The 54,405-nt window shown below is 65.3% G+C and carries 56 protein-coding genes and 1 pseudogene; 19 read left to right on the top strand and 38 right to left on the bottom strand.

The annotated features are described in order from the left end of the window. Positions 1 to 257, bottom strand: a 257-nt coding sequence (locus tag QM619_RS09105; protein ID WP_415107109.1) for a hypothetical protein, incomplete at its 3' end; no start/stop codon positions are given. Between the two features lie 270 nt (positions 258 to 527). Between QM619_RS09105 and QM619_RS09100 the strand changes: the two genes are divergently transcribed. Together QM619_RS09100 and QM619_RS09095 are read left to right on the top strand one after the other, a co-directional pair. Beyond that, positions 528 to 1,430 carry a cation diffusion facilitator family transporter gene (locus tag QM619_RS09100; protein ID WP_415107106.1) on the top strand — a complete coding sequence of 301 codons (903 nt, stop codon included), beginning with the start codon at positions 528 to 530 and terminating at the stop codon, positions 1,428 to 1,430. 75 nt (positions 1,431 to 1,505) lie between these two features. Further along, a complete protein-coding gene (locus QM619_RS09095) occupies positions 1,506 to 2,303 on the top strand; it encodes a siderophore-interacting protein (RefSeq protein WP_415107103.1) in 798 nt (265 codons plus the stop codon). A gap of 69 nt (positions 2,304 to 2,372) precedes the next feature. Here the strand turns inward: QM619_RS09095 and ppgK are convergent, their stop codons facing one another. Further along, entirely contained in the window at positions 2,373 to 3,125 is a 753-nt protein-coding gene (gene ppgK, locus QM619_RS09090) for a polyphosphate--glucose phosphotransferase (protein WP_415107100.1), read from the bottom strand. 39 nt (positions 3,126 to 3,164) lie between these two features. Then, the gene (locus tag QM619_RS09085; protein WP_415107097.1) at positions 3,165 to 3,494 is read right to left on the bottom strand and encodes a hypothetical protein; all 330 of its coding nucleotides are present in this window, start codon (positions 3,492 to 3,494) and stop codon (positions 3,165 to 3,167) included. Between the two features lie 64 nt (positions 3,495 to 3,558). Between QM619_RS09085 and QM619_RS09080 the strand changes: the two genes are divergently transcribed. After that, positions 3,559 to 5,295, top strand: a complete 1,737-nt coding sequence (locus tag QM619_RS09080) for a DEAD/DEAH box helicase (protein WP_415107094.1) — start codon at positions 3,559 to 3,561, stop codon at positions 5,293 to 5,295. Between the two features lie 31 nt (positions 5,296 to 5,326). Here the strand turns inward: QM619_RS09080 and QM619_RS09075 are convergent, their stop codons facing one another. Beyond that, on the bottom strand, positions 5,327 to 6,331 hold the full coding sequence (locus QM619_RS09075; protein ID WP_415107091.1) for an alpha/beta hydrolase: 1,005 nt from the start codon (positions 6,329 to 6,331) through the stop codon (positions 5,327 to 5,329). Positions 6,332 to 6,651: 320 nt separating this feature from the next. Here QM619_RS09075 and QM619_RS09070 point away from each other — a divergent pair, with 320 nt between their 5' ends. From QM619_RS09070 to QM619_RS09055, 4 genes are all read left to right on the top strand, one after another. Then, entirely contained in the window at positions 6,652 to 6,951 is a 300-nt protein-coding gene (locus QM619_RS09070) for a DsbA family protein (RefSeq protein ID WP_415107088.1), read from the top strand. Positions 6,952 to 6,988: 37 nt separating this feature from the next. Beyond that, positions 6,989 to 7,114 carry a hypothetical protein gene (locus tag QM619_RS09065; RefSeq protein ID WP_415107085.1) on the top strand — a complete coding sequence of 42 codons (126 nt, stop codon included), beginning with the start codon at positions 6,989 to 6,991 and terminating at the stop codon, positions 7,112 to 7,114. Between the two features lie 177 nt (positions 7,115 to 7,291). Then, positions 7,292 to 8,446 (top strand): RtcB family protein, encoded by a 1,155-nt coding sequence (locus QM619_RS09060; protein WP_415107120.1) that lies wholly within the window; start codon positions 7,292 to 7,294, stop codon positions 8,444 to 8,446. Positions 8,447 to 8,535: 89 nt separating this feature from the next. Further along, on the top strand, positions 8,536 to 8,988 hold the full coding sequence (locus QM619_RS09055) for an HNH endonuclease (protein WP_415107082.1): 453 nt from the start codon (positions 8,536 to 8,538) through the stop codon (positions 8,986 to 8,988). A gap of 46 nt (positions 8,989 to 9,034) precedes the next feature. On the opposite strand, the gene QM619_RS09050 is transcribed toward QM619_RS09055, so the two are convergent. Both QM619_RS09050 and QM619_RS09045 read right to left on the bottom strand, forming a co-directional pair. Continuing rightward, a complete protein-coding gene (locus tag QM619_RS09050; RefSeq protein WP_415107079.1) occupies positions 9,035 to 9,625 on the bottom strand; it encodes a TetR/AcrR family transcriptional regulator in 591 nt (196 codons plus the stop codon). A gap of 46 nt (positions 9,626 to 9,671) precedes the next feature. Beyond that, the gene (locus QM619_RS09045) at positions 9,672 to 9,980 is read right to left on the bottom strand and encodes a hypothetical protein (protein WP_415107076.1); all 309 of its coding nucleotides are present in this window, start codon (positions 9,978 to 9,980) and stop codon (positions 9,672 to 9,674) included. Positions 9,981 to 10,087: 107 nt separating this feature from the next. Between QM619_RS09045 and QM619_RS09040 the strand changes: the two genes are divergently transcribed. Further along, positions 10,088 to 11,512, top strand: coding sequence for a class I adenylate-forming enzyme family protein (locus QM619_RS09040; RefSeq protein ID WP_415107073.1), 1,425 nt, complete (start codon positions 10,088 to 10,090; stop codon positions 11,510 to 11,512). Positions 11,513 to 11,581: 69 nt separating this feature from the next. Beyond that, positions 11,582 to 11,950, top strand: a complete 369-nt coding sequence (locus QM619_RS09035) for a hypothetical protein (RefSeq protein WP_415107071.1) — start codon at positions 11,582 to 11,584, stop codon at positions 11,948 to 11,950. On the opposite strand, the gene QM619_RS09030 is transcribed toward QM619_RS09035, so the two are convergent. Beyond that, positions 11,943 to 12,146 carry a hypothetical protein gene (locus tag QM619_RS09030; RefSeq protein WP_415107068.1) on the bottom strand — a complete coding sequence of 68 codons (204 nt, stop codon included), beginning with the start codon at positions 12,144 to 12,146 and terminating at the stop codon, positions 11,943 to 11,945. The two genes, QM619_RS09035 and QM619_RS09030, sit on opposite strands and share 8 nt — an antisense overlap. 250 nt (positions 12,147 to 12,396) lie before the next feature. Here QM619_RS09030 and QM619_RS09025 point away from each other — a divergent pair, with 250 nt between their 5' ends. Continuing rightward, positions 12,397 to 14,691 (top strand): IPT/TIG domain-containing protein, encoded by a 2,295-nt coding sequence (locus QM619_RS09025; protein ID WP_415107065.1) that lies wholly within the window; start codon positions 12,397 to 12,399, stop codon positions 14,689 to 14,691. Here the strand turns inward: QM619_RS09025 and QM619_RS09020 are convergent. After that, positions 14,672 to 15,115, bottom strand: a complete 444-nt coding sequence (locus tag QM619_RS09020) for a CorA family divalent cation transporter (RefSeq protein WP_415107062.1) — start codon at positions 15,113 to 15,115, stop codon at positions 14,672 to 14,674. The genes QM619_RS09025 and QM619_RS09020 overlap by 20 nt on opposite strands. Positions 15,116 to 15,574: 459 nt before the next feature. Next, complete coding sequence (locus tag QM619_RS09015) at positions 15,575 to 16,207, bottom strand: TetR/AcrR family transcriptional regulator (protein WP_415107059.1); 633 nt, start codon at positions 16,205 to 16,207, stop codon at positions 15,575 to 15,577. A 39-nt stretch (positions 16,208 to 16,246) separates the two neighbouring features. On the opposite strand from QM619_RS09015, the gene QM619_RS09010 reads away from it, so the two are divergent. Continuing rightward, entirely contained in the window at positions 16,247 to 16,972 is a 726-nt protein-coding gene (locus QM619_RS09010; RefSeq protein WP_415107056.1) for a VC0807 family protein, read from the top strand. A 2-nt stretch (positions 16,973 to 16,974) separates the two neighbouring features. Then, on the top strand, positions 16,975 to 17,514 hold the full coding sequence (locus QM619_RS09005; RefSeq protein ID WP_415107053.1) for a YciI family protein: 540 nt from the start codon (positions 16,975 to 16,977) through the stop codon (positions 17,512 to 17,514). Positions 17,515 to 17,629: 115 nt separating this feature from the next. Here the strand turns inward: QM619_RS09005 and QM619_RS09000 are convergent, their stop codons facing one another. The 5 genes from QM619_RS09000 to QM619_RS08980 form a co-directional block, all read right to left on the bottom strand. Further along, entirely contained in the window at positions 17,630 to 19,000 is a 1,371-nt protein-coding gene (locus QM619_RS09000) for a DUF3100 domain-containing protein (protein WP_415107050.1), read from the bottom strand. An 81-nt stretch (positions 19,001 to 19,081) separates the two neighbouring features. Next, positions 19,082 to 20,617 carry an aldehyde dehydrogenase family protein gene (locus QM619_RS08995; protein ID WP_415107047.1) on the bottom strand — a complete coding sequence of 512 codons (1,536 nt, stop codon included), beginning with the start codon at positions 20,615 to 20,617 and terminating at the stop codon, positions 19,082 to 19,084. Beyond that, complete coding sequence (locus QM619_RS08990) at positions 20,614 to 21,516, bottom strand: NAD(P)-dependent oxidoreductase (protein ID WP_415107117.1); 903 nt, start codon at positions 21,514 to 21,516, stop codon at positions 20,614 to 20,616. Before QM619_RS08990 ends, QM619_RS08995 begins: the two co-directional genes overlap by 4 nt. 45 nt (positions 21,517 to 21,561) lie before the next feature. After that, positions 21,562 to 22,383 carry a MurR/RpiR family transcriptional regulator gene (locus QM619_RS08985; protein ID WP_415107114.1) on the bottom strand — a complete coding sequence of 274 codons (822 nt, stop codon included), beginning with the start codon at positions 22,381 to 22,383 and terminating at the stop codon, positions 21,562 to 21,564. A gap of 230 nt (positions 22,384 to 22,613) precedes the next feature. Next, entirely contained in the window at positions 22,614 to 22,769 is a 156-nt protein-coding gene (locus tag QM619_RS08980) for a DUF5997 family protein (protein WP_415107044.1), read from the bottom strand. Between the two features lie 88 nt (positions 22,770 to 22,857). Here QM619_RS08980 and QM619_RS08975 point away from each other — a divergent pair, with 88 nt between their 5' ends. Then, the gene (locus tag QM619_RS08975) at positions 22,858 to 23,460 is read left to right on the top strand and encodes a LysR substrate-binding domain-containing protein (RefSeq protein ID WP_415107112.1); all 603 of its coding nucleotides are present in this window, start codon (positions 22,858 to 22,860) and stop codon (positions 23,458 to 23,460) included. A gap of 23 nt (positions 23,461 to 23,483) precedes the next feature. On the opposite strand, the gene QM619_RS08970 is transcribed toward QM619_RS08975, so the two are convergent. From QM619_RS08970 to QM619_RS08960, 3 genes are all read right to left on the bottom strand, one after another. After that, positions 23,484 to 24,959 (bottom strand): Fic family protein, encoded by a 1,476-nt coding sequence (locus tag QM619_RS08970; protein ID WP_415107042.1) that lies wholly within the window; start codon positions 24,957 to 24,959, stop codon positions 23,484 to 23,486. A 102-nt stretch (positions 24,960 to 25,061) separates the two neighbouring features. Next, positions 25,062 to 25,835, bottom strand: a complete 774-nt coding sequence (locus tag QM619_RS08965; protein ID WP_415107039.1) for a hypothetical protein — start codon at positions 25,833 to 25,835, stop codon at positions 25,062 to 25,064. Next, entirely contained in the window at positions 25,832 to 26,740 is a 909-nt protein-coding gene (locus QM619_RS08960; protein WP_415107036.1) for a DNA-processing protein DprA, read from the bottom strand. The genes QM619_RS08965 and QM619_RS08960 overlap by 4 nt, the downstream gene beginning before the upstream one ends. Positions 26,741 to 27,313: 573 nt before the next feature. Here QM619_RS08960 and QM619_RS08955 point away from each other — a divergent pair. Beyond that, on the top strand, positions 27,314 to 28,633 hold the full coding sequence (locus QM619_RS08955) for a tyrosine-type recombinase/integrase (protein ID WP_415107033.1): 1,320 nt from the start codon (positions 27,314 to 27,316) through the stop codon (positions 28,631 to 28,633). 156 nt (positions 28,634 to 28,789) lie between these two features. On the opposite strand, the gene QM619_RS08950 is transcribed toward QM619_RS08955, so the two are convergent. From QM619_RS08950 to QM619_RS08940, 3 genes are read right to left on the bottom strand one after another with little or no spacing between them, the layout of a single operon-like run. Further along, positions 28,790 to 29,443 (bottom strand): hypothetical protein, encoded by a 654-nt coding sequence (locus QM619_RS08950; protein WP_415107030.1) that lies wholly within the window; start codon positions 29,441 to 29,443, stop codon positions 28,790 to 28,792. After that, complete coding sequence (locus QM619_RS08945) at positions 29,436 to 29,777, bottom strand: hypothetical protein (protein ID WP_415107027.1); 342 nt, start codon at positions 29,775 to 29,777, stop codon at positions 29,436 to 29,438. The genes QM619_RS08950 and QM619_RS08945 overlap by 8 nt, the downstream gene beginning before the upstream one ends. A 26-nt stretch (positions 29,778 to 29,803) precedes the next feature. Continuing rightward, positions 29,804 to 32,299, bottom strand: coding sequence for a hypothetical protein (locus tag QM619_RS08940; protein ID WP_415107024.1), 2,496 nt, complete (start codon positions 32,297 to 32,299; stop codon positions 29,804 to 29,806). A gap of 238 nt (positions 32,300 to 32,537) precedes the next feature. On the opposite strand from QM619_RS08940, the gene QM619_RS08935 reads away from it, so the two are divergent. The 3 genes from QM619_RS08935 (at position 32,538) to QM619_RS08925 (ending at position 34,871) form a co-directional block, all read left to right on the top strand. Continuing rightward, positions 32,538 to 32,834, top strand: coding sequence for a hypothetical protein (locus tag QM619_RS08935; protein WP_415107022.1), 297 nt, complete (start codon positions 32,538 to 32,540; stop codon positions 32,832 to 32,834). Between the two features lie 423 nt (positions 32,835 to 33,257). Continuing rightward, the gene (locus tag QM619_RS08930) at positions 33,258 to 33,764 is read left to right on the top strand and encodes a hypothetical protein (RefSeq protein ID WP_415107019.1); all 507 of its coding nucleotides are present in this window, start codon (positions 33,258 to 33,260) and stop codon (positions 33,762 to 33,764) included. Positions 33,765 to 34,283: 519 nt separating this feature from the next. Then, positions 34,284 to 34,871, top strand: coding sequence for a hypothetical protein (locus tag QM619_RS08925; RefSeq protein WP_415107016.1), 588 nt, complete (start codon positions 34,284 to 34,286; stop codon positions 34,869 to 34,871). Between the two features lie 259 nt (positions 34,872 to 35,130). On the opposite strand, the gene QM619_RS08920 is transcribed toward QM619_RS08925, so the two are convergent. From QM619_RS08920 to QM619_RS08835, 18 genes are all read right to left on the bottom strand, one after another. Next, a complete protein-coding gene (locus QM619_RS08920) occupies positions 35,131 to 35,439 on the bottom strand; it encodes a ComF family protein (protein WP_415107013.1) in 309 nt (102 codons plus the stop codon). Between the two features lie 488 nt (positions 35,440 to 35,927). Further along, positions 35,928 to 36,839 (bottom strand): DNA-processing protein DprA, encoded by a 912-nt coding sequence (locus QM619_RS08915; protein WP_415107010.1) that lies wholly within the window; start codon positions 36,837 to 36,839, stop codon positions 35,928 to 35,930. A gap of 133 nt (positions 36,840 to 36,972) precedes the next feature. Continuing rightward, complete coding sequence (locus QM619_RS08910; protein ID WP_415107007.1) at positions 36,973 to 38,235, bottom strand: hypothetical protein; 1,263 nt, start codon at positions 38,233 to 38,235, stop codon at positions 36,973 to 36,975. Next, complete coding sequence (locus QM619_RS08905) at positions 38,232 to 38,516, bottom strand: hypothetical protein (RefSeq protein WP_415107004.1); 285 nt, start codon at positions 38,514 to 38,516, stop codon at positions 38,232 to 38,234. The genes QM619_RS08910 and QM619_RS08905 overlap by 4 nt, the downstream gene beginning before the upstream one ends. Beyond that, a complete protein-coding gene (locus QM619_RS08900; RefSeq protein ID WP_415107002.1) occupies positions 38,513 to 39,565 on the bottom strand; it encodes an ArdC family protein in 1,053 nt (350 codons plus the stop codon). Before QM619_RS08900 ends, QM619_RS08905 begins: the two co-directional genes overlap by 4 nt. Continuing rightward, positions 39,562 to 39,732 (bottom strand): hypothetical protein, encoded by a 171-nt coding sequence (locus QM619_RS08895; protein ID WP_415106999.1) that lies wholly within the window; start codon positions 39,730 to 39,732, stop codon positions 39,562 to 39,564. The genes QM619_RS08900 and QM619_RS08895 overlap by 4 nt, the downstream gene beginning before the upstream one ends. 435 nt (positions 39,733 to 40,167) lie before the next feature. Further along, positions 40,168 to 40,521, bottom strand: a complete 354-nt coding sequence (locus tag QM619_RS08890) for a hypothetical protein (RefSeq protein ID WP_415106996.1) — start codon at positions 40,519 to 40,521, stop codon at positions 40,168 to 40,170. Between the two features lie 425 nt (positions 40,522 to 40,946). Then, positions 40,947 to 41,288: a hypothetical protein gene (locus QM619_RS08885; RefSeq protein WP_415106993.1), complete on the bottom strand. Its 342-nt coding sequence runs from the start codon at positions 41,286 to 41,288 to the stop codon at positions 40,947 to 40,949. Positions 41,289 to 42,656: 1,368 nt separating this feature from the next. Further along, positions 42,657 to 43,538 carry a hypothetical protein gene (locus QM619_RS08880; RefSeq protein ID WP_415106990.1) on the bottom strand — a complete coding sequence of 294 codons (882 nt, stop codon included), beginning with the start codon at positions 43,536 to 43,538 and terminating at the stop codon, positions 42,657 to 42,659. Further along, positions 43,535 to 44,167, bottom strand: coding sequence for a hypothetical protein (locus QM619_RS08875; RefSeq protein WP_415106988.1), 633 nt, complete (start codon positions 44,165 to 44,167; stop codon positions 43,535 to 43,537). The genes QM619_RS08880 and QM619_RS08875 overlap by 4 nt, the downstream gene beginning before the upstream one ends. Before the next feature lie 363 nt (positions 44,168 to 44,530). Next, positions 44,531 to 45,010, bottom strand: a complete 480-nt coding sequence (locus QM619_RS08870; RefSeq protein ID WP_415106987.1) for a hypothetical protein — start codon at positions 45,008 to 45,010, stop codon at positions 44,531 to 44,533. A 145-nt stretch (positions 45,011 to 45,155) separates the two neighbouring features. Next, complete coding sequence (locus tag QM619_RS08865) at positions 45,156 to 45,674, bottom strand: ABC transporter ATP-binding protein (protein WP_415106986.1); 519 nt, start codon at positions 45,672 to 45,674, stop codon at positions 45,156 to 45,158. Beyond that, on the bottom strand, positions 45,671 to 46,024 hold the full coding sequence (locus tag QM619_RS08860) for a hypothetical protein (protein ID WP_415106984.1): 354 nt from the start codon (positions 46,022 to 46,024) through the stop codon (positions 45,671 to 45,673). Before QM619_RS08860 ends, QM619_RS08865 begins: the two co-directional genes overlap by 4 nt. A gap of 653 nt (positions 46,025 to 46,677) precedes the next feature. Next, positions 46,678 to 47,160 carry a hypothetical protein gene (locus tag QM619_RS08855; RefSeq protein ID WP_415106982.1) on the bottom strand — a complete coding sequence of 161 codons (483 nt, stop codon included), beginning with the start codon at positions 47,158 to 47,160 and terminating at the stop codon, positions 46,678 to 46,680. A 411-nt stretch (positions 47,161 to 47,571) separates the two neighbouring features. Beyond that, positions 47,572 to 48,213: an ABC transporter ATP-binding protein gene (locus QM619_RS08850; RefSeq protein WP_415106980.1), complete on the bottom strand. Its 642-nt coding sequence runs from the start codon at positions 48,211 to 48,213 to the stop codon at positions 47,572 to 47,574. Then, the gene (locus tag QM619_RS08845; protein WP_415106978.1) at positions 48,210 to 49,607 is read right to left on the bottom strand and encodes a hypothetical protein; all 1,398 of its coding nucleotides are present in this window, start codon (positions 49,605 to 49,607) and stop codon (positions 48,210 to 48,212) included. Before QM619_RS08845 ends, QM619_RS08850 begins: the two co-directional genes overlap by 4 nt. Then, a complete protein-coding gene (locus QM619_RS08840; RefSeq protein WP_415106976.1) occupies positions 49,607 to 50,398 on the bottom strand; it encodes a hypothetical protein in 792 nt (263 codons plus the stop codon). The genes QM619_RS08845 and QM619_RS08840 overlap by 1 nt, the downstream gene beginning before the upstream one ends. Positions 50,399 to 50,418: 20 nt before the next feature. Continuing rightward, positions 50,419 to 50,814, bottom strand: coding sequence for a hypothetical protein (locus tag QM619_RS08835; protein ID WP_415106974.1), 396 nt, complete (start codon positions 50,812 to 50,814; stop codon positions 50,419 to 50,421). A gap of 1,792 nt (positions 50,815 to 52,606) precedes the next feature. Here QM619_RS08835 and QM619_RS08830 point away from each other — a divergent pair. Together QM619_RS08830 and QM619_RS08825 are read left to right on the top strand one after the other, a co-directional pair. Next, positions 52,607 to 53,019: pseudogene (locus QM619_RS08830) on the top strand (IS5/IS1182 family transposase); the annotation flags it as partial. A 571-nt stretch (positions 53,020 to 53,590) separates the two neighbouring features. Further along, positions 53,591 to 53,977, top strand: a complete 387-nt coding sequence (locus tag QM619_RS08825) for a lactococcin 972 family bacteriocin (RefSeq protein ID WP_415106972.1) — start codon at positions 53,591 to 53,593, stop codon at positions 53,975 to 53,977. Positions 53,978 to 54,405: the final 428 nt, after the last annotated feature.

Raw genomic sequence — 54,405 nt, 5'->3', positions numbered from 1 at the left:
CGTGGGTCGCCGGTGCCGGGAGGGCACTGGAACCAGTTTTTGGTGGTTATCCGACCGGTATCGGCTCGCTGTCTCTGCTCGAACCACTTTCTGGTGGATGTGGATAACCCCCAGGGGGTATCGGTAGCCACCAGAAACCGGTTCGAGCAGGCAGCGGCGCCGGTAACGGTCGCGATAACCACCAGAAACCGGTTCCAGCAGTCGATGCCCCAGTCAAAGAGCCGTGGGGCAGCCGCTGCACCAACGCCAACGAACATGCGAACGTGCCCACTAGTCAGGCGGCCGGCAGACCGAAGAGCAGATAGACCAGCGACAGCAGCGCGACCAGCAGGATGCCGCCGCGAAGCAGCGCGGAAGGGTGCACGGGCAAGATCACGGTCACTCCTTGGTTCGAGTCCTTTTCCGCCAGGAGCACGCCGGCGTCCGGCTGATACCTCCGCCCGCGAAACCGATCGGCCGATTTACGCAAGTCGAGACGCACACAATCCGCGGCGTCCCGCTCTAGGCTGGCCGTCGAGGAGGAATCGGTGTCCGGACACAGTCATCACCACGGCCATACCGGCGTGGCACATCGCTGGCGGCTGCAGGCCGCGCTGGCGCTGACCGGCGCCTTCTTCGTCGTCGAGGTGGCCGCCGGGCTCTGGTCGGGGTCGCTGACCGTGCTGTCGGATGCCGGTCACATGGCCGCCGACACCGTCGGCCTGGTCGTCGCCCTGGCCGCCTCGCATTGGGCCACCCGTCCGGACACCACCGGACGCCGCACCTACGGACGCTACCGGGCCGAGATCTTCGCGGCAGGGGTCAGCGTGCTGCTGATGATCGCCGTCTGCGGCTATGTACTGATCAACGCGGTGCTACGGCTCGGCAGCCCGATGGAGGTGCCGGCCGGCGTCCTGATGGTGGTCGGCGTGATCGGCCTGGCGGTGAACCTGGTCGCGCTCGCGCTGTTACGCGGCGGGTCGTCGGAGAATCTGAATGTCAAGGGCGCCTACCTGGAGGTGCTGGCCGATGCGCTCGGCTCGGTCGGCGTGCTGATCGCCGGATTCGCGACCTGGCTGACCGGGTGGTGGCTGTGGGATCCGATCCTGGCCCTCTGTCTGGCCGGGTTCGTCAGCGTCCGGGCCGTGCGGCTGGGTCGTGAGGTGATCGGGGTGCTCGGCGAGGCGGCGCCGTCCGGGATCGACCCGGCGACCACGCGCAACCGGCTGGCCGCGGTGGATGGGGTGGTCGAGGTGCACGACCTGCACCTGTGGACGCTCACCTCGGGCATGAACGTCGCCACCGCGCATCTGGTCAGCATCGAAGGCACCGATCCGGCCGCCGTCCTGGTCGCGGCCAGCGCCGTGCTGCGCGACGAGTTCGGCATCGACCACGCGACCCTGCAGGTGGAACCGGCGGGTTCGGACGCCTGCCAGGGCACTGCCTGGTAGCACCCACAGCGGGTCCGAGCCGACCGGAACCGCACCCCACCCACGACCGACACGTCGACAACCCGAGAGGATCAGATGGCCACGAACCCGCGACTGATGCCGGACGAGCCACGGATGTTCACCGCCGAAGTGGTGCGCACCGCGCGGATCTCGCCGTCGTTTCAGCGCGTCACGATCGGCTCCGCCCAGCTGGCCGAGTTCGACTGGCACGGTCTCGACCACTGGTTCAGGCTCTTCTTTCCCCGCTCCGACACCGCCCTGCGGCTACCCGAGGTGCGCGGCCGGTTGTGGTGGAAGTCGTACCTGTCCATCCCCGACGAACACCGGCCGCACTGCAGCAACTACACGGTGGCCGGCTACCGGCGGTTCGGTGAGGACGCCGAACTCGACATCGACGTGGTGCTGCACTGGCATCAGGGCCAGCTGACCGGCGTCGCGGGCTGGGCGGCGACCGCGCAGCCGGCCAGCGCCGTGGCCATCCTCGACCAGGGCGTCTTGTTCGACCCCCCGCGGGACACCACCGACTACCTGCTGGTCGCGGATGAGAGCGGGCTGCCCGCCGTCCGCGGCATTCTGCGCGACCTGCCGCCGGACGCCATAGGCACCGCGATCATCGAGGTGCCGGCGCACGGCGATGTGCGCGACGTCCAGGCACCCGCCGGTGTCACCGTGCGCTGGCTGCCGCGCGAGGCGTCCGATCAACCGGTCGGCGCCGGGGCGCTGCGGGCGCTGAACAGCATCGAAGCGCCGAGCCAGGCGTCCTACGCCTTCGTGGTCGGCGAATCCACACTGGCCACCGAGGGGCGCCGGACGCTTCGTCGCGCCGGACTGCCGAAGGAGCGGATCACCTTCTCCGGATTCTGGCGAGCCTGAACCGCGACTGGCTGAGCGGGTTTCGCCTCGCTCAACCAGCCGTCTTTCGACACGCTCGGCCGGGCGTCCTCAGCCGTTGGCGGCGATCCAGGCGGCGCCCACTATGCCAGCCCGGTTCTGCAGCTCGGCGGCCACGATCGGCGTCCGCAGCTTCAGCTTCGGCAAGAATTTGTGCGCCTTCTTGCTCACCCCGCCGCCGACCACCAGCAGGTCGGGGTTGAACAGGAACTCGACCGTCTCGTAGTAGCGCTGCAGCCGCGGCACGTACTCGTCGTAGCTCAGGCCCTCCTTGGCCTTGATGCTGGCGGCGGCGCGCTTCTCTGCGTCATGACCGTCGATCTCCAGGTGACCGAGCTCGGAGTTCGGGATGAGCACGCCGTTGTAGACGATCGCGCTGCCGATGCCGGTGCCCAGGGTGGTGATGATGACCAGGCCGTCGGCGTTCTTCGCCGCCCCGTACTTCGCCTCGGCCAGGCCGGCGGCGTCGGCGTCGTTGACCAGCGCGACCGGGCGTCCGAGATGGTCGGAGAGGATCCGTTCGGCCGGGGCGTCGATCCAGGACGGGTCCACGTTCGCGGCCGACAGGGTGGTGCCGTGCTGCACGACGGCCGGGAAGGTGATGCCGACGGGGCCGTCGGCCAGGTCGCCGGCAAAGTGGTCGACGATCTGAGCCACCACGTCGGCAACGTTGTCCGGCGTCGAGGTCGCCGGGGTCTCGATCCGGAACCGCTCACCGACGAAGTCGCCCACCGCGAGATCGACGAGAGCTCCCTTGATCCCCGTCCCGCCGATGTCGATTCCCAAGACATGTTGTGGCTTCATGAGGCGAATACTAACCAGATTGCTTATCTGGGCGCCGGATCAGCCGAAGTTCGTCAACTTGTAGCCGTGCGCGGAGCAGCCGTCCCGGATCATCTTCTTGTTTTCCTTGCTGACCGTATCGGGGTTCGAAAGGAAGTCGATGGCGACGTCCAGCCACTGTTTGCCGTCCCCGGTGACCGAACCGGAGTCGCGCAACTGCTTCAGACCGGCCACCGCCGCCTTTCCGACGACCGAACCGGACGCCGCCACGGCGTCCAGTGCGGGACAGCCGATCCTGTAGGCGTCGTCGACGCTGACATCTGCCTGCGCACAACCGGACAGGGCCAAGACGCCGGCGGTGGCACCGGCCAGGAGGGAACGAGCGAGCATGCCGCCAGTGTAGGAAGGCGCCGCCAAAGAGGCGCAGAAGGCGTCGACCCACTACGGTCAGGGGGTGTCTTCCACTGATTCCGCCGCTCCCGAGGAGCCCACGCCCGGCTTCGCCGACCTCGGTCTCGACGACCGGCTGCTCCGGACGCTGCGCCAACTCGGCTACGAGAGCCCGACCCCGATCCAAGCGGCGACCATTCCGCTGCTGCTGACCGGCCGGGACGTCGTCGGCCTGGCCCAGACCGGCACTGGCAAGACCGCCGCGTTCGCGCTGCCCGCCCTGCAACTGGTCGATCCGAAACGGAGCCGCGCGCCGCAAGCGCTGGTGCTGGCGCCGACCCGCGAGTTGGCCGTCCAAGTCTGTGAGGCGTTCCAGTCCTACGCGGGCGGGCTGCCCGGCGTCCATGTGCTGCCGGTGTATGGCGGTCAGGGTTACGGCGTCCAGCTCAGCGCGCTGGCCCGCGGCGTCCAGATCGTCGTCGGCACGCCGGGGCGGATCATGGATCACCTCGACAAGGGCACGCTCGACCTTTCCGAGTTGCGGCTGCTGGTGCTCGACGAGGCCGACGAAATGCTGAGCATGGGGTTCGCCGACGATGTCGAGACGATCCTGTCGGCGGCGCCCGCCGAAAAGCAAGTGGCGCTCTTTTCGGCGACCATGCCCCCGGCGATCAGGCGGCTCTCCGGCACCTATCTGCGCGATCCGGAAGAGATCATGTTGCGCGGCCGCACGGCGACCGCGACCAACGTCCGTCACCGGCATCTGATGGTGTCCTACCCGCAGAAGGTCGACGCGCTCACCCGCATTCTGGAGACCGAGAACTTCGAGGGCATGATCGTCTTCGTCCGGACCAAGAACGAGACCGAGACGCTGGCCGAGAAACTGCAGGCGCGCGGCTTCTCGGCGTCTGCCATCAATGGCGACATGGCCCAGCCGCAGCGCGAGCGGACGATCGGACAGCTCAAATCGGGCAAGCTCGACATTCTGGTGGCCACCGATGTGGCGGCCCGTGGTCTGGACGTCGACCGGATCAGCCATGTGGTGAACTTCGACATTCCGACCGATACCGAGTCGTATGTGCACCGGATCGGACGGACCGGGCGAGCCGGACGCAGCGGCGAAGCGATCTCGTTCGTCACGCCACGGGAGCGGCATCTGTTGGCCAGCATTCAGCGGGCCACCCGGCAGACTCTCGAACCCATGCAGATTCCGAGCGCGGACGATGTCAACGCCACCCGGCTGAGCCGGTTCGACGACGCCATCACCGCTTCGCTCGGCTCGGAGCGGCTGGAGTTGTTCCGGCAGGTGGTCGCGCATTATGTGAACGAGTACGACGTCCCCGAACTGGACGTCGCCGCGGCGCTGGCGCTGCAGGCGCAGGGCGAGGAACCGCTGCTGCTCGAACCCGACCGCGAGGCGCGGCCGGAGCGGCGTCCGCGCGACTTCACCGACGGCCATCCGTCCTCCGACGGCGGCCCGCGTCCGCGACGGGAAGGACCGCAGCTGGCCACCTACCGGATCGCGGTCGGCAAGCGGCAACGGATCACCCCCCGGCACATCGTCGGCGCGTTGGCCAACGAAGGCGGCCTGCGCCGCTCCGATTTCGGCCACATCGACATCCGCGCCGACTACTCGCTGGTGGAACTGCCGGCATCCCTGCCCCGTGACACCTGGGAGGCGCTGCGGGACACGCGCATCTCGGGCAAGCTGATCGAGCTCTCCCCCGCCTCGTCAGGTCCCCGTGACAAGGGATTCCGCGATCGTCCGAAGAAGACCAAGGGACGCCGCCGCTTCGACTGAGGGGACGGTTCTCCCGGTCACGAGGTACGGTTCAGCCGAGTGTGACCAGTGGCGGCACCAGGACGCCGCCGGCGGTGGGTTCGCGGACGCCGAAACTCGATTCCAGCAACGCGGAGACCTGCTCGGTGGCCCCTGCGGCCGGTGACCAGGGGTCGACGAAATCGTGCGCCCACTGCAGGGCAGGGTCGATGCGGGCCTCGCCCACGTAGTCGGACGCCTTTCCGAAGACCTCGGCGCTGAAGGCCATCGCGGCGTCCTGACGGACCGCCAGGTCGTTCGCGTTGGTAACCAGGACCACCCGTGACAACCGGTGGCCGACGGTGACGGTGTGGTCGAACAACGACTCGGAGAGATACAGAAACGGCATCACGCCGGGGATCGGGAAGCCGGGGTAGGCGTACGGGCTGTTGTCGTCCAGGGCGTCCTTCTTTCGCGGATCCCACCACAGGTACGAGCGCGGCACGATCCGCGGGAACTTCACACACAACCGTACGGCCGGCATCGGGAATCCCTTGGGCGCGACCAGGGGCGCCGCGAGCACCGCCCGACTGACCTCGTCCCGTGTCGCCGCTGCCCAGGACGCCATGATTCCGCCCGCGGACAGCCCCGCCACCCATACCTCGTCGCCCAAGCCGGCCGCGATGTCGATGCAGTCGTCCACCTGCGTGACCAGTTCCGCCTGGGTGAGGCCGGCCAGCTCGCGGGTCAGCAGATCGGGCAGCCCGTGCCGCGGCATCCGAGGCAGCAGGACGCGGTAGCCGGCGTCCCGCAGCCGCTCCCCCACCGCCACGAATTGCGAGGGTGCGTTGGTGAAGCCGTGCCAGATCACGATGGTCACCGATGCCGTCGCGTCCGGTTCGAGCAGCCGCGTCCTGGTCATCTCCGGGATGCCGGCGTCGGCCGCGATCAGCGCGGCCAGCTTGGCAAGCGCCTCCGCCCGGTCGACCGTCGGATCGGGCACACCGGACGCCGGCGGCGCCAGCCGCAACCGCCGCCGATACCACGCGGGTCTCGCCCGGCCTCGATCAGCCCTCATCCTTGGCTCCATTCCGTCAGGTCCTACCTTGCCCGATCGTCCCCGTTCACTCATCACCGGCCGACCTCTCGATAGTCAGCACCCTATGGTTCAGGACCTCGACAAGTGCGACCGACGACATGGGCGTCCCTGGGCGGTCGGCGAAATGGGCTTGATCTGGGCCGTGACCTTCGTGCGTGGCGGAGATCCCCGCGTTCGCCGGGATGATGTGAATCGCAACGGGTCCGGGAGTCCTATCATCCCGTTCCTGAACCGATCGTGGTTCACCCGGTGAGGAGGCGCGTGATGAGTGACGGAAACGAACCAGTGGTGATCGAGTCGTGGAGCGACCTGGGCTGCCCTGGTGCTATCTCGGCAAGCACCGGCTGGAGACCGCGATCGCCCAACGTCCGGACGCCGACCGCTTCGAGGTGCGGCTGCGGTCGTACGAACTCGATCCGCACGCGGACGGCGAGCCGGAACCGATCCTCGATCATCTGAGCCGCAAATATGGCCGCGCCCCTTCGCAGGTGCAGGCCATGGAGGCCCGCGTGCAGGCCCTCGCCACGGCGGATGGGCTGCCCGCCGACGGCGTCCGAACTCACGGCAATAGCCCACTTGCTTTATCGAGGATTCAGTAGATATCCTGGTCGGCTGACCTGACCAGGGAGTTCTCACATGAACGGCATGACTATCGCGTCGACGTGGCGGCGCTATGCGCTGAACGTCGTGCTGCCGTGCCGTTTCGACGAGCGGCACGGCTTTGGCAAGAACAAGCCAGGCAGAAGTGGGCCTCCGCACTGAACCCCGGTCTCCGACCGGGCCCGTTCGACGGACGCAGGCCGCCCACTCGCCAGCCGAGCAGGGCGGCCTTTTCATGTCCGCTGCTGGCTGGACCACGCCATTCACCCAAACCGAAAGGAGGACACCGTGAGCGTCTTTCCCGTTCCGCTGCCCGGTGCCGCAGCAGACAACACCTTGATGTGGGCGCATCCCCACGACATCGAGCCGGCCGCGTTGGACCAGCTGCGAAACATCTCGCGGCTGCCCTGGGTGGACCGCGTCCGGGTGATGCCCGACGTACACCTCGGCAAGGGCGCGACCGTGGGCTCGGTGATCGCGATGCGGGACGCCGTCAGTCCCAGCGCGGTCGGCGTGGACATCGGCTGCGGGATGGCTGCCGTCCGGACCAGCCTCACGCTGAACGAGCTGCCCGACGACCTGCGCACGCTCCGGTTGGCGATCGAAGACGCCGTCCCGGTCGGCTACCGCGGCAACGACGGCGAGGCCGCCGTGCTGCGCACCGATCGCGGACTGCGGCTGCGCTACGACACCCTGTTCGGAGCGTTCGGCGACCTGCGGGCTCCGCAGATCGCCGACCGGCGGACGCGGGCCATGGCGCAGTGCGGTTCGCTGGGTGGCGGCAACCACTTCATCGAGTTGTGCGTGGCCGAAGGCGATGAGCGGTTGTGGCTGACCCTGCACTCGGGCAGTCGGAACATCGGCAAGGAGCTGGCCGAGCGGCACATCGCGACCGCGAAGACCCTGGCGCACAACCTGGGTCTGCCGGATCGCGACCTGGCGGTGTTCCTTGCCGGGACGTCCGAGATGGACGCCTACCTGAACGACCTGTGGTGGGCGCAGGACTACGCGATGCTGTCCCGGACGCTGATGCTGGCCACCGTCCAGCAGGTGTTCGCCAGCTGGCATGCCGGCGACGTCCGCTTCGATGAGCCGATCCTGTGCCACCACAACTACGTGGCACGGGAGACCTACGACGGCGTCGAGCTGATCGTCACCCGGAAGGGCGCGATCCGGGCGGCGGTGGGCGATCTCGGCCTGATTCCGGGATCGATGGGCACCGGCAGCTACGTCGTCCGTGGGCTCGGCAACGAGGCGTCGCTGAACTCGGCCAGCCATGGTGCCGGACGCCGCATGTCCCGGACCCGGACGAAGCGGATGTTCAGCACCGACGACCTGGCCCGGCAGACCGCCGGGGTCGAATGCCGCAAGGACGCCGGAGTCGTCGACGAGATCCCCGGCGCCTACAAGGACGTCGACCAGGTGATCGCCGCCCAGCTGGACCTTGTCGAGGTGATGGCGCGGCTGCAGACGCTGCTGTGCGTGAAGGGCTGACTGGAAGCATCCGTTGGTCGAGCTTGTCGAAACCAGGTCTCGACAAGCTCGACCAGCGAGACACACGGAAGGACAAGGAGGGCCGAGAAATGGATCGAGTCACCGTGCTCAACGCCGACGCGCACCAGGTGCTGCACGAGGTGTCGCTGCGCCATGCGGTGGCGATGCTGTACCGCGACGTGGCACGGGTGCACGAGGCGGTGCCGGGTCGAAGCTTCGGCCCTTACCCGCAACCGCACTCGTTGGTGCTGGTCAGCTACGTCTACACGAAATGGCTGCATCAACGGTCTCGACCGGCGTCCTGCACCCTGGAGAACGTATTGCGCCGCGACGGCCACGCCTGCGCCTACTGCGGGCGTCCGGCGTCCACCCGCGACCACGTCATTCCGCGCAGCCGCGGCGGGCCGACCTCGTGGCTGAACCTGGTGGCCGCCTGCGCGGAATGCAATGGCGTCAAGCGTGACCGGACGCCGGAACAGGCCGGCATGCGATTGCGGACCCAGCCGTTCGTGCCCACCGCGGCACAGTCATGGACGCGCTGATCTCACCCACCGATCCGCGCGAGCGCGAGGGAAAGAGCCGAGGAATTCAGTCAGGCAGCTCGGCGAGCACGTCGCGGATGCAGCGCATCTCGCCGAGCAGCCGCTCTTTGGTGCCGTCCAGGCTGCCATCCGGAAAGGCCATCGCGGCGCTGACCGTGGCGACTGCGATGGTGAAGACCACCCGCGCCACCGTCAGGTCGCCGGTCCGCTGCTGCAGCAGTTCCATCAGCGGACGCAGCCGGGTCACGGTCTGCTTCCAGAAGTCCATCCCCAGCTCCGGCTGCTCTTTGAGCACGGCCTTGACCTGCGCATGGTCGGGGGGCAGCCCGACGCTCGCGGCGAGCAGTTCGCACACGTCGATCAGCAGGTTGTCGCCGGACGCCAGGAAGGCGGCCCGCTGGTCATTGGTGAAATCGGCAACCAGCAGGTCGAAGGCTGCCGCGACCTTCGTCGGGTAGTAGTTGAAGAAGGTGCGGGGCGAGATGCCGACCTCGGCGCAGATCTCGTTCACGGTGACGCGGCCGGGGCCACGCTCCACCACGAGCCGCAGGGCGGTCCGGTGGATCGCCTCGCGGGTGGCCAGCTTCTTGCGTTCCCGCAGCGAGTTGCAGGCCTGGTCCGCGACGGCGTCACTCATAGCGGGCTCCCTTTCCGACTGGGCCTCATTGTTGCCGAGGTCGGACCTATCCTGCAGCGCCGAACGGGTCCGTAGCGGCGGCGGCCAGTAGAACAGGGTGACGCCCGAAGGCGAGCAGCATCACGCCTATGCCGACCCAGTACGGGGTGACCACCGAGCCGGTGGCCGCGCCGATGTCGCGGGCGAGCGCGGCGGCCTGGATGGCCATGGTCAGGGTCTGCATGAGCTGACCCAGCCCCAGACCGATCGCGAAGCTGGACAGCGCCGAGCCGAGCACGAAGATGCTGGTGCTGAGAATGAAAGGCGGACGGCGTCCGAACAGCGCACAACTCCAGTAGCGCAAGTTTGCAGTCATGCAGTATTCGCGGCGGTGGAAACATGATCGGTTCATGGCTGTAGCCAACCGGAAACAGGTGCTCGGTCTACTGGGCCAATGACGCAGACCTGCCCCCGGAACGCGTGGTGATCGCGGTGCGCCGCTCGCTCTCGAAGATCGTCGCCGATCGCGCGGTCACCGAGCCGGACGCGGTGGTGGTGGTCGACGAGGACCGCGCACTCACCGCCCGGCAGCTCGACAACGCGGCGAACGGCCTGGCCCACCTGCTGGTGCGAAGTGGGGTGCGGCCGGACGACCTGGTCGCCGTCACGCTGCCGAACGGGACCGACTTCGTCATCGCCTGCGTCGCCATCTGGCGGGCCGGGGCCACCCCGCTGCCGATCTCCCGGTCCCTCACCGACGTGGAACGGGCCGCCGCGGAACAGCTCGCGAAGCCGCGCCTGGCGATCGGCGCGCCACCGCAGGTACACGGGATCGACTGGCTCGCGGAGGTTGCCGCGGACGCTGACCGGCGTCCGTTGCCGGATCGGGTCGCATCGGCCTGGAAGGCGTCCGCGACGTCCGGACCGACCGGGCAGGTCAGGGTGGTCCGCGCTAGCACGCCAGCCGTCCTCGACCCGTCCGGACCGGCCGCGCCCTACCTGCCCCGAACCGCGGTGCAACTGGTGGGAGGGTCGTTGACCCACCCGACGACCTTCGACTGTGCGTTCCGCGGCCTGCTCACCGGTCACCGGCTGGTGATCCAGCGCCGCTTCGACGAGCGGCGCTGGCTGGACGCCGTCGAGACGCACGCCATCACCTGGTCGCTCCTGGTGCCGCCGATGATGCACCGGCTGCTGAACCTGCCCGCGGCCGAGCGTGGAAGCGACCGGCTGGCCGGCTTGCGGACGATCCTGCACGTGGGCGCGGGTTGCGCCCCCGACCTGAAGCGGGCATTCCTGGAATGGGCCGGCCCGGAGCGGGTCGTCGAGATCTATGCCGGCACGCAGTCCACCGGCCTGACCATGATCCGCGGCGACGAGTGGTTGGCGCATCCCGGCAGCGTCGGGCGTCCGATCGAGGGCACCGAGATCCAGATCCGGACGCCGCACGGGCTCGCTGTCCAGGGACAGTCCGGCACGGTGTGGATGCGGCGCGGCGTCCGCGACCCGGCCGGCTGGAGCACCCTGGGCGACGCGGGCTGGGTGGACGAGCACGGCTACCTGCACCTGATCGACCGGATCGACGACGTGATCAACCGGGGCGGACAGAAGATCCACCCGATCGAGGTGGAACGGATCCTGGAATCGCACCCGTCGGTGCGCAGTGCGGTGGCTTTCGGGCTGCCCGACGACGAGTGGGGGCAGCGGGTCGCCGCCGTGGTCGATATCGCCGGCTCGGCACTCTCCCCCGCCGAACTCCGCGCCTGGGCGGTCGACCGGCTCGGACCCCGCGCGCCGGCCGTCGTCCGGCTTGTGCACCGACCGGTCCGCAACGACGCCGGCAAGACCGCCCGCCGCGAATGGGCGCGGCGTTTCGGTGCGATCGCCCGCGGACGCCGGAGCGGATGAGACGTCGAATCCGAATGGATGGGGCACCGATTCGGAGTGGGTGAGGCACCGAATGGGTACTGTGATCTGGTGAGCCACGAAACGCGCGCGTTGGTGCGGAAGCAGCCCGACCTCGGCACCAGTGTCATGGGCGACGAGGTTCAGACCTCCAGCGAGAGAGAGCGGCGGAGCCTCGACCTCGTCCAGCGGACCGTCGTGTCGCTCATCGTCGGCGGTGTGATCGGCAAGGTGGCGATCATCCTCGCGCTCTACGTCATCACCCGCGGCAAGCAGGAGCTGCCCGCCGACTCGATCGTCGGACTGTGGATAATGAGCGCCGTCATCGGGCTGGTCGGCGCGATCGCCGTCTTGATCATCAACCGACGCAAGCCTTACCATCCGCTGGCCCTGCTCGGCCTGCTGCCAGCTCTCGCCACGGCGTATTGGGTGTTCAACTGACCGACGCATGACCGGCAGGCAGTTGGCCGTGGTCTCGGCGGCCGCGCTCCGATACCCGTTGGACGATCCGCGGCTGGCGGACTTTCTGGACGGCGTCGACCACACCGCGGTTCTTGATCTCGATCAGGACCTGCAGCCAGTACTTCGCGCACTCCCCGCCATCACCGTAGTTACACCGCTGAAAGTACAGTGCCACTCTTCCGAAACTCCTGGCGGTGCCCAATTGGCGGATCGCCAACCGCGCCGCTTGGCAGGGTCAAAATGACGGCCTCTCGACAGATCCTCACAAACACTGGAATTCGTCGTCTAGCTCCGCTATGTTTTGGATCCGTGGACGCGCCCATGGTGGCGCGCGGCTCCTAGGTCATCCTGGAGAGTGTGCTGCCAACGAGGGGAACATCATGCGACCAACAAGAACCCGTGCTTGGATTCGTAGCCTGATCGCGGTGGTGATCACACTGGCCTCTTCAGGTACATCGGTGGCGTGGGCAGAACCAGACCCAACATCACCCCTCAACCGCTCAACGGTCGCTACGTCGGAGCCGGTAGCTCCGGTCGTGTCGGGTATCATTCCTGCGCGTGGGCCGCTGGTTGGTAAGACGGTCGTGACTGTCACGGGTACCGGTTTTACTGGCGCGAGCAAGGTGTTGTTCGGCGACAAGCCTGGTTCGCAGGTGACGGTCGTCTCGGACACAAAACTGACGGTGGTGGCGCCTCCTGGGTGGACGACGGTGGATGTCCGGGTGTTCACCAAGACCGGCACCTCCGCAGTTTCGGCGGCTGCGAAGTACCGGTATGTGGCGCCGCCGCGGGTGGTGCGGGTCTATCCCGATGCTGCACGGATCGGAAAGACCGTGCGGGTTGTCATCGCCGGCGCCAATTTTGTGGATGTGACCAAGGTCATGTTCGGGAATTCAACTGGTAAGGATATTCGGGTCACCTCGGAGAATCAGATCATCGTCACAGCGCCTGCCCGGTACAAGCCCGGCACTGTCGATGTCCAGGTCATCACCGAGCACGGCATCTCCGCTGCCAACACCGCCGCCCAGTTCAGTGCTATCCCGGCCCCGTGGCTGTCCTGGCTCAGCCCCGCCAGCGGCCCGGCCGCGGGCGGAAACACGATCACCATCTACGGCTCGTCCTTCGTGAAACCGTTCTGGGTCAGCTTCGGCGGCAAGGCCGGCACCAACATGAAGGTACTCAGTGACAAGAAGATGACCGTCACCGTCCCGGCTGGCAAGCCCGGCACCACCGTGAACGTCGCCGTCGTCACCCCCTACGGCTACACCACCAACCACCGCAACACCCACTACACCTACAAGGCAGCCACCACACCGGCACCCACCATCACCAGCGTCGCTCCAACCACCGGCCCAGCCACGGGTGGGACGACGCTGACGATTACGGGCACCAACCTGACGGGCACCTCCAAAGTGACCGTGGGTGGTTCACCCGCCACCAACATCAAAGTCGTCTCTGCCACCACCGTGACGGCCCTCACCCCCGCACACACAGCCGGCCCGGTCGACATCACCCTCACCACACCCGCCGGAACCACCACCACAACCAAAGCCTTCACCTACGCCGCCTGCACACCCACGGTGATCAACATCACTGTGCCCATCACCGAAGACACCACATGGCAACCGTCCGACTGCGGCACCGTCTATTACGTCGCTGGCTGGCTGGCGATCAAGAAGAAGGCCACGCTCACCGTGGCAGCCGGCACCGTCGTGAAGTTCAACGACAACGCGTCAGCCACGGTTGACGGCTCACTCATCGTGAACGGCACCACTGCCAAACCCGTCACCTTCACCAGCATCCACGACGACACGATCGGCGGCGACACCAACAACAACGGCAACGCCACCACACCCAAGCCGGGCAACTGGAGCGGCATCTACGTCGGAGAAATTCGCACTGAAGTCAACGGAGTTCCCGTTGACGAGATGGCGGGCTATACCGGAGCGGTGCTGCGGGTCAATGCACTCGTCCAGAGCTACAGCGGCGGCATCCAGTCCCGGCCCGGCAATCAGAACCCCGACTATCCGCGGGCCACCGTGCGCGTGACGAACTCGCACCTCTCTCATAACTCCGGGGGCTACGCCGGCGGCAGCATCGCCGTGTTCGACCACAGCGCACCCGGAGTCCCCGGCGAGATCACGATCACCGGAAACACTCTCGAGTCGTCCGGAGGCATCTTCGTTGACTCTCCGGGAGCTGCCGACGGCAGTTGGCCGGTCGTGGTGCGCGACAACAAGGTCACCGGGGACGAGGACGATTCCCCGGCCATCTTCGTCCGCGGCGAAAGGCTTCAGCCCTCGCAATACGCCGCCAACATCGCGACCGGAAACAGAGTCAACGCCATCGGCATCGGCGGAACCCTGGTCGAGGACTGGACGATACCCACCACTGGACTTCCCTTCATCGTTGAGGACCTGAAGGTTGCCAAGGGCGTCACCCTCACCGCACCGGCCGGGTCGGTTCTCAAGTTCCGGCAGTATGCCACCCATATCCGGGAATGGACCGATGCCTATGTGGAGGTCGAGGGATCGCTGGTCGCGAACGGCCCGGCCAGCAACCCGGCGATCTTCACCAGCCTGCGTGATGACACCATCGGTGGCGACACCAACGGCGACGGCAACGCCACCACACCCGCCGTCGGCGACTGGAAGGGAGTCTCGGTCCTTGCCGGAGGCACTATCAACGCCCCGTCCCTGGTCATCCGCTACGCGCCCTAGCCTGCGCCGCCTTTCGGCCGTTCGGCGTCCTCTCCGTGGTTCGAACCAAGGCGGACGACGCCGAACCAGGGCAATGTCGACCCCTACCCTCGTGGCGCTCCATCCACTTCTTCCACTTGAACACCAGATACAGTGCGACGGCGAAGGCGATCATCAGACCGACCGCCGCCGGATAGCCCGCCGTCCAGTGGAGTTCGGGCATCAGGTCGAAGTTCATTCCGTAGACGGCGGCGATCAGGGTCGGCGCGAACAGGATCGCCGCCCAGCCTGAGATCTTCTTCATGTCTTCGTTCTGGCGTTGCGCCACCAGCGCGTTCACACTGAGAATCTGCGACAGTGCATCGCGCAACTCGCCGGTCTCGCTGATCACGTGGCCGAGGTGATCTCCCAAGTCCTGCAGATAGGCCAGCAATTCGCCGGGCATGTGATACTTGTAGCCCCCTGCTGCAGCCGGTGTATCATCTGGTCGCGATCAACGCGGCGTTCCCACCGGGTGCGGTGGCCGTCGAGCGGTACGCGGCACAGGCGATGGCGCTGCCGAACAGCGAACGCTAACGTTCGACCGGCCCGTAATCCAGGACGTGACCCACCCCACCTGACCCATCCACTTTCCGCCCTCCCGCTTCCCTTTCCATGGTTCGAGCCGCGGCCTGGACGGTGCTCACCGGCCTCGCCATTGCCACCTCGGACGCCACCGGGGGACGGATCGGCATCATCGGCGTGGCAGTCTGGGTGGTCCTGGCACTGTGCCCACTGGAGTTCGTCGGTCCGTTCGAGGAACACGGCTGGCGGCTGGCCGGGGCCGTGGTCTCGTTCGCCGACGTCGCCTGGTCTGTGGCTGATGGTCGTCGGCGTGACGTTGATCGCCGCCGGCCCGTGAACGTCAGCGCGAAACCTCAGCCGTCCTCGCCGCGGCGTCGATCGACCGACGCACCGCCTCGGGATCGTCGCCGAACCCGACCGCGAGACGAAACAGGTTGTCGGTCAGCAGAAAGCGCAGAGCATCGGGGGCCAGGATTCCGGCGAGCGCCAGCGTCACCATTCCGTGCAGGCCGGCCCAGATCTCACCCGCACAGGCCGGTGGCGCGAGGTCGGCGTCCACGAAACGGCCGGCTTCGATGCAGCGCCGGACGACGCCGGCCAGCAGGTCGAACAGTTGCTGGCCGGCGTCATCGCCGGGTGGCGGTCGGTGGTTGAACATCGCGCGATACAACTCGGGCTCGGCGGTCGCCGCATCGAGGTAGGCCAGGCTGCCGGCGGCGAGCTCGGCGACCGGGTCGTCGACGCCCTCGGCGTCCCGGACGGCTCCGGCGAGCCGAGCGAACCCCTCTCGACGGACCGCCGCGTGCAGGTCGTCCATGTTCTCGAAGTGCGTATAGATCCTCATCGTCGACGTCCCCACCTCGGCGGCGAGGCGGCGGGTGCTGAGCTCACCGGGTCCTCCGGCGCCGAGCAGTCGCGTCGCAGCGGCGATCAGAGCGGCCCGGACAGCAGGATCGGCGGCTCGTGGGCTCATGTCGTTGACCATAGCACAACATCGTTATATAACGGTGGAATGGCTGTCGATCACCACGAGAGTTCGTCGGCGGACTGCCCGCCTCGGCACGCTCCGGACGCCGGCGCGCCCCGCCCTGCCGCCCCGCAGCTGACCGGCTGGCGCGCGACCCTGGTGGCCGACATCGCGTTGCCTCTGGTCGGCTACTACACGATGCACGCCTTCGGCGTCCCAGACCGGACGGCGCTAATCGCCAGCACCTGCCTGGCGGGCGCCCGGCTGATCTGGGAAGCACTGCGGCACAGGAACGTCAGCTGGTTCTCCGCCGTCATGCTGGCCACCTTCGGCGCGGGGGCCGCCCTGTCCGCGACCGGCGGCGACCCGCGGATGCTGCTGCTGAAGGACTCGGTGGGGACCGCACTGATCGGCGTGCTGTTCCTGCTCAGCCTGTTGTCCGTCACTCCGTTGACCCTTGCCGCGACGCAGGCCTGGCGGGCCGATCACGCTGCCCGGGTCACCGCTCTCTATCGCAGCGACCCGCGGGTTCGCCGGGCCTTCCGGGTGAGCACCGCCGGCTGGGGACTCGGCATGATCGGGGAGTCTCTGGTGCGGGTGCCGCTGGTCTACCTGCTTCCGATCGATGTCATGGTCGGCCTGTCCACAGCCTTGATGATCGCGACCATGGCGGCCCTGTTCCTCTGGAACGGGATCTACATCGTCAGGGCGGCACGACACACCCCGTCCCTGGAAATCCTCATGCCTGGCAGATATCGAAGGAATCGCTGACCGTGGAATTCCTCGTCTTCCATCGCGACCGCTCCCATGCCACGAAACTGCGCCGACAGCTGGTCGAAAGACACTGGGACTATATGGACGGCTTCGCCGGCGAGTTGATCGCCCGTGGACCAACCCTCAGCCGTTCGGACAGCTCACCCACCGGCAGCGTGCACATCGTCGACCTACCGAACCCGGCCGCCGCATGGGCCTTCGCATTCAACGAACCCAACTATCGAGCGGGCGTCTGCCGGGACGTGATGGTGCGCCGCTGGCGCAATCTGCTCGACCGGACAATGTGGCAATTTCCCAGTGGGCGGGAAGGAGCTCACCGCTACTTCGTGCTGGGACTCGGAACGACTTCGGCAAGGCTCTCTGCTCCGCCCGACACCAGCGACCTGATCGCGTTCGGTCCCCTATTGACCGATGACGGCCTCACCGAACTCGGTGCCGCGGCACTCGTGCGAGCGTCAAGCCCGGCGACGGCGTCCGAGATATTCGGGAACGAGTTCGTTGACGTCGAAGTGCACGGCTGGGAGTTCGGTGGCCGCTGAGCAGGAAACCGGATCCTGTCGTGTCGCTCGTCGAGGCCGAACTGTGGGACCGGGCTCGACGCCGCCCCCGCCGACGATGAGAACCTAGTTCAATTCACCGGGCCAACGGCGCCGGTCAGTCCCAGAAGCCCAGCGAGAACTCCGCAATGATCACTGCGAAGAGGAACGAGGCTGTCACCGCGACCAGGCCCACCGGGATGATCTTCCAACCGATGTTGCGAAGCAATGGAATGTCCTTGCCCAAGGAGAGGCCGGCGAGCGTCAACATCACGGTGGCGATCGACAGCACGTCGATGCTGGTCTGTTCGGTGAGCCACTTTCCACCGACAAACCACGGGCTGGACACGTAGGCACCGATCGTGGTGATCCACACCACGGCGGCGACCCGGCGGGTAAGTCGAGCCAATCCGATACCGGCAAGTACGAGCGCCATCAGAACGAGGTAGCCGACCACGATGGTCCATGAGAATCCCTTGGCCGCGATGAACGCCGTACCCATGCCGAGAACGGTCAAGATGGGGATCGCGATCGACAGCGGCACCGTCACCGTGGCCGCCGATTCCTGAATCGCGGTGACCAGCTTTCTGTTCTCCGACGCCTCGGCATCGCTGATCGCTTCAGCCGACGACTCGTCGACGCGATGGGACTGTGCCGTCGCACCGGTGGCAGCCGTCTCTTGCTTGTCTTTGCCGCGGGTCAGGAAGTGGTAGAACTTGTCGGCCAACGGCAGCGCGACCCAGATGCCGACATACACGCCGATCATGGTCGTGATCAGGTTGGACACCGACGCCATCGCCAGGATCGCATCCTTTTGTTCCGGATAGGCCGCGACGATGCTTCCAGCCGAGGCCGCCATCATCGAGCCGCTGCCCACACCGGCGCCCATCGCGAGCGCGAGCGGGTCGAAGATCTTCCAGTTCGCCACCAGGGAGGTGAGCAACGTGATGAACACCGCACCGAAAAGCGTGCCGAAGACATACATCGAAAGCACGCCGCGGTACTGATGAGAATCCGGTCCGTACTTTTCCGACACCATCGCGAACGAAGGCTCCCGGTCGATCGAAAAGGTAGCTCCGATCGTGGCTGTCCCCATGCGCAAGAGCACGGCGAGCGGGAGCGCGGTCACCACCGTGCCGAGCAGGTGGCCGATCTCCTGCAGGAGCAGGGCCGGACCGGCATGGACAAAGAGCATCAGATTTGGTCCGATGTTGAAGGCGAGCCGCGCGACGAGCAGGAATACCGCGATGGAGACCAGGGCGGACGCGGCCTTCTGCAGGTCGACCCCGAGCGGCTTGAACTTCTGCACCGAGACCAGCAGGCCGGCGATCAAGCCCCATACCATCGGGAACACCACGATCGAGCCGATCCCGACATTGATGTTGAGGGCTCCCGCGAACTGCATCACGAGCGCAATGACCAGCGCCAAGAGGGCGATGGGGAGGGTTTCCTTTGTTCCGACGGTCGGGGCAATAGTCTTGCTGCTCACTGGGTCGGTTCCTTTCTATCGGGGAACGGCGCGGACGCCGATCCGATGAAGCGGCTGCGCCGCGCCAGAGTCTTCTTGGCTTCAATAGGTCAGCGACGGGAAGGGTGCTGCGGCCGTCTGGGTCGGCACCCAGATCGCCTTGATCTGGGTGTATTCGTCGATCGCGCCGGGACCGGATGAACGTCCGTGGCCCGAGTCGCCGAAGCCGCCGAAGGGAGCCGCCACGTGGATGTTCTTGTACGCATTCACCCAGAAGGTTCCGGCCCGGACGGCGCGTGCGACACGGTGCGCTCTGGAGACGTTCTCGGTCCACACCGCGCCCGCGAGTCCGAAATCCGTTCCGTTCGCCCGCGCGATGGCCTGTTCCTCGTTGTCGAAGACGTCCGCCCCGACCACCGGCCCGAACACTTCGGTGGTCTCGAGGCGATTGTTGGGGGTCACGCCGTCCAGCAGCGTCGGACGCACCCATTGCCCGCCCGCGAGGTGAGATCCGGTGATCTCGCCGGGCAATTCGCTCGCGGTCAGCCGCACGGCACCGTCGTCGATCCCTCGCGCAATGAGCGAGCGCACGACGTCGAATTGCGCGGGAGTGATGATCGGACCGACCTCGGTGGACGGGTCCAGCGGATCGCCCATCCGCAGCCGGGCCGCCTTCTCAGCCACCAATGCCAGGAACTCGTCGTTAATACCGCGCTGCACGAGCAGCCGCGATCCGGCGACGCACGATTGACCCGCGGCCGAGAAGATGGCGGCGACCGCACCATCCGAGGCTCGGTCGAGGTCGGCGTCGGCGAATACGATGTTCGCGCTCTTTCCGCCGAGTTCGAGAATGGTGGGAATCCCGGCTCCGGCCGCGGCGATCCCGACCCGGCGTCCGGTGGCCACCGATCCGATGAACGACACTTTGCCGACTCTCGGGTCTGTGGTCAGGGTGACGCCCACCGTCCGGCCGAGCCCCACCGCGACATTGAAGACTCCGTCCGGAAGCCCGGCCCCGTGCGCGATCTGGGCAAGCCGCACGGTCGAGACCGGGGTGAACTCGCTCGGCTTGAGAATCACCGCATTGCCCGCCGCCAGCGGCGCGGCGGCGTTCCACCCGGCGGTGAACATCGGCGCGTTCCATGGCGTGATCGCGACCACCACGCCATAGGGCACCCGCTCGGTGTAGGTGTGCCAGTTGCCCGGCACCGGAATGGTCTGACCCATCACCTTGTCGGCCCACCCGGAGTAGTAGCCGAACATTTCGGAGATCTTCGCCGCCTCGACTCGCGCATCGCGCAGGGTCTTTCCGATGGTGGCCGACTCCAGCTGGGCGAGTTCCTCCGCGTGCTCGCCGATCGCCCGCGACACCTGCCGCAGAATCGCTGCCCGCTCGAACGGATCGGTCGCTGCCCATAGTGCGGCGCCGCGCACCGAACTCTCGACGACCTCACGGGCACCCTCGACGTCCGGATCGCAATAGCCGACCATCGATTCGCCCGTCGCGGCCACCGTCAATGGAACGACATCGCCGGAGCCGGTAAGGATCCTTCCGTCGACGAAGGCGCCGATTTCGCCATTCAGCGCCCGCTGAATCGCTTCACGTGCGGTGAGCGCCGATGACGTCGCATGATTCATGCCTTATCCTCCTGGTTCGTGCTCACATCGACGGCGAGTTCCGGGGCCACGGTCCGCGCAATCTCGGTGAAGTCGGACGCGGGGCCGAGGTCCGCCAGTGATGCCTGCCACAGCGCATTGGTGGCGGCCAGTAGCCGCGGACTTTCGCCCACTTCCGCGGCAACGTCAATGGCAAGCGCGACATCGCGCGCCATCAGTTCCATCGTGAACCCGGAGTCGTAGCTGCCGCTCAGGACCCAGTCGGGATACATCACGGACGAGGCACGGCTGCCGCCGCTCGCTGCGGACACTCCGGACGCGGCCGCCGCCGGGTCAATCCCCCAAGCCCGCGCAATAGCGAGCGCCTCACCCACCGTCGCGAGGTTCGCCGCCGCCAGCGCATTGTTGATCAGCTTGACCACGTTTCCGGCGCCGGGCCCGCCGAGATGCTGATACTGCCCACCGGTCAACGCCTCCAGCACCGGACGACAGGTCTCCACGGCCTGCTCGCTGCCGCCGACGAACGCACTGAGCCGTCCGGTGCTCGCACCCAGGCGTCCGCCGGAGACCGGGGCGTCGATGAAACCAATCCCCTGTTCGCGGGTCACGAGCGCCATGTCGCGGCTGGTGGACGGCTCGGACGTCGTGGTGTCGACAATGCCGTGGAGACCCGGAATAGCGAGCAATCGCGGGATCGTCTCTCTCACCGCGCCGGCATTCGGCAGAGAGAGAACCGCATACGTCACCGCCGCCAGCGACTCGAGAGACTCGACTGTCCGGACGCCCGCGGCCTCGGCATGACCGCGGGCCTCGGCAACCGGATCATATCCGCTCACCCGCCAGCCGGCCCGATGCAGGGTGCCGGCCATGGCGCCTCCCATCGCGCCGAGACCGATGACAGCGATGCTTTTCCGCATGATTCCTTCCGCGTCCGATCGACGTCTATCTGATGGCTATGCCGTTCCTCAGTCGAGGTAGATGTCCAGGTCTTTCCACAGCTGCTGGGTGCGCCGCAGCGCTTGACGGCTCCGCTCCGGGTGCGCAGCTTCCATGCCCGCGAGCAGGCCATATACGACGGAGGTCGCGGCGGTCACCGACTGAAAGAACGAGACGCCCTCGGAAGGCACGATCAGCAACTGGTCCGCCGCGGCGGCCAGCCGTCCGTTGCGCATGTCGGTGATCACCAGGGCCGAGGCGCCCATGGCGCGCGCGGCCTCGGCTGCGAGGGTCAACTGCTTGTTGGCGCGCCACATGTTGATCACCACGACCACGTCGTCCTGACCGAGCGAGTTGATCGCGCTGGCCAGGTGCACGCCGGCTCGCTGCTCGTGGGCGATGGTGTAGCCCATGATGCTGCCCAGGTGGGCGAGCAGATTGGCCGGCCCGGCGAATGACCCAACCCCGAGGACGAGGATGCGTTTCGCATTCGCGAGGCCGTCGATAGCGGCCTGCGCCTCTGAGCTCGTGTTTGCGTCGACGGTCTGCCGCAGATTCCCGATGTCCCGTTCCAGCGCCTCATGCATCGGCGACCGGTGCCGGCCGTGCTCGATCAGGGTGTCTTCGGAGGTGATCCTCAGAAGATAACGAGCTCGCAATTCGCGTTGCAGATCGGGCCATCCGCTGTAGCCCAGCGCCTGGGCGGTCCGGACGACCGTCGAATTGTTGACGTCCGCCCGTCGCGCGATGTCGGCAGTGTCGGCGAAGGGAACGAGCTGGGGGTTCCGGCTGATGACGCTGACGACACGCTGCTGTGCCTTCGTGAGACCTGTGATGTCGAGGACGCCCACCAACCAGTCAGGCTGTGCCCCGTCCGCGTCCGGGACGCTGCGGGTCTTCGCCATGGGCCCACCACCTCACCGGACACCGTCAACTTCGTGCAACGAATATTGCAGGTACCTGATTCGCAATGTCAAGTGCACGGCATCAGCCGTGGCGCGGCGGCCGAGGGCGAGATGGTGACGACCCGGCGCCCGCGGTGGTTGGTGACGCAGGCATGAGTCGCCGACGCACTGACGTCTCAGCCGCGCTTCTCTCGCAGCCGTGCGTTCTCGGCGACCACGTCGCGACAACTAGCCCGTTCGCGCACCAGCCATTCCGGCGGGTCGGCGATCAGCGCGCCGATCTGATTGGCGTCCAACGGCTCAGTGACGCCGAGCTTCGCCGCGGCGGTCAACGGCTAGATGGTCTGACTCACCGCGCCAGCGTATCGGCGCCTCACGGTACCCTGCGCGGGTGACGACACCCCCCCCACTCCGGACGGTCTGCGAGTCGGGTTTGTTCCGGGCGTCACCCTCACCAAGTGGACGACGATCTGGCGCGAGCGGTATCGCGCGACTCCGCTTGAGACGGTCGAGGTGCCCCAGTCCGAGCAGCGCCGGGTCTTGGACGACGGCGTGGTCGACCTGTGCTTCGTCCGGCAACCGATCGATACCGCCGGACTGCACCTGATTCCGCTGTACCAGGAAGCACCGGTGGTGTGGGTGTCGAAGGAACATCCGATCGCCGCCGTCGACGAGGTCTCGCTGGCCGATCTGGCCGACGAGACCGTGCTGACCGAGGCGGACGCCGCCAGCATCAACCAGGTCGCGATCGAGATCGCCGTCCTGCAGGTGCCGATGTCGATCGCCCGCACCCACAGCCGCCGCGATCTCACCTATCGACCCGTGACGGACGCCGAACCGACCCGGATCGGGCTGGCCTGGCGAATCGAGCACCCGCACCCACTCACCGACGAGTTCATCGGCGTCGTCCGCGGACGCACCGCCGACAGCTCACGGACGCAACAGGAGCGTCGCAAAGCGACCCCACCCCAGCAGCCGGCCACTCGCCCACGTCCTGGACGACGTCCGCGAGGACGCCGCTGAAGCTGTCACCGACACCGCGGCCTCTACGACGGGCTGTTGTCGCTGGCCGGGCCGGTGGCGCTCCAGGCCGGCACCTCCAAGTACAGCCGTTCCTCCTCGGCTCGCCTGGCGTCCACCAGGGCATTCGTGGCGTGCGCGTAGGTCAGGCCGGCCTCCACGCTGGACCAGTTGCCGCGTGACACCCAGCGCTGGGCGAAGTCGAGGATGCGATGCAAAGCATCCGGGCCGCCGCCGTTCGTCGCACGGGTGAGCGCCGCCAGGTAGTCGAGCCGCAGGATCGTCGGGACGATGATGCGGTGGTCGCCGGCGGCCACCAAGGGGGTGTTCATCGCTGCCCGTGCGGAGCGTCCGTTGCCGTCGACGAAGGGGTGCACCTCACTGACCAGGAACATCTGGTAGACCGCCTGCTGGAATGGCCTGTCGAGCCGCTGACCTTCCTCCCAGCCGGCCCGCAGTGTGCCGGGCACCAGTTCAGGGGCGACGAACTCGGTGGCCCCGGCCCGGTTGCTGCGGTCTTTCCACCTGCCGGGCAACCTGGTCGGGTGAGCGGCCATCATGACGGCATGGCGTTCCCGCAGCGACTCGAGGAACTCGTCCGCGGTCGCCGGCATGGCCCGCATGCCGGTGGCTGAGGTGACCTCGTAGCTGCCGAGGATGTCGTGGGCGTCCTGCGGTCGGCCGAGGTCGACGTGATCGAACACAATCCGTTCGGCTTCTTCGACGGTGAACTCGGTGCCTTCGATGAAGTTGGAGAAGTACGCCTCGAAGAACGGCACCATCGTGGTGTAGCCGGGCAGCGCATCGGGGCGCTCGATCGGTGCCTTGTCGGCGAGTTGCGCGGCAAAGTCACGGAACAGCGCGACCCGTTCCCGGTCATACCCTTCTCCCCGCTGGGCGGCCCGCATCGCCCGTGACGGGGTATCGATGGTGTTGATCTCGGCACGTGCGGCGGCAAAGAACGCCTGGATGCCAGCACCGACCGCCCGCGGAGCGCGGCTGATCACGCGGCCGATGAGGGTGTCGATCCGGTCGGCGTGAGTGGTGTTGGTGAGTTGGACGATCTGGTCGTGCAGTTGTCCCCTGGTCAGCTTGCGAATCCGTCGGTTCGGTCGGCCGGGGTGGTCGGTGGAGTTGTCGATGAGTGCGCGAACCGGGGAGGCCAGGTAGATGCCGTCCCCGATCGGGATGTCGTCATCGTCATGACGGCCCGCCATGTCGGAGCGGACGATGAGGCCAGGCAGCTGGAGGGGGTTGCGGCGGGTGTGGCTGACGTTCAGTTCTCCGTCGGTGGGCAGGCCGGTGAACGCATTGGCATAGGTGACGACCGCGCCGGGCATTGCCTTGGCGAGGATTGCGCGCCACTCGCGGGCGACGATCTGCTCGGGGGTGTGAGTGGTGTCGTCGCTGTACAGGCCGGGTGCGATGCGTTGCAGCCTGCCCTGGGCTGTGCGACGTTGAAGCTCCGTCCGACTGAGGTCGGCGCTGGTGTAGATGGCCATCGTGTTCCGTTCCTGCAGAAACCCACCCGCCGACGTGACGAATATGCAGAAACTATACGCCCACTGTTACGAATATTCAGAAACATAGGCTGTACCTGGAGGCTAAGGGCATCGTCCACCGGTGTAAGGGCATCGGGCCGGGTCGTAGACCTGCTGGCGAAGGACTTCGGAGCGGAGGTCGTGGCCGGGGCTGCCGGTAGGCGGCCGGCTCATGAAGTCGAAGCCGAGCCACCGGGCAACGCACAAGACCGTGACCGCGGAGGCGCCGGCGGCACGAATGGCATGGACGGCGCTGAGCACGATTCCGCCGGAAGTCCAAGTGTCGTCGACCACCAGCACGTGGCTGCGCCACGGAACCCGATCGCTCGTGCGGAACAGGTCAGGAACGATCTGCTTGCGCTGGGAGGCGACGCCGACCACTTGGTGGAGCACGAGCTCGGGCTCGGGTCGGACTCGGCCGACCAGCCCCCGCAGCGGATGGGGTCCCGGCCTGTTCTTCGTCGACGGCACCGTTGCCCAGTGCGTGATCGGCTTGCCAGTGATCCGTTCCGGGCAGGCTGCGTGACTGGCGAGGGCGCGCTGGAGAAGCAACGTCACGACCAACCGGTGCTCGGACAGCGGTGTCCTTGCCTTGTAGCCGTACATGAGGTGACCGGCCTGGGTGCCATCGGCAGCGTAGGTCATGAACCCGGCGAGGTTGGGCAGTCGGTCACCGTAGACCCGGCCGCACTGGAAGCACTCGGCGAATCCGGGATCGGTGACACCCGCGCAGCGTACACAGCCACCGTTAGTCCGCAGCGGGTTCCGCAGGTAGGTGCCGGCCAGACCCTGGAGCAGGAGGGTGAGGTCTGCCGGCCCTGGGTCCTCCCAGCTCATGTCGTCGCGAGGATCCGATCGAGGAGAGCGCCGCTTGAGGTCCACTCGATCTGATCCAAGGCAGCGTTCACGTCGTCCAGGCTGTTGACCGGGAACACGTTCGGTCGCGTCCCGTCCGCAAGATCGTGACCCCACTGGGTGGTGTCGATCACCGACCGGGTGAGCAGGACGGGACGTCCGTGCTCCATCGCGCGCCGGGCTTGGGCGCGGGCGCCGCTATGCTCACCGGCCTCCACGACGATGGTGGCGATCCCCAGCCCGCTCATCGTTGCGTTCCGCAGCAGGAACGTGTGCTTCTCAGCATGGGCGCGAGGACGGAACTGCGACACGAGCACGCCATGCTCAGCAACCTGCTCATGCAAGCCCCGGCTGGCGACGGGCGTGTAGGGGGCGGCGATGCCGGTGGCGATCACGCCCACCGGACGTCCCCCGGCCGCGATCGCAGCCTCGTGCGCGGCAGCATCGATACCACGCGCCAATCCCGAGATGACCGGGAGCCCGCGAGCGACCAGCAATTCAGCGATACTGGCCGCTCGGTCGCACGCCATCGGGGACGCGTCTCGCGACCCGACCACCGAGACACCACTCGAGGCAACACCAATGTCACCCCGGTAGAACACGAACGGCGGCGCATCAAAGACTCCTCGCAGCCGCGCTGGATAGCTGGGATCCAGGATCGAGGTGAAAGCGAAACCGTCCCGGACCCAACTATCGACCTCATCGCGAGCGGCCGCTAACTCGGCGGAGACACCAAACAGTCCGGGCGGGTTCGCGGCCTCCCAGATGCCCACCGCGTCCTCGGAGGCAAGGATCTCGGTCATGACCTCACGAACGGTCAAGCCGTCCGAGCGATGGGCGAGCAAAGCCAGCAATGCAGCGTTCTGCTCCCGTGCCGCGCTCTGCATCAGTTGACCTCCACTCACGATTCGATCCTACGTTCGATAACTGACACCTTCCAGATTGACGCAAGGCTATGCCGCACAGGTCCGCGTGTTCATAGGCCAACCTCCACGTGAGGACGTTGGGGCAAGAGACGAGGCGCTGGCTCCCGCCGAGGAGGTGCGCCGTCGACGGAGCGGTCGGGTGGCCAGCCCTCGCTCAGCGGAGCCTCGCTCCACGTTGTTCGGGCAAGTTCGCTGACTGACCGGCGTCACGGGCACCCACCCCATTTTCACGCCTGCGTGACGTCCGCGACAGTCGACATGGTGACTAGTCCTGCAAAACGGAAACCGAACCGAAAACCCTGCCTCTGACAAAGCTTTTCAATGGTCGGGCTGACAGGATTTGAACCAGGCGCGGCACCTTTGACGAACCGCACCCGGACTAGGCTCAATACACAGTTGACTAGCCTATTCATCGCCAGTCGGCGGCGCCCACGGATGACTGGAGGTGACAAGAGTAGACTGCGGTTGCCATTGCTAGAGATGCACGAGAGATGCAACGGGACCAGCCCAGCTGGGCTGACAGGAGACCACGAAGTGAACCCTTCAACGGCGCCAGCCACAGGTCGCCACGTGGTACCTATCCGGCCCGCTTCCGAGGCCGACGACGATAAGGAGACCAAGCGTCCGCGCCGCAGCTTCGGCAAGGTGATGAAACTACGGTCAGGTCGGTACCAAGCGTCCTATGCCGCGGGCGGTAAGCGTCACCTGGCGCCGGTCACGTTCCAGACCAAGGGCGACGCCGCCGCGTGGCTCGACATGCGCCACGCCGAACTGCTGGAGCACCGCTGGAAGCCGCCTCCCCCGGCCGAACCCGACAAGGTGCACTTTAAAGACTACGGCCTTCAATGGCTGGAAACCCGCGACCTCGGACCCAAGACGCGCGCGGAATATAAGCGCATGTTCGACGGACCACGGGTCTCCTACTTCCACCCGTTCACCCTTGACGAGATCACTCCCGTGATGATCAAGGCCTGGTTCGACATCCAGGACCCCGCACACCCCACCGCGCGACGCCGCGCCTACGAACTCGTCCGGGCGATCCTGGCGACCGCCTCGAAGCCCGACGAGGACACAGACGCTCCGGCGCTGCTCGCCAGCAGCCCGGCCCGGCTCACCTCCAAGACGCTGAACCGCCGCCCGCCCGGCGCCGATGCCAAGCCCAAGACCCGGATCAAACCGGCGAGCCTAGCCGAACTGGCCGCGATCATGGACGCCATGCCCGACCGCTACGCCGCGATGGTATTGCTCGCGGCCTGGTGCGCACCCCGATTCTCCGAGCTGACTGAGTTGCGCCGCCCGGACCTAAGCATCGTCCGCAACGCCAAGGGCAAACCCACCTCAGGAGTGCTGCACATCTCCCGCGCCGTCGTATGGCCGGAACCCGATAAGGCAGTGGTCAAAGAGAACAAGACTGAAGCCGGCCTACGGGACGTGAGCATCCCGCCCCACATCCTGGCACCACTGCTCGACCACGTAGACAAGTGGGCCGCTCCCGGCCCGGACGGCCTACTGTTCCCCGCCGTCGAGAGTCCCATCAAACACATGAAGCACGGCGCGCTCTACAAGGTCTACCGGCGGGCGCGGAAGGTGGCGGGGCGCCCGGACCTGCGTTGGCACGACCTGCGACACACCGGTGCCACCCTGGCCGCCCAGACGGGCGCCACCCTGGCTGAGTTGATGAACAGGCTCGGCCACTCCGACGTCAAGGCCGCCTTGATCTACCAGCACGCCGCCGCCGACCGCGACGCCGAAATCGCACGGCGACTCTCAGCCATGGCCGAGGAGGCGGTTCAGACTTCGGGCGGGTATTCGCCTTCGACCGAAACGACGGCAAACTCAGACAAGGGTCCGTGAGCCTGCCCGCATGCGCGCTTAAGAGCATGGTCCACGCGGTCCGGGAATCAGGTGAGTGACAGGGAATCCGACTAGGTTGGAGTCAAGGCCACATGAACCGCTACTTCGATCAAGTCAGCCGGTCACCCGAAACGCTCTATGGGTCCGTGGCCGCAGCTAGCGTGGCGTACGCGGCGCCGGGCAGGACTCCACGATGGCCGCGTTCACGACGTCCTTGTATGTGATGCTCGTCGGCTGGGACTCGCCGTTCAGTTTCAGCGTGAGCACCCCGCCGTCGCCGCTGCTCAGTTCGCCACAGTAGATAGTGTCGGCGGTTGTCACCTGAAGTGATGACGCGGGCTCGGTTGGGCTGACGAGCCAGGCGCCGATGGAGAGCAGCACCAGGACTATGCCTGGAACCGCGAGTCGGCGAGCCAGCTTCAGCCGGTTGGCGCCGACTGTCGCCTGGAGCGCGTTCGCCGCGACCCGGTCGCCGCCAAGTTCCTTGAAGTCCTCAAAGGTGAGCGCCTTCGGGGTACCCGCGGCGACGGCGACGGTGAGTAACAACCCTGTGAGCACGAGAAGCATGCCGAGCACGAGACCGCCCGCGATCCCCCACTGCCAGCTGGTCGGCAGATCACCTATCTTGTCCGGGCCGGACACCACCAAGCCCGCCGTGACCAGGGTGATTTGGGCGGCGAGTCCATCACGCCACTTGCCGGCCGACTCGCGAACACTCGTCAAGTTGTCCGAGGTGAGCTTCTGCCACTCGACCTGGAGGGCGGCGGACTCGGGGGTGGGTCCGGGTGGCGGCAGTTCCTGGTCAGTCATCGCGACCCACTTTCAGTTCGACCTGGAACCAGATGCCACACCCGGTGACGTCGCGGGGGGCCCTCGGATGGGTGTGCTTGCATCCACACTGGACGTCAATGCGATAGGTCGACCCGGCCAGGGAGGCTTTCCTGCCCAGGACGCCGCCCTCGCTAAGCACACCGATCAAGGGCAAGGAGAACGGCCGCAGGGGGTGTTCACAACGTGGACAGTCTCCGTCGACGCGGGCGGCCAGCACCTTGCCGCCGTGGACGATCAGCCGTCGATGCAGTGTTCCGGCTTTGATCGCATCGAGTGCTTTCTCCGTCCACTCGTGGTTGAACGGGTCGTCCAACTCGTACTCCCGCATTGTCATTCCGGTCACCATCCTCCGATCGCAACAAGTGCCGCCCAGTTGACGAGGGGCTCGTCAGGCAGGTCATCGAGTCTCCGGTGCAGAGCCCAACGAAGGGCTTTGGGCCAGGGATCGACGGCACCCCGGGCGATCACGCTGTTGACCAGGCCGGCGGCCGATGCGCTGTCTCCAAGCTCGTTCACCGTGCTCAGAACCTGTCGCGAGCCGCGGGCGAGGGTGATCGTAGCCAAGGTGAGGGGCTCTCCAGTGGTCGGTCCAGGCACTTGGGCGCCCCAGCACGCGACCAGTGCCACGGATGTCGGCGGAGTACCGGCCAACAGTTCCGCCGGTGTCAGGAGCCGGTCTGGCGCCATCTCCAGGTAGTGCCCAAGACCGGGTGCCGGGCGCCCGTGTGCGACAACCACGACCGTCTCGGTGTCGCCGTCGAGGAGTGCTGCGTGCGCCAGGGTGGCCGCCTCAGTCGTTCGGGCTCCAACCGACTCCTTGCCGAGGCCGTGCAGGTCATGGTGTAGAACGCCTGGCCCTATGCAGCCGAGGGTGGCCGTGCCCGGTGAGCGGGCGGGTCCGAGTGGCCGTCCAGATGTTCGCGCGAGGGTCAGCGACGGACTGAGCAGCAGATCGACGGCCGCGCCAAGGTAGCCGCCGCTCACCGGTAGCGCCGACCAGGGCAACGACCACAGACGCTCCAGCGGGACCAACTGCAGCGGGGTGCCGGCCGGAAGGTCTGCGATCTCGGGCGGCAGCAGCCGTGACAGTGGCGCCGCCGCGTCGGCCGCTGCGTCGGTTGGCCAACGCTCGGAAAAGGCGTCGATCAGGGTGAGTTCATCGGTGGTCAGTTCGTGCTGCCCGAGAACCGGCTCGGAGTGCGGCGCGCGGGCAAGCCAGCCGACACGACCGCGGCGTCCGGGCACCTCAGCGATCAACAACAGCGCGATGTCTGGACTGATGCCGTCGAGCAACGCGAGGCCCTGCTCGCGGGTCAGCGGTCGGTAGCTTGCAGCCAACGCCGGGTCCGTGGCGTCGGCGTACAGCGCAGGGAGATCTGCGTTACGTGCCGACGGGTCCGGGTCGCGCGGCAACTGGTGGGACCCATGCGGGTCGGACGTGATGCCTGCCCGCTGGGCTTGGTCCTGGCGGGCCAGCAGCTGAGCGATCAGTAGCGGATCGGCCGTCGGGTCGAGGCGTACACCTTCGGTGACTCCCGGTAACCTCCGCCCCCACAGGCTCTCGAAGACGGCCGCGAACGCGCTCGCGTCGCCCGCTCGGATCATCGTGAGCAAGGCACCGCGATAGACGGTGTCGAATCGCTCGCGGTACTCCTGTTGCCACCGTGGCCGGGACTGTCGCGACCGGGTCTGTTCCACCGCATCCATGGCACGGAGGCGGAGTTCGACGGCCTCACCGCTGTCGAAATCCTCAGCACAGTCAGCGAGGTGGCCGAGGCAGTGAGCTGCGGTCACCTCGTCGCCTGCGCGATTCCCAAAGTAGTCGTAGGCCTTCACGAGTACGGCCGCCGCCTCCAGTGGTTGGCGTGACTTACGCAACGCGAGCCCTTCGGTCATCCGCAGGTGGGCAGCAGCCCGCGGGTAACGTGGCTCTGCCAGCGCAATCCCCTTCCGACAGGCATCGACCGCATCGGCGTACTCCCGCCGCTTCACGTACGCGTATGCGAGCACGTCATACACGTCGACGGCCTCCTGTAGCTGCTGTGTCGCCTCAATGGCCCGCATCACCCGCGGAGCCAGCCGCAGAATCGCGTCAGCGTCCTCGCGGCGCCGGTGTACATCCAGCAGCCGCAACCCCGCACTGGCGATACCAACATCCGTGCCGATCTCGGCAAACTCGCGCATTGCCGCAACGAGCACCTTCACCGCCTCGTCCCGCCGAGCCAGCAGGTCCAAAGCCTCGCCGCGCGCCACCAGCGCATTCGCGACGTACACCTGGTCGGACAGTCGACGGGCCAGGGCTTCGCACTCACTCGCGATCGCCAGCATCTCCTCCGCCGAGCCGGACCTGCGCACCAGATGGGCCAACGGAAGCCGGGCACGCAGCACGCCAAACTCGAAACCGATCTCGGCAGCCAGCGACCCCGCCTCGCGGTACAGACCTTCGGCGGCGGCCATGTCGTCGTCCTGCCGGGCAGCATCAGCGAGGCCGATCAGTGCCTGAACCTGGCCGAGCGGGTGGGATGCGATCTGCCGCAGTCGCTCGAACCGCTCCCGTGCTATGTCGGTAGCCTGCCGGACCAGTGCGAGATCACCCTCGCTCTCGAGGTCGATCTCCCTCTGCCATTGCTCGTCGTCGATGCAGTGCAGCGATCCCAATCGTGGCTCATCACCCAGTCCACGCAGGTAATGCCAGCGCGCGCGAAGTGCGATCGGCCCCGGCTCAATGGCCGTCGCCCGCAGCCATGGCCCCGCTGGCTCGGTCGCTACAAGCCCCCAGTCGCCACGGAGCGCGGTCCCAGTCGGGCTGACCGGCTCCGGGTCGAGGTTCGCCACGACAACCTTCTACCACCAAACACCGACCCGTTTCAGGTGATTCACGCCGTTGCGGTCGGGGTCTTGGACAGCACCTGCGGCAGGCCGACTCTGCTGACAAGCAATCAGAAGCCCGTCCGCGCCTCGACCGCTACCCCATCGTCGCGCGAACGGGCGGCTGAACCCGACCGACCACGCCGACTGAGTTGATTCTGGACTCGGCACCTCGACCTCACCGGTCCGACTGAAGATGCTCCACATGCAACGACCGGTGAACGATGTCCAGCGACGCGTGCTCGACTGGCTCGCGCTCAACCCTCAGGGTGCGCCACCTCTATCCGCGTACAAGACGGTAGCCGCAGCGCTGCAGACGCGAGGATTGGCTCAGATCAGCCGGAGCCGCGGCATATGGGTTGCGACGCTGACCGAGGCCGGACGGTACTACCAAGAGAACGGTCGGCACCTGCCAATCGAAGCCAAGCCATCGGCGTCGACCATTCCCGATCCATCCGTAGACGATGGGCCGCCGGCGGCCTTGACGAAGGAAAAGACCTAGTCAAAGAGCAGTTGCGTGGCAACGCGAGGGTCGGCTTGAAATGACGCCGATACAGTAGGCGAGCGGCCGGCCTGACCCGTCCGTACATGCCTGTGACGAGGCGCTTCGGTAAGTAGGGAGTCGTCTCGGACGCCCCCGGCCGCGAGTGAAATGAGACCCTGCGTCGGGCCCGTACCCGTTCGATTGTGCGTGGCCCTCACAGGTCCACCGGCACCAGGGGGCGCGGGCGGTCGGCCTTGGCCGCTCAGCATCCCTTGTATGCAGCTGACGTTGCAGAGCTCTCCACGAACCTCGCCAAATGATGCGTCGTCACACCAGCCACCTACACGCAGAGAGGTACTCGGCGGTGGACCAGCCGGCAATGGGAGCGAGGACTGGTCCAGCTTGGGCAACTTGTCGGAGGTTGTCCGTAGAGTGCAGTTCATGGCAAGGACCAGCATTCTCTCTTTCTATCTGCGCGAGCAGGCCAGGTGGCGCGACGGGGTTGCGCGTGAACATGGGGACCCCGACAGCTACGGTGGCGCGCAAGCACTGCGAGCAGCCGCTGACTACGTTGACGGCTTGGGTGATGACGATCACGACTTCGACACGCTGGTGAGAGCCGGCTGGATCCGGAACGGGGAGTTTCTTCCGAATGACGCGGCCAAGGAATTCCTGCGTCGCTACGGATATCGGCGCAGTGCCAGACCCCGAGATCTCCCGTTCGGGCTCGCCTGCTGCGCGGATCCCGACCACGCCCTGCTTCTTGAACGATCCCTCCGAGGAAAGGCAACCAAGCAGGGGCTCAGGGTGGTCTCCCTCCGTGCGCGCGACACTCGGCGGCCTTTCTGGGAGTCCTATGCGCTGACTACCCAGATGGGAGTCACTCGCCTCGATGAGGCGACGCTACTGGAGATCCGCGACTACTTGCTGCAGTGTGAGCGCGGGTAGCCCGGTGCGCCTAGCTCGACCCCCGTGTGGCAGCCGCACGGGCCGATCCCACTGCCCACCCAGGTGAGTCGTCCCTTGCTGCCGGTCCACGGGCCTGGGACTGTGGGCGACGGAGGCCCAATCAGACAAGCGCGGATGGGCGTGGCTGTTCGGTCTTGTGGCGGTTTCCCATGCCCACAAGAACGACGACGCGCCTGTGGCGAGTACGGGCAGGTACCCGCCGACATCGAGTCGTCAACCGCGCGGCTGAGCCGCCGGTCGGCGGGCCTGAAGCCCCGCATCGTGTGAGGTAAAGGGTACGGCAGGCAAGGGGAGCCGGGCGAAGTGCCCACCTTGAACGAGAGTGCCTTCTACCTGGACCGTCCAGTTCGGACGGAACTTGGCCTTTGCTCCAGCACGCGGGCCAGCGGTGGTTGCCCCACACACCACGAGAACGGGCCGGCTGGACGGCACCTCCTACCACGTTTGACAACCGACGTTGGAGCACCCTTCGGGGCTTGGTTACTTTAGCCTGGGTCCGTGACTTGGGAGCTTTGGGTAGCCGTGATAGGCGCTTTGCTTGGCCTAGCGGGTGCGCTCACCGGTGCCGCAGGACTCTGGCTGTCAGTTATGGCACTCAGGGAGACGCGCTGGAGTCCGGTACGGGAAGAGCAGCAGGAGACTCTTCGCAAGATCGAGCGACTGGCCCTGGATGTGGCGCGCCGGGCGGCGAGGTTCATTCCGACCGTTCGTGAGCCAGAGTTCACTTATGACTACTCGGACAACCTTCCGCGGATCGCCATGGCTACTCGAGAGATCGCCTTCGACCCTGTTGCGGACGAGCAGATAGCTCGCGCTGTTGCCCACCTGGAGGCATTGGTTGGATCGAGCGACAGCGAGCATCAAAGCGGCATGTTGGGTTTGCAGGCGCAGCTGGCCGCAGTCCGAGGCAGCCAGGTGAGCAGTGGCACCGCAGGCCGCCTGCGAACGGAGCTTGCCGAGACGCTCAACGAGATTCACACCCATGCCCAGGAGATCGGGGTTAGCTCGCGCAAGCTCAGGGTGAGCGGCTTGGGCGCAGCCAAGACCCGCACCAAATCGTCAACTAGTCGGCAGCTGGGGAAGTGACGCCTTCTAGCCGCACCCAGCCGGCAGGACCGAAAATGAAGGGTGGCTCGCTGCCCTGCTCCACTCGCAAGGCGCCACCTTCAAGCAGTTCCGCGGAGCCCCTGAAGTGACGCGGATCTCGTTAGTCATGGCTAGTTAGCACCCTGAACGTCGCAGGTTCATCCTCACCTATTAGAATCATCACTCAATCCTATCGTCGGCGCTAGCCAGGCCGCTGGAACCCCCATCGCAGGTCTAAAGGGATCGCGGACCTCCGTCGCTAGGCGGAGTGGCTGGACGCTCCGGCCCACGGGCACGCATTCGGATCGAATGGCGATCGCAGCCCGCCATAGTCGATGAACTGACGGGTGGGTTCCCAGGCATCGTTGAGAAGCCTGCCGAGGATCAGGGCTGAGACCTGTGCGGCGCCTGCCCGTTTGAGGGTGGTGGCGGCGCTCTGCACGTTGGCGCCTGTAGTCCAGGAGTCGTCGATGAGTATGACGTGACTGCCGGAGACGACCGGATCCGCCGTGAACCTCAGAGGGTTGTAGTCGCGGCCCTGAACCCCAGCGCCGACTGTCAGAGCCACGCGTGCCTCTGGGTAGAGCGGACCCCAGACTTGACGGACGATGTGATGCAGTGGGTGCTCACCGGCTCGGCCGGACCTGACCGATGGGACTGTTGCCCAAAGGAACTGTGATTCTGCGATGCCAGATCCACGCAGCGCACAGAGCCCGTGTCGCCCAAGGAGCCAGACCACCCATGTCGCCGCTGCGGTCCAGTAGCGATCCTGGATGGTCGGAGTCTTGTAGCCGCGAAGCACGCTGTATGCCTGCCCCCGTTCTACCGCGTAGGTCAGGAACGCCACTCGGTCAACCCCCGCTGGCCCACCCATCGGCCCAGGCGGGAGCATCTGACTACACGGCCGACAGCGTGCATAGGTGCCTGCGACCGGAGTTGAGCACACCTCACACAGTCCAGGTAGACCAGGGATCACGTTGTGCAGATAGGAGCCGTACTCCCGGACAATGAGGGAGTCCAGGTCAGCCCAGCGGAAACCCGGCTGCCCAGGTGAGTTCATCCCACCAGCCCGAGATCCTGAAGCATCAATGCCGACGGATCAGAGCAGATCTCGTCCACAGCCTGCTCAATGTCCGCCCGTGACCCAACAACATAGACCCACGGATTCCTCGCGATGGCGGCACCCCAATCCGTGCCCTCAGCCACCCTGCGCGACAGGATGACCGGCCGCCCATGCTCAGCCGCTCGACGAGCCTGGATCCGCGTACCAGAGCGCTCCCCCGCCTCGATCACGATGGTCGCCATGCCGTAACCAGACATCGTTCTGTTCCTCATCGGAAAGGTTTGCTTGGTAGGCGGGGCATCAGGGAAGAACTGCGACAGAACTAGACCTTTGGAAGCGATCTCGTCCTGCAATCGCCGATTCGCGGCAGGGTAGTACTTGTTGATTCCCGTGCCGATCACCGCAACAGTGCGCGCGCCTATGTCCAGCGCGGTGCGATGCGCGACGGTATCGATCCCCTCCGCGAGGCCGGCGATCACCGTCAAGTTGCGTTCCCCGAGGATTCGGGCGGCATCGCGCGCCATCGACTCACCCGCGGACGACATCTTGCGCGAGCCCACCACGCTCATGCCCTTGTCATCAGGGACAACGGACCCTGACGCGAAGAGGAACGGAGGTGCGTCAAACACGCCGGCCAGACGACTCGGGTACCGAGGCGAAAGGATCGAGATGAAGTCGAGACCAGCCGTCTCCCAGTCGGACAACTCAACTTCTGCACGCGCAGCGGCCGCCTCAATCTCAGGGTCGGCCAGGAGCGCGCCATCGGACTCCCCTACCCGGTCAAGGACCCTGATGGCAGACCCCTCCAACTGCACCTCGTTGGCGATCTTCTCCCAGCTCATCCCGTTCGGCCGCAGGCGCAGCAGCGCCAGCAGCGCGACATCTTCCCGGCGGGCCTGCGTCATGCCCTGATGATAGTTCCCCCAGCCCCGGACGCAGGTGGGGTCAGCCGCTGCAATAGCCATGTCACGCCTCCTTGCCTGATGTTTCCATCATAATCGTTCATTTGTTCGAGTCCCGCCAGGCGCGCCGGCCAGGCTACATTCCGATCCCGAGACGCCGCCCGTGACGTCGGGGGAGCCCCATCGCCTCAATCGCCGCGCCGGGCGGCGCAGGCGACAGGGAGTCCATCGGCCAACCTGCGCTGGGTGGCGGGATCCGGGTCGCCCGGTCTAGCTCGCGGACGGCACGGTCCAGGGCGTGGTGGCCGTACCGGGCTGCTTGCACGAGGGGCCAGCTGGCGGGGCTGCCTGGTGGTTCGCGGGTCCAGGCTTCGATGTGGTCGCCGCGGTAGTCGGTTCGGACGGTGTGGACCCACAGTTGGCGTCGGGCGGCCAACTGGTCCATCACTGAGGCATGCAGCAGCGACAGCCGCGCCGCGGCCGTCATTGGCGCCCTGAGGTCGTGCAGGCTGGGGTCGGTATCGCAGGCGTCGCGCACGTCGCGGCCGAGTTGGCGCAGCGTGGGCGTGTGGCCGGCCAGGCGCACGTGCGGGGGCCACGCGGCGGCGGTGCGCCAGTGCCGGGCGGCTTCGCTGAACCAGCCGGCCATGTTGTCGGCCTGGGCCGCGGTGATGTCGCCTGCTGCTCCGGCACGGAGTGCGGCGCGGCCGGCGGTGTGGCTGAGGAGGGCGAGGTTGCCGGCGATTGCTTGCATTGCCCAGCCGCTGACCCGGTAGCGCTCCTGCAGCACGAGGGTGGCTTCAGCAGCCCAGCGGGTGACGGCGCCTTCGAGGCCGGGCGCGGCCGGGTTCGGAAGGCGGAGGTCGTCGAGCAGGCTGGTACGCCGGTCAGGCGGGATCAGCGCGAATGGTTCGGTGACGACGATCAGGTCGGCCAGTTGCGCCGGAAAGGTGCCGGTCGTGCCGGGGAATCGTTGGGATTCGGTCACGGCGCGGGACCAGGAAGCGTTGATGTGGACGGCGGAGAGCAGGCTGGTTTCGAGTTTGATTGCTTCGGTGCCGATCTGGTTGTCGCATCCGCCGCCCTGGAGGTGTTCGGCGAGGATGTCGGCGATCGCCCCGATGGTTCGGGATGTTTCGATCAGCATGGGGGCCGGCGTCGGGTTGGGCAGCGGGTCGCGGGGGCCGTGGACGAGTGGATCCAGAACGGTCCGTAGGCCGGCTTTCACCTGGGCAGAGCGTCCGCCGAGCGGTAGCAGGTTGATCGCGTGCCGGGTGGTGGTGGCGAGCCTCATCCAGCCGGACACGTGGGCGCTGGCCGTGTCGTGCTCGGTCGCCGTCCCGAGCGTGTGGGTCTGCTGGTCGAGCACGCGGAGCAGGTCGGCGACGGTGGCGGTCATCGTTCACCGATCCGCACGGTGAGCGCCAGCAGCGCAGCCCAGCCGGCGGGGGGCACCTGGTCAGCGATCTGGTCAAGGAGCACCTGCGCGGCGGCCAGGGACCGGGCCGCGTCGGGTTCGAGGGGCGCGATGATCGGGTCACGATCGTCGGGGTTGAGGAGGGATTCGACGTCCAGGCAGTCCAGACCGAGGACGAGATCACCGCCCGTGTCGTTGAGGAGTTGCCAGGTGGCGTTGCGGACATGCCCCAGTGCCAGCGCAAGGATCTGATCGGGAGTCATCGCCCGACCACCAACCCGCGGTCGAGCGCCCGAAGGTGTCGCTTCCGGTCGTGAGTCACCCCGGAGATGGCGGTGGTGCTGGTGCTCTCCCAGCCGGTGGTGATGGTTCGGTCGATGTTGGCTTCGAAGGCGTCCAGTGCGTCCTCGGCGGGTCGGATGGCGTCGGGCTGGGTGTGGGCGAGGATCAGGTCGGCGGCCTCGATGACGCGTTGCCCGGTGGCACGGACGACCTGCTCCGGGTCGGCGGCGGCTTGGGTGGCCCAGCCTGTGATGTAGCGGAAGGTGTACTGGCCGGAGTCGAGGCCGTGGGCTTGGGTGACCATGTAGGCGACCGATTCGGCCTCCACTTCCTCCAGCCCTCGGCACCCGCGATCGGCACCGTCGGGATGCATCAGGACGTGTCCTACCTCGTGGGCTAGCGACTTGACCGCCTGCGCATCATCCACATCGGCCCGGACCCGGACGACACGTTCGCTGTAGAGGGTGAGACCGTTCGCGCCCTGGCAGTCGCCCCTTTCCAGCCGGAACCCGCGATCAGCGACGAGGGTAGCGAGAGCGTCCCACAAGCCGGGTGGTGCCTGCCCGGTGAGCAGTACCGGGTCAGGATGCTGCGGCGGTGGCGGCCCGTCGGTTTGGGAAATGTCGAATACTGGCACCGGTTTCACACCGACCAGTTGCCGGGTCTCCCGCGGCTTCCCGTCGGCGTCCAGCACCGGGTTCCCGGCCGGATCAAGGATCGGTGCCCGTTTCGTGACCGGGCCCAACACCCGGATCGCCTTCTCGCCGCGGCGGACCTGGTAACCCCTGGCCTGCCACGCCCGGTACCCGGCGACCGCGGTCGCGTCCGGGGCTTGGAGCATGATCAGCAGCCGGTTCCCGAAGCTGTACTGATGGAAACTGCGGGCGAACGCCAAATACCGCTCCCACTCGGCCCGGTTGTCGAGCGACCCAACATGCTCCGTCAACTGTCGATGCAATTCCTCGACGGTCTCGCGGCGGGCCCGATCCGCCGCCTCCCGCTGCGCCTCGCTCAGGCTATGACCGGTCATCGTCGCCCTTGGGCCGCGATCTGGTCATAGTGCCGGCGCAGGTCGGCCAGTTCAGTAGCCGATGCCCCGCCCTGGGCGGCCTGCTCGATCTCGGCCAACAGTTCCTCCCGCAGCAGCGGCATGTCCGGCAGGACGGGCTGGAACGGCTCGGTCAGGTTCGCGGTCATCCGGGCCTCCTTCGATAGACCAGGGATGAAGGGACGGCAACCGTCCCTGCAGCGGCGGCGTGCCGGGCCCACGGTCGAGACGAACATCGGTGTGCTCATGGCTGCCGGCGGCGTGCGCGACCGCCGCCAACACCAACCCGGTCGTGGGACGATCCAGCCCGGACAGGTTCTCGGACAGGTCCACCGGCTCCCCACCGGCCAGTGACGCAACGATCCGCAAGACCCGCTGCTCGCTACCCGACAGGTCGCCGATCGTGTCGTCACTGATCAGCGACGGATCCAGCCACCACCTCCCCGGCTGGTCACTCGGTTGAATCCACGCATGACCCGGTGTCGCGAACCGGCCACCGGCGAACCCGACCAGCAACTCCACCGCGGCCTCCAGCGGATACAGACCCTGCGCCCACGCCCGCAGACCGGCATGATTCACACTCATCACGAACCCCCATCACGAGTCGGCGTCGGAGGAACCACGAACGCGCCACCGGAACTTTCAGCTGTCGGATCGGAAGCGTCCGGATCGAGGTGCCGGCGGACTGCGTCGTCTGCCATCGCCTGGCAACGTGCCGCCCAGGCCCGGTCAAAACACGGTGTCGTCACCGTCGCGATCACCGCCAGAACCAGCAACACCATCGGGAACCACTCACCACGCCGACACAGATCACCCCCAGCCAGCAAAGCGAACACCCACACCAGAGGCCGCAGCCAGCGAGCCACCCTGCGGACCGGCCGCACGGCGAAGGTCAGCACCGTCCACGGCACACAGAACAACCGGACGATCGCGACCATGCGAGACCGCTGCACAGGTGCCAACGCCAGGGCCCGCACAACGAGCTCGCACACCGCCCCATCCGCGATCCGACCGTCCCGGACCCAACCGACCAACCGGGCGCTCACCACGAGAGTCCGCTCATCCGCCGCCCGAACGTCACAACCGAACCGATCACTCACCCGCAGACGCGGCTGGTTCCGACCCCGCAGGCCAGCAACCGGGACCAGCGCCCGCAACACGGCAGCAGCCTCACCCTCCGTCGCTCCACGAGCCCCGAAACGGCACCGCACCATCCACCCCGTCCGCCAGCCAACGACCCCAATCACCGCGGCAAGCAGGAGACAAGCCCCGGCCACCGGCACCAACGAGGTGACCGTCAGCCAGACCGCGCCGCTGACCACAGCCGCCGTGATCCGCGACCGCAACCAACACCACCGCCACCTCACGGCTGATCACCCCCATCGGAAGCAGAGGCATCTCCGAGGGGCTCGTCGGAAGCTCCACGGGCGCCCGCCTTGAGGTGGACCCGCTTCAGCCGAGCGACTTCCTTGACCGACAGCCCGCAACGCTCACCAATCTCAGCCACAGACACCTGCTCCCCCAACAACAAGCCGACCGCCTCAGCCGCCGAAACATCCGCCCGATCACGCGCAGCCACCGCAGTCACCACATCCACCGCAAGGTCATTCAGCCGCGACTCCCGCTCGGCCAACGACCGCAACCGCACAGCAGCAGCCTCACGAACCCGCCGCCGCGCCTCCTGCCGCACCGACTGCACCACCACGCCACCTCCAAAGCTCTTCAACCCCCTAGGTACGACGACCCAGAGATTGGGACAGAATTCCAGAGGCCATCGAACTGGTCGCCGGCAGTGGTTAGAAACCGGTAGCACCTTTGGCGGGTGGTTGCGGGCTACGCGCTCGCACGTCAACACATCATTCTGCGCGAGGCGGACGACCGTGCCGCAACGGGGAGGACGGGCCGCACACAGGAAGCAGGAGATAAAATCGCAGAGATTCGGAGCCAGTCGTCGGCGTCGCCCATAACCGAATCTATAGAAATCACCGCTCTGTTTGAAGGCCACTATAACCAAACGCTAGGCATGTTCGGATGTTGGGCAGCCTATCCTGGGCCGGGAACACCTACCTGCGACTCCCCCAATCACAACCAGCGGCGCCATAGCGGCGACCACCACTCTCAACCTATACGGCGCGTGACGGGGAGCGGCCGGGTGCTTCACCCTTGGTCAAGGGCCAAATCACGATCTAACTATTCACCATTGTGCGGCTCACTCGGCAAGGAGGCACGTCGAGCGCGTAAAATCGGCATCAATGCAAGACTTGTCTGGTCCCTAGCCAACTTCGTAGCCGAACAGCGCCAACGAAAGAACGACGAGGCGGACGAGGGGTAAGCTCACCGCCCAGACGGGCGGCGGTGCCTGCTCTCGTTGACGCGGCGCTCGCTCTCCGCCGGACCGGGACGCCTCGGCTCGCCATCAACTCACTGGTCACCCACACGGAAAGGACAAGCAGTCGGGACTGGCCAACCTGGTGATGGCATGGTCGGGATCCATCGGAACCCGACCGGCGCACACCCCACCTAAATCGTGCAATCAGCGAGAACTACTGCGTGAACTGCTCAACCTCGAGTCGATGGTGGCGCACCGGAGGCTCGATGAAGCCCGCGAGACGGAGCGGGACTGATGACAGTCGCCCCAGGAAGGCGAGAACGCGACAGCTGGCGCGAATTCGGGCCCTTCACCATAAGTGCAATCAGCTCCCATGCCGTTCTGGACGTCGGGGTGGCCTGCAATCCGTGGCGCACCGAAGGATAAGTAGTCACCCCAGTGGGAGCCCTCGCCAGTACCCTCGAAGTCGGCGTCCAGGATCCTCACGTAAGTGACACGATCTGGCGTGGAAGGTCATCGGATGTTGGCGCACAAAGCAGCGACCTCTCAACCTCACCGGTCTGGCAAATCCGCGGGCGAAATGGCCGGACCTAGGCCCTAGAGGATGCTTCTAGGGGCGGCCTCCGCTTGCCTAGGATGGCCGAGCAAGCGATCAAACCGTCGCACCCTGCCATGCCGCACGGCCGTGGAGCTTCTCACCTTGGTCAAGATTGAGTCACATCCGGTCGTTTCAGGCAATTTCCGCTAAAGGATGGGAAGAGCCTCTGTGTGTTTTAGCTTTCTAGCGGCTGTCAGCATTGCGGCGATCCCACTCACGCATGCAACAAGAAGGTACAGCACTAATAGCCACCATTGACCATTTGCAATCGTGAATGCCGTCGGAGCTCGCACATATAAGGCGCCAGTAACCGTTGCGACCGCCAGGCCGGCCAACGCGAGGCTGGTACCCATCACAAGCGTCATCACCCTCAACATGACACCACGTATGAACTGAGTGCGCACACCTACCGCACGTAGGGCTGCCAAGATTGACCGCATGCTAACCGCCAGTTCGGACAAAACCTCGCGGGTTATCAGCAGTGCAGCACCTCCCATTAGTATCAATGAAACTGCGGCGCCCAACGGAGCAATGAACCAGTCCACTCCGTAGTGTGCCTCCACCTGAACATCTGCATACCCGCGCCGTCGCAGCCAGTCACGCGCCAGTTCGTCTTGCTCACGGGTCAGCCCTTCGTAAACATTCCAAGAGAAGACGGACGCCGACGCGGTTGACTGCGGGGGGTTCTCGAGGGAGCCTGTCAGGACGAACCCCGGCACCCGTGGAAGTTCCCCCGAATTGCTGGCTATCCGACGTGCTTGCAGGCTCAAGCGAACCCCATCCCCAATCCGCGATAAGGAAATCTCCTTGCCTACAGGCCCCGTCGTCAGTACTCCGCCGGCAGCGAGAAAGTCTCGATCGCTTGGCGACAATCCAGAAATCAGACGGGCTGCATCATTCAAGTCACGAACAGCCCATAATACGCCGCCATCTTCAGATTCAACGAAGGCAGCCTCCAGGATCTCGATGGGTGAGGAGATTCCCAGGTCGCCTTCGAACTGCCGAATTACCCAGCCTGGGTAATTCACGCCTCGTGGTCGACCAACGAGATGCGCGCCATACCGGCCGGTAGCGTCGCCTGCATCAGCGCCTGTTGGGAGGCTGAGTTGGTGATCAACAGTGTTAGGAAGTACAGCCAACTACCCACCACTAGTGTCAGCACCACACCACCTACGGCCAGCTTGCGAGACATGTGCGAAGTGATCCGGCCCGCCACTAACCACCCGTCGATGGGGCGAGCGGTGGCGACTCCAGCGAGCAGCCGGGCCGCGACGGGAAAGCTGAGCGCGAGCCCTACTACTGCCACCAGCCCCGAAGGAAGTAGTAGCCAAAGCGACTCGCCACCAACCAGAGCCATCCCCAAAGCGAGGACGAGCATGGAGCCGGCAATAGCGAGCAAGCCACGTTTAGCACCGGCGACCTCCGCTCGCCCACTCAAGCCCCGACGGACGCTCCACATCAAACCTGTGGCTGCACCCACCACGCTCATCAGGATCGCCGTCAGCGTTGCGAAACCTTCGAATGCTGGCGGCGACAGTGGCACGCCTCCGCCCAGAGCAACCAGTGCCGGCCGGCAGGCGAGTGCAGCCAAGTGGCCCAGTAGCGATCCGATCAGCGCCGCCAACGCGGTGAAGGTCACTGCTGACAGCGCCACCACGCGGACAAGTCGTGATCGCCTGACGCCCGCACCAACTACAGCCGGACTGACCCGATTGATCCATGCCCCAAGCGCAGCCCCCAACGCGGCGCATCCGCCAAGGACCAAAACGGCGATCGGCGCTAGCGTGCCGACGACGTCGGTTGGCCTGATTCTAGAATCACTCACTTCCCAACGAGTGCTGATAATCGCTTCGCCGGTTGCTCGCTGTGCAACGGCAGCTTGGATCACGCGCTCGATCGCACCCTTACCGCCGGCCAAGTAATAGGTGATGCTGCTACCCGGAGCCAGTCGCGCTTCATCCTTTGCAACACGCCAGCTGCTCCACGTTCCGGGAGCGCAGACGATGAGTTTCCGCCGCGGTTAAAACTCGTCGCGAATCTGGCCCGTGAGTTGCAGTGTCCAGACCCCGATCGAAGGATCCAGTGTCTGGTCGGAGCCATTTGTCACACATTGGCCTGCTGCGTTCGGCCAGACACCCCACGTTAGGGTAAAGCGTCCTTCCGTCACCAGCGATGGAGCCTGCACTTCCTTGTAATCGAACAGCGTGCCGCCCAGGAACACGTTCGCCTGTAGGGTTGGCCAAGATTGGATTTGAGGATCTTCAAGCCAGGAAGGTTTCCGTATAACCGCGCGCCCCACCGGCACACTAATTGCCGTTTGCACACTCGCGGTGGCGCCGCCAAATTGAGAGACCCGTCTTTGCTCGACGGTGAGCGACAGAGCACCAAGCATGCTCAACACGGCCAGCGAAGCTAGCGTGGCTATGGCTGTCACCACAACAAGACGCCTGAACACACTGGTTCGCAACAGTAGGGTCGCCAGACCCAGCGTCGATTTCACTCAGTAAGCATCCCATCTCGCATGCGACATACTCGGTCGGCGAATTCTAAGGCAATTGGATCATGCGTCGCAACAACCACAGCCCGTTGGCCGGCGCGAGTCAACGCCCGAAGCAGCGCAAAGAGATCCTCAGAAGCCTTCGAGTCTAGTGCACCGTTGGCTCGTCACACAATAGTAGGGTACGATTTCCCGCCAAGGCTCGCGCAATTCCAACACGCTGGCGTTGCCCTCCGGACATCTGTGACGGATAACGGTCAGCGAGCTCTTCAATCCCTACCTGTCTCAGCAGTCCGAATGCTGCGCGCCGAGGATTCGGATCACCTTGGAAGCGTAGCACCAGCTGCACGTTCTCCCCTGCGGTGAGCTGCGCAATGAGATTGCTCTCCTGAAACACCATACCAACGTGTCGTAATCGGAGGTCTGACCGTTGGTTTTCGGTCATGGCCTGCACTGATTGCCCGGCCACAGTAACTGTGCCTGCATCGGGCACATCAAGGCCGGCAATCAGGTTGAGCAATGTCGTCTTCCCGCAGCCACTTGGTCCGACCAAAGCAACGAGTTCCCCCGAATCAACGGTCAGCGATATTCCCGCCACGGCAGGAACATTCCAGGCGCCCACACGATATGAGCGAACCAGCGATTCAGTCGTGGCGATGTGACTCAATTGCACTGGCGGCCGAGAATGAACGAGCTTGCTTGGTCGCGGTCCCAGAAGTAGAAGCTCGGGGCGTTCTGGCCGGGATTCGCAGGGAACTGCCAGCCATTGCCGTCGTACCCATGGGCGAAGCAGGCAGAATAATTCGTGCCGTTCTGGAACGACGCCAAGTTGTCGTCCGCCACAGCACTGAAATTGCGCCAAGTCTTCATCTCGTCCTTGAAGGATCCCAGCCAGCCAGAATAGTTTTCCTTTGCGTACAGCACGAGTGATCCTGCATTCGCATGCGTGGCCGACAATCCGAAGCCGATTACGGCCATAACAACAACGGCGATGACCCGCCGAGAGAGCAGTGGCATGAGGTGCCTCCTATGAAGAGGGGTGGTTACTGAGGTCTCAGTGTGAACGCAATATGGTTCGGCTGTCAACTCCGCGGCCCAAGGATGCGCTCCAAATCGAAGATGCGCTCCCCAAATCGAAGCCGTGCCGTGCCAACTTCATGCAGCACTCTCGAAATTCTCGTGCGACAGAACGAACTGAACAAAAGGCCGAAGCACCGCTCAACGGCTAGACATTTAGCCGATTCCCAGCCAGCTGTCGGGCGTGTATGGGGTTGCATGCGCTTGGCGCCTGCGGCCCTATTTCGATGAATTCCGTGCGGTTCTGGCTTCCAGGATGGTGCATCTACTACCTCGACCTCGCGGGGCCGATAGACGGGTCAGGTTGCAGAATCCCGAGTAGACGGATCAGGATTCGGCCGCCCATTGACATGAGCCGGCTCGTTGATGGAAAATTGTGAGTTATCGCTCGATCTGTCATCGGTGACATGGTGTTGACTAGCGGAGCGACAGGTTGCTCGCGACCAGGCGTTTCTCACTAAATTGTCAGTTTCCGCGGCCACGGGCCGTCGGCACCGGCGTCGGGCCGCTCGGCGGAGTTTTGTTGACGGCAGGGTTGGCTCGCCGATGGGCATCCTCAGACGACGCTCGTTGCTGGGGTGCCACGGGTCGCATCAGGGTTTTGGCCATCCGAGCAATTCTGGCCATCCGCGGAACGGGTGTCCGTCGCGAGTCACGTCACCCCTGAACTTCGCCTTGTTGAACGACACGTCGCGATCTCCGAACGTCACTCCGTCGAACGTGACCTTGCCGTCGTTGAAGTTCGGCTCGTTGATCGTCGGGTCATCTTGGCAGAAGTAGTCCGCATCTATGAACGTCACCTTGCCTCGGCCGAAGATCGGCTCGTTGAACGTCACGGGGTCACTGTTGAAGATCGCATCTTTGAACGTCACCAAGTCGCTGCCGAAGGTCGCCTTGTTGAACGTCACTTGGCCGCCTCTGCACCTCGCCTCAATGGACGACACCCTGCCGCCGCTGAGCCTCGCCCCGATGAACGACGCCTGGCCGCTAAACGTCGCATCGTTAAACGTCACCCTAGGCTGGTCAGTTCCCGACCAGCCTAGGCCAGTGTGGATCGTGTGATCTATCAAGTTCACGTATGCCCGCTACAGGCCCACTCGTCACGCCCTTGCGCTCGCTTCGGACGCCGTGGACCGAGGCCCGGCGTGCCGAGTTGGCCTACGCCCGAGTGCTGGGTGGAGCTGAATGAAGACGGTGTCGAGACGGGGTCCTGCGGCCTCGGCGCCCTCGCCGTGGCAGTCACTTGGTCGGGCTCAGGGCAATCAGCGACGCGCGTGGCTCCGGGACCCATTACCAGCTAAAGCGCCGGCTACGCCCCGTCGCTGCCTTCGTCCTCTCCGGACCGCTATTGGGCCGGCGGGGGTGCGTTCGCTGCCTGGCGAGCCACGAAGGCGCAACTGGACGTGACCACCGTCCGGTGCAAGCCGCATGGCGCACTAGCGACCAGACTACGTAGTCGCCGAAACGCTCGGCCTGCTGCCGCGTTCTCAGTCCGACTTTACGACCCGGCTATTTACAATGGCCAAACGTCTGGTAGCCACTTCATCCAAATCCTCCGGATTGTGGCTGCAGAACACGATCGTCCGACCTTGCTCGCTCAGTTTCAGCAACAGAGCACGCACGCGGACCGCACTCTCTTCGTCCAAAGCATTGAACGGCTCGTCCAGTAGCAATACCTGCTGGTTCTCCATGATCGCCTGGGCTAATGCGAGCTTCTGCTTCATCCCGAGTGAGTACTGGCCCACACGCTGCCTGAGTCCAGAATCCAGACCTACCTGGTCCATCGCGCTCCTAATCTCACGGTCACCAATCTTGCGTCTAATCCGGGCCAGTTCCTGAAGATTCTCGAAGCCGGTACGCAGCGCCTGAAACCCGGGCCTATCGATCACAATGCCGAACTCTTGCGGAAAGGACTTCCTCGGGGACTGGAATCGATCGTCTATGAATACAGTCCCGGAGTCCGGTGCGAGCAGGCGGCACATAAGCCTAAGAAGCACTGATTTTCCGGTGCCATTGGCGCCAGTGACTGCGAGCCGTTCACCCTCGAGGACTTCTAGGTCGACGTCCTCGAGAACGCTGCCCGTACGAAACTTCTTACTTACGCCGCTCAGGCGAATTATTGCCGTCATGCTATGAGGTTCCTTTCAACGAACCGCGAGCCAAATATTCGAAGTATGGCCATCGCCAAACACGAGATCACGGCGAGCTCACTCATCGCCACTGCGGATACTAGCCATACGCTCTCCCCCTCGAAGAGCTGGCCAGTTCCCATGTTTAGCAAAGCGGTGGGCAGAGAATTGCTCGCCGCCGCACCCCCCGCCAGGAGGAGGCCCAACGTCATTAGTGCGCCGACCGGCGCGCCAACCATGAGCCGTATCGATGCGACTATCACTACGAACGCCCATCCTTGCAGTGTTCCATTGACTAGAAGGTGAATAATGACAACAGAAGGCGGAACAGGAAGATCTGCGCTAGAGGTTGGGAAGGCATCGAAACGAGCGAAAAGAACAGCCACACTGAGTCCCAAAACTGCGACAAAGTACCCGTGCACCAACAATAGGTAAGGCCCAATAGTCGCGGCCAACCACCGTGCGACACTGCCACGTCGAACAAGGCGGTACTGGAGCCCGGCGAGCGCAGGTTCGAAATGCGCACTTGAAACCCAGATCGGCGCCAATGTTACCAACGCTACAAAGATATAGTCCGGCAGCGTGCCTCCGGTGCCGTAGAACCCACCTAGCAGCGCCTCGGCTGGCGATGACCAATCACCAAGCGCAAATCGAGCCACGACCAGCAGTCCCACCACGGGGATCCAAAGCCGACGCCACAGGAACTTCTTGGAGGTTGCGAGCCATATCCCTCCTAGCACTAGGAGACTGTTGCAAAGCGTCGGTAGTGCCAGCCCGAGCGACCAAGACCCGTAATGTTGGATCGACGCGCCGACCTGAACGCCATAGCCGATATTGAGGGGAGCAAATTCAGAGGGCCTCGCAGACCCGATCACGCATGCCGCGAATATGAAGGAGACGGCCACGAGGGCGCCAGTGCGGCCCAGAAACAGCCCAGCACTCAGAACGGCGACGCCCAAGATGGATAGGTTGACCCCCACGGACAGGGCTGTTATCCCCGCTTCGGCCAGCAGTTCAGCAGAGCCGAGGGGTGAGCCCGCGCCGAGGCCAAGCACCAAGGCCGGTGCCAAGGTACACAGCAGCAGCGGTAATGCCTTGCCTCCTGCGGTGGCTGCGGCGCACATCAGCCACGTCCGATACCCACCTGCTCGCAGCAACACGAGAGGCTGACATGTACCTTCGCAGTCGCGCCCAACCCACAGTAGGAACAGCGGGAGTACAAGAAACAGGTACAGACGCCAACTGAGCCCACTATCAAGCACCGCCATCGCTAGCGGGTCTAGCCCTAGTGTGGTTTCCATTGCGAGCTCAGGCCTCGCGTACAGCATCAACGTCGTAACGAGTCCGAGCAGCACCACCTGCCACGATCGCCACTGTGGCGCGAGTATCGACATCATTGCAGCTGCGGAAGCCTTGGGGCGAGTGCGAGTGTCGCGGCGACCACGATCGCCGTTGCTATGAGAAGTCCCCCGATCGGGAAGGTGAGATTCGCCAAGGGGATCTGTTGCAGGTTGAAGGGGAAAACTAAGGCTACTGAATACGCTTCAAGCCACATGACTGCCATCAGGAAAGAGGCCAACAGATAGATAATCCAAGGTACAGTGAGACCCAGGATGCGGTTTTGGGCTACTAACACTGAACACAGCGTAAGGGTTGCATAAAGCGCCGCGCTGGTTGCCAGATAGATACTGTAGCCGAGCGCCGGCGCCCACGGTCCGTAGATCAACAACTGACCAAACGTCTTGCTATGCAACCGCGCAGCCTCGACCTGTTCGGGCGTTGTTAGTCCATAACCGCGAGTGTCGTAGCCGACGCTACCAAATGACACAAACAACTGCGGAATGAGGCCGATCACGAGAAAGATGACAAAAGTAGTCACAGCATTAGTGCACAAATTTCGCCCAAGCGTCACACGAATATTGGCTCGAGTGCGAGTGTAGGTTAGGTAGCGATTGGTGAGCTGCCCGCTGAAGGCCAGCACGAAGGGAAGGCTGGCCACCAGCGGGAGCACTAGGGGAAGCGGGCTATTGTGCTGCCATAGGTACGCATAGAAGTCGAATGGGCCGATAAAGTCGTACCATGCGCGCGCATCATAGTTCTGAGCAATTAGGACCAGAGCCCCAAGTACTGTCAGGCCGGAGCCTAGCCAGATTTGCCAATGGGGCAGGCGAATGCCGAGGTGCAACGGTGGAACCAATCCCGATATCAGTCCGACGCCCACGTGCCGGTCACTTGCACATTCACCCATTGCCAGCCGTCGGTGAACTTCAGGCGAACCGTACTGCCCTCGGTAGCAAAGTTCCACACAAGGACGTTCGAGCCGTCATTGATGGTCTTGCTTCCGCCAAGGCAGAAGCCACTATTCGAAGGGACCAGACACACGTCAGCAGTGTAGTCGCCGCCAACCGTTGCTGATCGGACGCTAGCAGAGGCGTCCGTGAACCGCTTGGTCTGAGTGGCCGAATATCCGGCACCTCCATACTTGCCGATCGTGGTGTTGTACGACTTGTAGCTGGTGCCGGCCTGAGCCGCCGTTGCACCGAACGCCAAGATCAGGCCGACAGCGCTCACTCCACCAGCGAGCTTCACAGTACGCCTCATGTCTCTTCCTTGCCCTGGGAGGTCCAGTTGGCTTAGAGACTAAGGTGGTTACCCGACTTAGTCAAGCCCTGTGGCGAAAGTGGGCGGAATCGGCTCGGCGTGCCCTGTGGCAGGAATCGAGCCTGACGGGAGCGGAGGGGTCGAGCAGCGTCTCGCGAAAGCCCGCCGAAGGGCGGCCGGGCGCTGGGGCGGGCGTGGCTTCGCTCCTCACGTTGTGGTTGTCGTACTCCGCCCTGCCCGGGTTCGGTGACTCGTGGGGCCGGCACCGGTCTCGGGCTCAAACCCTGACGATGGTGCGCGACGCCGCACCTTCCGCTTCTCGTGGCGAGCCGTTGCCGTCCGGCCGGCAGGCCGTTCACGACTGCGCCGCATGATACGTCGGCTCCGCCGGATATCTTCATCGGCGCTGTGCAGCCGCGAGTTCCAGGCAACACAGCCCTTCGTGGGCCGTCGACGGTCATCGCACACCCATCGCCATGCCGACCGGTGGCACAGGCGCACTCGCGCTCCTATGGAGTGCCGTTGCGACAGCTGATGAGCGGGCATCAGATCGCCGACCTGCCGGCTAGCCCGACTACTTGAGCCGGATCCAGCCCGTCCGCGGTGCCCGGAGGCTTGAGATCCGACGATCTGTCCGCGGGACACCGAATATTTCCGCCGCAGCACCTGCCGCGATCTTCACCCAGGCCGGCACCACTATGAAAGGGGCTGCTTCTCACGCCGAACCCGAATGGCGGACGGGGCCAGGAAGTTCAGTCGGTTCCAACAGCGCAAGCCATGGTCAGCCAGATTGCCCGTGGCTCAATAGGCTGTTGATAGTGCGATGGGCGCCGTGAACTCCACCGAGTTCCTTCCAGGCTGCTGATCGCCATCAGGGTGCCGAGCACGAGGCCCCTCGCAACATTCGCCACCCAGGATCAGTTTTGCCATCCGCCGTAGCCGAGGGACCACGCGTACCAGGGACAACGTGCGACCGATGGAACGTTTGTAGATGCCCAGTTTCCGTCAGCGGCAAACCTGTACCCAAGGGTAAGTACTGATTGACATGCGATCCACGCTCGAACCCTCTTCGACTCGCTGCAAACGACTCTGTATACGCCGTCGGTGGCCATTCCACCTTGGCAGTTTACTGCATAGGCCGGTGGCGATCCAACGATTCCGGAAGCCACAAGAATGGGAACTACGATCACGGGGATAAGCATGCGCCTTGCTCGATTCATCTGGTCATCTCCTGGTGGTTCGGCGGCTAGTGGCAGTAGCTAACAGCATGTAGTGAGGAAGCGCAGCAGATTGGCGAGCCTCCTTATGAAGTTCCTATCTCACTCTCAGGTAACAGAGAACTCTAAGAACAGGCTACGGAGGTTGCGTCTGCGATCCTGATGCCTGAAGTGAGCGACATGCCTGCTCTCAGCCGAGAGAAGGTGGGCGCGGATCGATCCACAGGCTGAGGCGTGAGTGCGACCCATTGTTCCACTGAGCCGTTTCCGACAAGACGGCTGTTCGGTCGATCGAGCGGCTTATGGGACTCTAGTCGGCGGAGCGTAGCCGAGCCTCGAGCTTGTGGCCCCGCGTGCTTTCACGTGAATTGACCCCGCCGGCTCTGGCCCTGGGAGGCCTGCTCTACCGTGCCAGGAGAGCGTGGCGTGGCTGCCCGCCTCGGACCGGTCGGCCGCGCTGACGGCGCAATCGGCCGTCTGACCCATGCCCTCGTGTCCACGCAGAGGCGGCAAGCTTTTGACGCTTCGGGCTGCGACTTCGCTTCTGCACCGCAGGAGCATCCGGACCCTGTGCTGCAGGCATCCCTACCGGCTGCGTCATCGCTGGCGCCAATTGCAGCGACTCTCCCTTGCTCCACCCCTGGCCAAACTAGCCCGATTCGACCAAGGACTCGGCTTCGGACCATCCGACCAGATCACCGTCCACCTCGACACCGGCTACGACTCCGGCAAGACCCACAACCTCCTCGCGGAACTCGGCTGCCAGGCCAACGATCAGCGCCAAGGCCCCCACTCCAACCACACCAACGCTGGGTCGTCAAACGCACCAACTCCGGGCACACCCGCGGCTTCAAGAGACTCGCCATCTGCACCGAGCGCCGCACCCGAGTAGGCAGCGCCCTCATCGCCCTCGCCAACCCCAGCACCCCGCCGCTCCTTCTCCGGGCCAGGCTCACCGATTGCTCCCGAACCCACACAGCGACCATGACGTAGCCCAGCGATCTCGGGCCGCACTGATGGAGTCGCACACACCTTCGGCATTGCGGCATCCCCCCAAGCCCGCGCCCATTGGGACGAGTGAGCGTCTACCAAGGTTCAAGCGTCGCCGTCAGCGGCCTCACAAATCCCCGTCTTCAAGCCGCATAGCTGGGCCGAGCGGACGAGCCTCGGCCACTCGTAGCGCAATCTTGGCCCGACAAGCAGGGCGACGCACCTCGGTCACCCGGGACCGCCGACCGTGCGGCCCACGGTGAGTCCTCTCCGCCGTCACGCGCGTGAACGAACGCCAACGCCGCGTCGAGCCCCCAGCGATGAACGCTGGCCATCACGGCCGCACTCGCGAAAGAAGCACCGAACGAGCAGGCGACGAAGTCTTGACTAAGTCGGGCCGCCGCCTTAGTCTGTAGCGCACTCCGCTCGCCAGAGAGGAGGAGGCAGTCGCGACATCAGTCGGACGGAGTGAATAACGCAGTGGGTTCTCCACCGCTCGGCGCGTCAAGAATCAGTCGGGCACCCCTCAAAGCAGAACACACGAACACTCGAAGGAGAGTGAACAGCAAATGTCGATCGATCTCACAAGCTTGCCGCCGCACACGGACACGGCGACCGCCCCGGACAAGGAAACCTTGTCGACGCGATTCAGCGGGGCCAAGAAGGCCCTCGTGACGGCCGGGCTAGTCGCTGGGTTGACCTTCGCTGGCGCGGCAGCGGCTTCGGCAACGGTGGTCAGCGCCGGCGGCGGCACCTGGGACTACGGTGTCACGAACCTCCTGCCCAGCACGAACTGGTCCAACTACTACCACGGCTCGAAGAAGCACGGCTCGAGCGTGGAAGGCGACGCGGGTCTGGTCCGTTCGCCCTGTGTCGCCAAGAACAGGTGGTCGTACGCTTCCGCCTGGGACACCAACCCGTTCCGCATCGACCATGCGTACTGGCGCCACTGCTGAGTAGTCCAGCAAATTCGGTGCGGCCACACTTCTGTGCGGCCGCACCGAGTTACGATCAAGTGCTACCTACAAATACCACTCCTAGGAATCCCATGTCTATCAACGGGACGGCTTCCAACTGGTGCCGGCCATGCGACTACAATCGGCTGCACTTTCGATTCTGGTTGCGGCCGATAGGAGCGGGCAGGTGAAAAGCAAGGCAATCAGGCTAGCGTACATCGTGGGAATTGCCTACGCGTTTCTTAGTTCGTTCCTTTTTCTGCGAGGCCTGGATGATGAGGGTGTGCTCGGTGCCGATACTCTAAGAGCCTGTCAGCTATTTAGTTGGCGTGTTGTGGGTGTCGAGTTCGGTTCTGCCCTGGTTGACGGTGTTGTGGTCGACTCCGGCGGCACGGGCGATGATGTCGATGCCGTCGGGGAATCCGTGT

Source organism: Micropruina sp., from assembly GCF_047606665.1.
Lineage (GTDB): Bacteria > Actinomycetota > Actinomycetes > Propionibacteriales > Propionibacteriaceae > Micropruina.
This window is presented reverse-complemented; position numbering and strand designations above follow the sequence as displayed.

What these genes read in the sequence shown, in the direction of transcription:
- ppgK (WP_415107100.1), bottom strand. Translation starts at nt 3,125, where the DNA reads ATGAAGCCACAACATGTCTTGGGAATCGACATCGGCGGGACGGGGATC.
- QM619_RS08935 (WP_415107022.1), top strand. Translation starts at nt 32,538, where the DNA reads ATGCAACGACCGGTGAACGATGTCCAGCGACGCGTGCTCGACTGGCTC.
- QM619_RS08915 (WP_415107010.1), bottom strand. Translation starts at nt 36,839, where the DNA reads ATGACGCAGGCCCGCCGGGAAGATGTCGCGCTGCTGGCGCTGCTGCGC.
- QM619_RS08910 (WP_415107007.1), bottom strand. Translation starts at nt 38,235, where the DNA reads ATGACCGCCACCGTCGCCGACCTGCTCCGCGTGCTCGACCAGCAGACC.
- QM619_RS09020 (WP_415107062.1), bottom strand. Translation starts at nt 15,115, where the DNA reads ATGCCCGGCGAATTGCTGGCCTATCTGCAGGACTTGGGAGATCACCTC.
- QM619_RS08930 (WP_415107019.1), top strand. Translation starts at nt 33,258, where the DNA reads ATGGCAAGGACCAGCATTCTCTCTTTCTATCTGCGCGAGCAGGCCAGG.
- QM619_RS09015 (WP_415107059.1), bottom strand. Translation starts at nt 16,207, where the DNA reads ATGAGCCCACGAGCCGCCGATCCTGCTGTCCGGGCCGCTCTGATCGCC.
- QM619_RS08835 (WP_415106974.1), bottom strand. Translation starts at nt 50,814, where the DNA reads ATGAGGCGTACTGTGAAGCTCGCTGGTGGAGTGAGCGCTGTCGGCCTG.
- QM619_RS09095 (WP_415107103.1), top strand. Translation starts at nt 1,506, where the DNA reads ATGGCCACGAACCCGCGACTGATGCCGGACGAGCCACGGATGTTCACC.
- QM619_RS08950 (WP_415107030.1), bottom strand. Translation starts at nt 29,443, where the DNA reads ATGACTGACCAGGAACTGCCGCCACCCGGACCCACCCCCGAGTCCGCC.
- QM619_RS08905 (WP_415107004.1), bottom strand. Translation starts at nt 38,516, where the DNA reads ATGACTCCCGATCAGATCCTTGCGCTGGCACTGGGGCATGTCCGCAAC.
- QM619_RS09050 (WP_415107079.1), bottom strand. Translation starts at nt 9,625, where the DNA reads ATGAGTGACGCCGTCGCGGACCAGGCCTGCAACTCGCTGCGGGAACGC.
- QM619_RS09075 (WP_415107091.1), bottom strand. Translation starts at nt 6,331, where the DNA reads ATGAGGGCTGATCGAGGCCGGGCGAGACCCGCGTGGTATCGGCGGCGG.
- QM619_RS08890 (WP_415106996.1), bottom strand. Translation starts at nt 40,521, where the DNA reads ATGGTCGCGATCGTCCGGTTGTTCTGTGTGCCGTGGACGGTGCTGACC.
- QM619_RS08900 (WP_415107002.1), bottom strand. Translation starts at nt 39,565, where the DNA reads ATGACCGGTCATAGCCTGAGCGAGGCGCAGCGGGAGGCGGCGGATCGG.
- QM619_RS09065 (WP_415107085.1), top strand. Translation starts at nt 6,989, where the DNA reads ATGAACGGCATGACTATCGCGTCGACGTGGCGGCGCTATGCGCTGAAC.
- QM619_RS08965 (WP_415107039.1), bottom strand. Translation starts at nt 25,835, where the DNA reads ATGAGCTGGGAGGACCCAGGGCCGGCAGACCTCACCCTCCTGCTCCAG.
- QM619_RS08845 (WP_415106978.1), bottom strand. Translation starts at nt 49,607, where the DNA reads ATGTCGATACTCGCGCCACAGTGGCGATCGTGGCAGGTGGTGCTGCTC.
- QM619_RS09060 (WP_415107120.1), top strand. Translation starts at nt 7,292, where the DNA reads ATGTGGGCGCATCCCCACGACATCGAGCCGGCCGCGTTGGACCAGCTG.
- QM619_RS08970 (WP_415107042.1), bottom strand. Translation starts at nt 24,959, where the DNA reads ATGGCCATCTACACCAGCGCCGACCTCAGTCGGACGGAGCTTCAACGT.
- QM619_RS09010 (WP_415107056.1), top strand. Translation starts at nt 16,247, where the DNA reads ATGGCTGTCGATCACCACGAGAGTTCGTCGGCGGACTGCCCGCCTCGG.
- QM619_RS09055 (WP_415107082.1), top strand. Translation starts at nt 8,536, where the DNA reads ATGGATCGAGTCACCGTGCTCAACGCCGACGCGCACCAGGTGCTGCAC.
- QM619_RS08850 (WP_415106980.1), bottom strand. Translation starts at nt 48,213, where the DNA reads ATGACGGCAATAATTCGCCTGAGCGGCGTAAGTAAGAAGTTTCGTACG.
- QM619_RS08860 (WP_415106984.1), bottom strand. Translation starts at nt 46,024, where the DNA reads ATGCCACTGCTCTCTCGGCGGGTCATCGCCGTTGTTGTTATGGCCGTA.
- QM619_RS08995 (WP_415107047.1), bottom strand. Translation starts at nt 20,617, where the DNA reads ATGAATCATGCGACGTCATCGGCGCTCACCGCACGTGAAGCGATTCAG.
- QM619_RS08825 (WP_415106972.1), top strand. Translation starts at nt 53,591, where the DNA reads ATGTCGATCGATCTCACAAGCTTGCCGCCGCACACGGACACGGCGACC.
- QM619_RS09085 (WP_415107097.1), bottom strand. Translation starts at nt 3,494, where the DNA reads ATGCTCGCTCGTTCCCTCCTGGCCGGTGCCACCGCCGGCGTCTTGGCC.
- QM619_RS09045 (WP_415107076.1), bottom strand. Translation starts at nt 9,980, where the DNA reads ATGACTGCAAACTTGCGCTACTGGAGTTGTGCGCTGTTCGGACGCCGT.
- QM619_RS08895 (WP_415106999.1), bottom strand. Translation starts at nt 39,732, where the DNA reads ATGACCGCGAACCTGACCGAGCCGTTCCAGCCCGTCCTGCCGGACATG.
- QM619_RS08960 (WP_415107036.1), bottom strand. Translation starts at nt 26,740, where the DNA reads ATGCAGAGCGCGGCACGGGAGCAGAACGCTGCATTGCTGGCTTTGCTC.